This window comes from Thermaerobacillus caldiproteolyticus, from assembly GCF_015326725.1.
GTDB lineage: Bacteria > Bacillota > Bacilli > Bacillales > Anoxybacillaceae > Thermaerobacillus > Thermaerobacillus caldiproteolyticus.
This window is the reverse complement of record NZ_CP064060.1, coordinates 3555343-3613013: the sequence shown is the minus strand read 5'-3', so window position 1 is coordinate 3613013 and position 57671 is coordinate 3555343. Positions and strand designations below refer to the sequence as shown.

Sequence of the window (57671 nt, the reverse complement as noted above, 5' to 3'; positions counted from 1 at the left end):
GTAAATAGCCACGGATGAAGCATCATTTTTTCCATCATTAAATCATCGAGACTTTTAAATGTATAACCTTGTTTGCGCAAATCGTCAATCACTTTCGCTAAGGCATCGGCATTGTCTTTTGAAACGGTATGAAGCAATAAAATCGCTCCTGGATGGATTTGTTTCACAATATTATCGTAAGCATATTGCCATCCTTTTTGCTTATCGATATGCCAATCGACGAATGCAAGCGACCAAAATACGTGGTAATATCCAAGGTCCCGAGCAATCGCCATCGTTCGCTCGCTAAAAATGCCCCGCGGTGGACGGAGGTACATCATCCCCTTTTGTCCTGTTAGCTCTTCTGTTTTTTTACGAACAGATTCTAATTCTTTTCGCAGCTTTTCGTCACTGACTTGTGTTAAATCGGGATGATGCCACGAGTGATTACCGACAATATGACCTTCTTTTACCATTCGTTTCACTAAATCCGGCGCGGTTTCTAAATAATGCCCTGTGACAAAAAACGTCGCTGGCACGTGCTTGGCTTTTAACACGTCTAAAATTTTCGCCGTATACCCGTTTTCATAGCCGTTATCAAATGTTAAATAAATTTCTTTTTTATTCGGATTTCCTAAATAAAACGCGTCATATTTCGCCAGTAAATCATCAAGTTCTTTGCCGGCGGAAGGAGGTTTATGACTCTCGCTTCTCTTAAACCCCCAGTGAATCGCTTTGTTGGACATTGCGTTTGCTTGATAAGGCAGGATGATACATATGGTCATCATACATAATGATACAACGACAATCCATTTCTTCATTGTTCTCCCCCTTAAACATGTTGCTAAAAATAGGTTTTTCTTTTATTGGCAGTTTAATCAATCCATTTTTTTACATAAAAAAAGACAAATACCTAATTTCACTTAAAAACTGCCCGTGTCCGGTGAGCAAACAGCGAAATGTCATCATCCTGGCTCACGCGATGAGCCAATTTTCTTTCCACGTAAAAAGTGCTTGCACTTCAAAGAAGACTGGCTTGACCGCAAAAACTCTTAAGCGTCATTATTTGCGCAAGCTTTGCACCGATGTTGATTCAAGAAGTAAACTGATTGGTTTCTGGAGCCGGAGGTTCAAATTTTATATTTTCTTATCCTTCAAAAAAACCGCTAGCAGATAAACGCTAGCGGTTTTCGCGATTAATTATTTAAATACCGGCTCTTTGAATTGTGCCAGCTTCTCTAATGATGACTTTTCCACATCTTCATGCAGGCTGTTGCCATGTGAATCCATTGTCACGACAGCGGTAAAGTTTTCTACTTTTAAATGCCACATCGCTTCCGGAATGCCGAATTCTAATAAATCGACTCCTTCCACAGATTTAATACAGTCGGCATAATATTGCGCCGCACCGCCGATGGCATTCAAATATACGCCGCCATGTTCTTTTAACGCTGCAAGCGTTTTGGCACCCATTCCACCTTTCCCAATGACAGCACGGACACCGAATTTTTTCATAATTTCACCTTGATAAGGTTCCTCGCGAATGCTTGTCGTTGGACCTGCCGCTTTGACCTGCCAGTTACCGCTTTCATCTTTTAACATGACCGGCCCACAGTGGTAAATAATTTGTCCATTTAAATCGACAGGAGCGTCATGATCCATCAAATATTTATGAATGGCATCGCGGCCTGTATAGATCATTCCGTTAATGCGAACAACGTCACCGACTTTGAGATTCCGTACTTGTTCTTCTGTAAGCGGCGCTTCCAACACAATTTCACGTTTATCGCCAAGCTGTGCTGCTGCGGATTGTTCTGCCTTTTCCAGCTCCTTAGCAAAATCGACATCTTCTCCTTCTTGATAGAACCATTCTTGAATCTCGCCTGTCTCCGGATCGATTTTCACACCAAGACGGCGGAATGCCCAACAGTTATATGCAACGGAGACGAAGAAGCTAGCCGGGATACGGTGCATAACACCGATTTTACAGCCAAGCAATGTCGTTTCCCCGCCAAATCCCATCGTTCCAATACCAAGCTTGTTTGCATTTTCCATAATGTATTCTTCGAGCTGACGAAGTTGCTCGTTAGGATTGACATCATCAACCGAACGGAATAACTGCTCTTTCGCTAATTCATAACCGGAAGATCGGTCTCCGCCAATACCGACCCCGATAAATCCGGCACTACAGCCTTGACCTTGAGCTTGATACACCGCATGTAAAATGCATTTGCGAATGCCGTCTAAGTCGCGGCCGGCTCGTCCCAGTCCTTCCAACTCACAAGGCAAGCTATATTGAATGTTTTTATTTTCACAGCCGCCGCCTTTCAAAATTAAACGGACATCAATATAGTCTTTTTCCCATTGTTCAAATTTGATGACAGGCACGCCGACGCCAAGGTTGTCACCGCTATTTTCTCCTGTTAATGAATCAACAGAGTTCGGACGAAGTTTGCCGTCTTTTGTTGCTTGAGCAATTGCAGCGTGGATCGCCTCTTTCATCTTAATTTGGTTGACGCCGACCGGCACTTTAATTTTAAACGTCGGAAGACCTGTATCTTGACAAATCGGCGATACGTTTTCATCCGCCATTTTGATGTTGCCAGCAATCGTTGTTAACGCCATTGCTGCACGTGTACCGGCATTTTCTCTTGCTTTGGCACGTGCAATCGCCCGGCGCACATCTTTTGGCAATTTCGTTGACGTTTCTACAATAAGTTGATACATGCTTTGTTGAAACTTTTCCACACTAAACGCCCCTTCCCCTTTGGTCGTCTTATGTATTAATATTTAGAATAATTTTCTTATTTATTATACTCTTTTTCCGTGACTAAAGAAAACGGATTGCGCTGGAAAAAATAAAAATCTGTTTGTTACTATTTTTTCTTTGCGTGTTTGCACATATTCGGAGATTCAAGTCCATAGTTTAGTGGTAGGTTGTGATAACGATCGCTGCTTAAAAAATTGACAACCATCTATATCGTTTTTCATAATTAACGTTGGTCAAGGAATTTACAGAGAAAAGGAGATTTATATGAACCGTCTTACACTCGAACCGATTACACCGTCTTTTGACCCATGGGAAGCGTATTTAGATATTGAGCAATACGGCCAATTGGAGTTAACAAATATTGAGTTTACGACAACCACGTTATGCAATATGCGCTGTGAACATTGCGCTGTCGGTTATACATTGCAAACGAAAGACCCGGAAGCGTTACCGCTTGAATTATTGATTCAACGGCTGGAGGAAATTCCTCACTTACGCTCGTTAAGCATTACAGGCGGAGAACCGATGCTTTCGTTAAAATCGGTAAAAGAATACGTTGTTCCTCTATTAAAATACGCCCATGAACGTGGAGTGCGTACACAAATCAACTCAAATTTAACACTAGAGCTAGAACGTTATGAAAATATTATTCCTTACTTAGACGTGCTTCATATTTCGCATAACTGGGGAACGATGGAAGATTTTGTTGAGGGCGGATTTGCGATGATGGAGCGCAAGCCAAGCATCGCGCAGCGCGAGAAGTATTTTGAACGGATGATTGAAAACGCCAAAGCACTTGCGAGCATGGGAGTGATTGTATCAGCAGAAACAATGTTAAATAAACGGACTCTCCCACACTTAGAAGCAATTCATCGCCAAATCGTTGAAGAGATGCACTGTAAGCGTCATGAAGTGCATCCGATGTATCCGAGCGATTTTGCTAGCGCCCTAGAAACGTTAAGTCTTGACGAATTGCGGAAAGCGATTCATCATCTTCTCGATATTCGCGACGAAAACGTATGGATGCTGTTTGGAACGCTTCCATTTTATCCTTGCAGTGATAACGAAGAAGACTTGGCTTTATTGAAGCGTTTATATTCAAGTAAAAACGTGACCGTTCGCAATGATCCGGATGGTCGATCCCGCTTAAATGTGAACATTTTTACAGGCGATATTATCGTCACCGATTTCGGTGATGAACCGACGCTCGGAAACATTCAGCACAATACATTGCTAGAAGCGTATGAAAAATGGATGAATTCTCGCCTTGCCAAACAGTTGAACTGTCATTGTCCATCCGTTCAATGTCTCGGCCCGAACGTGCTTGTCAAAAACTGCTATTATCCAGACATCGACTTTACTATACGAAAAGCGCGCATTACAAAGTAAAAACGTCAAGGTTCTCCCTTGACGTTTTTATCTAGGCTGGTCGCTCACGGTAAACGAGAAAGAAAGCCGATCTTGTACAGGAATCCATGCACCGACTCCTTGGGTCGTCACATTTTTAACAACGATTTTCTTTTTGTTCCCTTTTAAGACGATGTATACTTCCCCATATGTGACTTTCCCTTTTTCGTTTACCGCTGGGGCATATGCATACAAATATCCAAGTTTTTTGACAGGAACTTGATACGGTTGCTCTTTTTTTGTTCCGATCCCCACAACGGTACTAAACGCCAGTGGCAAGTTTGTTTTTTTCATCGCCTTTAGCAACATCATCTTTTTTACTGCTTCTTCGTTCGGAACTTGGGCTGTTAATCCGCCGCGTACATGTTTTAGTGTTTCTTGCTTATAATAAAGTTTTTGCGGCGCATTGCCGCCCCGGTTGTCCAACACGTTTGTATTTATTTTTTGGTATTCCCAGTTTGTCGATGTCTCTAATGATTGGTAGTTCAGCGGCCACTGTCCTAAATAAATGGTCGCACGATACCCGATGGCAAATGGTGTACTTGAAACCGATGATTCGTTTAACAAGCGAATGAGCTCCGGATTTTCGATTTTTGCGTTAGATGAGTTAGTGAGTTGTTTGGCAAACTTGCTTGGCTGTAAATAAGGTAAGTCTTGCGTTGGATTTGGATACGTATTTTCCTTTGATATATCTACAATCGAGTTGGGGACTGCCTGTTTTGGAGCAGCGCCGGCGGCTAAAGCAAATGAATATACAATAAATACGCTAATGAGACAGCAAAAACTCCATTTTCTCATCTTGTGCACTCCTTTCCATAGCTGCTTTCAACGTTATTTTTTTCAAAAAAAGGCGGTTTATCCATAAAGAAAAAATTTATTATTTTTGTTCAGAATATTCATAAAATAAATGTAGTATGCTATATTATTTAGTAAGTCATTCTTTTCATGAAGATCTATATGTTTTTCCTCCTATTTGATACATGTTTTGCCCAAATAACAAAGGGACTCTGTTTTTTTCACAGAGTCCCCTTTTTTGAAATGAACTTCCTTCTCTATAATAAGTAAAAACCAATGCCCATAATCGTATAAGCAGCAAGCAGAGTGGCTCCTTCAAACCAGTTCGTATCTCCATCGTTGGAAAGTACGATCGTTAATAGCACTGAAGTGGCCATTGCAATTAATTCCGGCAGTGAAAATACGAGCGGCATTCTTGTTGGAAACAAAAGCGACGCGAGCACAAGCACCGGAGCGACGAACATCGCAATTTGCAGCGTCGAACCGATCGCAATCTCCACAGCTACATTCATTTTATTTTTGTACGCCATAATGACCGCGGAAGCATGCTCCGCTGCGTTGCCGACAATCGCGACAATGATGATCCCGATAAACAGTTCACTCCAGCCAAACGATTCTGCCACAGTTTCAAATGTATGAACAAGTTTCTCCGATATGTAAGCAACCGCTACAGTCGCGAGCGCTAGAATAGCAATCGATTTTCCTTTCGTCCATTCCGGTTCTTCGTGTTCTTCCACTTCATCTGATTTATGTTGGTATACCCCGCGATGGCTGACAAGTTTAAAATATAAAGCCGCCAAATAAAGAGCAATCATAATAATAGAAATGCCAACGCTGAGCGATAACGTTTCCGCCTTTGACATATGGATAGAAAACACTTCTGGAATCACAAAAGCAACCAAAATCGCAAAGGTTAGCAATCCGGCGTTATGACGCGCGTCGTATACGTTAAATTCCTGACGCTTATGCTTAAGTCCTCCCACAAAAAAGGATAATCCCGCCACCAACAATAAGTTCCCGAGCACAGAACCTGTCAGTGACGCGAGCACGACTTCGACTAACCCTGCTTTTAATGCAAAAATCGAAATAATCAATTCAACAGCATTACCAAACGTCGCATTCAACAAACCACCAATGCGCGGACCCGCGACAATCGCTAAGCTTTCGGTTGCTCTCCCCATATAGCTTGCTAATCCAATAATCGTTAAGCAGTAAACAGCAAACATAATCACAGCCGGCCAATGAAGGAGCCCTCCTATGACCGATAGCGGCACACCAATCAGCACGATCAACGAAAACACTTTGTTTATCATCCGCATTCAACCTTTCTATCTGTGACTAACTCAAATGATTCCGTTACTTCAATGCTTCCCTCTACAGATTGAACCATCGGGCAATTTTTTCTCGCCACCTCGAGCGATTTCGCTATCTGTTCTTCACGCAACCCGTTTCCTTGAATGACAAAATGAAGATGAACCTTTTCAATCCGATTCGCCTTTGCTTCGTTTCTTTTGACATCAGCACGAATCGTCATATCCTCCACATGCAGCCGCTTTTTCTCTAATACTTTTCGCAATACGCCCCCGCTGCACACAGCAATGGAAGCGGCAAGCAGCTGATAAGGACGAAAGCCGTATGCTTCGTCGCCAGCAACATGTAATTCTCCGTACGGCAACGTCGTTTGAAACCCTACTTCTTTCATCGTAAATTCCATTTGTGTCACCTCTTTTTGTTGTCATCAAATCAGAGACGATGTACTATGGTAGATAGTATTTTTGAAAAACGGGGTATGCATGATGCGGTTTTGGATTTTAGTCAGTATTGTTGCAATTTCCGGCTTGTCTCAAGGAATGCTCCTTCCTCTAATTTCCATTTTATTAGAGAAAAACGGGGTTTCCTCATCGGTAAATGGGATACATGCAACATCGTTATATATCGGGGTATTACTTATCTCGCCTTTCATGGAAAAGCCGTTGCGAAAATATGGATACCGCCTCATTATTATACTGGGTGGTTTTATTGTACTACTATCACTCGCTTTATTTCCACTATGGCATTCATTTTTCTTTTGGTTTTTATTACGGCTGCTGATCGGCATCGGCGACCATATGCTTCATTTTGCGACGCAAACGTGGATTACGGATTTTTCTCCTCCTCATCGACGCGGTCGCAACCTATCATTGTATGGATTGTTTTTTGGAATCGGATTTACTGTTGGGCCGCTGTTGGCATCACTCGTAGAAATAAACGAGGCATTGCCATTTTTATTGTCATCGTTGCTCAGCTTGGTTGGATGGCTCACCGTGTTTTTATTGAAAAATGAACATCCGGAGACAGAAGAAGAACACTCCCGCTTTTTTGATACGTTTCGCCGCTTTTTCAATGTGTGGCAATATGCATGGGTCGCTTTATTACTTCCATTGGCATACGGATTTTTAGAAGCATCGATTCATGGAATTTTTCCCGTTTACGCCCTAAGGGAACACATTTCCATCCAGCACGTTTCTATCATTTTACCCGCCTTTTCCATCGGGAGTATCGTCTTTCAACTGCCGCTTGGCTTATTAAGCGATCGGTTTCAACGGAAATTCGTTGTTGCGTTTGCTTTATTGATCGGCAGTGCGAGCTTTCTAATCGCATGGTTGTTCGTTCATTCACTTATTGGTTTATTTGCTTGCTTTTTTGTTGCCGGAATGTTTGTCGGCTCCTTATTTTCGCTTGGGATTGCGTATATGGCTGACTTGCTTCCAAAGCACCTATTGCCAACTGGGAACCTTCTATGTGGCATTCTTTATAGCGTTGGAAGCATGAGTGGTCCTTTTATTACAGGAGTAGTTATGCAATATCAGCAAAATGGAAGCTTTTTTATTACGATCAGTTTTCTTCTTTTCTTTGTTTTTATTATGTTGTTATATAACAAGAAACACGAGGTCGCTGCTAAATGACCTCAATTTTTTTGCTTATTTTTCAAAAATGGTGTTGACCGCTCTTCTGTTCTGTTATATAATACAAGCAAGATAAAAAGAAACTGTTTTAAAACAGAATAAAGGAGCGATGGCAAATGAGTAGAGCGGAACGGAAAAATATGATTGATTTTATTGAAAAAATGAAAGGAATCGCACGGGAACAGCTCGTCTACATGACCGATGCCGAAATTGAACACATTTATAATCAGACATATTACCATTATGAAGAAATTGCTGAATAAAAGGGCTGTCGACATATGACAGCCCTTTCTTTTTTAATGATATCCGTTTTGTCCGTTGGCACTGCTGCTTGTTTTATGCTTTGGCTTATTTTTTCCTTTTTGCTTTGTGCCACCGTCTTTTTTCGTACGCTTCGTCATTCAGAAGCCCTCCTCATCTTGAATAAAACGGCCTACAGTTATTACTATCTCCTGTTCCTCATTGCTTATGAAAGGAAGTTTGTACATGTTAACGCTCTCGCTTTCTTCCCTTACGCTCGCAATCGAAAATTGCGTTCATTTCACCGCCCAAAATAATAATCATTCCGGATAAGTAAAACCAAACCATTAAAATAATCATGCCGCCAAGACTTCCATACATGGCGGTATAATTCGCAAAATTACCGACATAATAGGAAAAAGCAAGCGAGGTAATGATCCAACCGATCGTCGCAAACAGAGCGCCGCGAACGACATCGGCATAGCACAGTCGCTTATTTGGGGCAAAATAATATAAAGCCGTAAACACAATAAATAAAATAACAAAACTGACCGCCCAGCGAAACGCATTCCAAATCGTTAAAAATGTATGGGAAAAGCCAAACTCAGAAAACAAAAACAGCCCTATCGTTTTCCCGAAAACGGGAAGCAATAATGCGACAATGATGACAAAAATCATGCCAACCGTAAGTAATATCGAAACGCCTCTCGCAATGAAAAACGGCCGATTTTCTTCAACATCGTAAGCGCGATTAAAGGCGCGAACAATCGCATTCATTCCATTAGAAGCTGACCAAATCGCACCAATAATACTAAGGGACAAAAGCTTTCCATTTTGGTAATCCATAATTTTGTGAATGTTCGCCTCAATTAAATGGATCGCTTCCTCTGGCGCATATTGCCGTACTAACGACAAGACATCCTCATGCGGCAAAGGAAGGTAGGCCAACAATGTAAATAAGAAAATTAAAAAAGGGAATAGAGAAAGAAGAAAAAAATACGCTAACTCCGCTGATAAGCGAGGAATTTCATCCTCGTGAAATCGTCTCGCCATTTCACGGATGAATGTCAAATTAATCATCATGGACTGTTCCCCCTTCACTTTTTCGTTTGGGGATTCCAACTGTACGTCTCCTTTAATATCTCAATGATTTCAGGGGTTTTTTCCGCTATTTCTTTTATTTTTTCTGCTGTAAATATTACATCTTCTCTCAATGATTCGAGCGATTGACGATATTGTTGTATGCGTTGGCGCAATTGGCGTATGCCATCCGTCCGATGTTGCCATAGTGATGCTCTCACATCTCGATCAAAGAGCGAAATCGCAGCACCGATCGCAGCACCGATCATCACATTTCGCCATAACTTAGAGCTTTTTTTCACTTTCTCCTCTCCCCTTTTCTGGCTAGAGTCCTTTCTCTTTTTTTATCGTTTCAAGCAAATGTTGACACCCTTTTTGAATTAATTCGTATACTTCTGTAAAATTTCCAGTATAGTATGGATCTGGTACATCAACCATATCACTATCTGGTACAAAGTCAAGAAGGCGACCGATGAATCCTGTTTTATTATAACCAGCTAAACGCCGTAAACTTCCGACATTTTCTGCATCCATCGCGATAATATAATCAAATGTTTGCAAATCTTCTTCATTGACTTGCCGTGCTTGGATTCCCGTAAAATCAATGTTATTTTCTTTTAAAATTCGTTGCGTCCCTTCATGCGGTGGATTCCCGATATGCCAGTTTCCCGTTCCGGCAGAATCAACAGTAATTTTTCCCTCTAGCCCCTCTTTTCTTACTAAATCCCGAAAAATTGCCTCCGCCATCGGCGAACGGCAAATGTTTCCTAAGCAGACAAATAGCACTTTCACCATATTTCTACATCTCCCTTCGATACCCATTATAAACAAAATTAAAATAGCGATGCATACCTTTCACTACTTTTATTGTCTAAAATGTGTGTTACAATAAACGTAATTATGAAGAAGAAGGGAATGACAAAAATGGATTTATCGAAGAAATCCTTTGAAAATGTTGAATATATGGTGGAAAAAATAAAAGAGAAACTGAAAGTATTAAACTTCGATGCCATTAAACCGTCGCATTTTTCCGAAGAATGGTATGACGAGTTAAAAGACATTTACGAGATGGTCATGAAAAAAGCAACGTTTAGCCCAAGCGAAATGCAAGCCATTGCGGAAGAGTTGGGAAATTTACGAAAAAAATAGAAAGGATGGAGCATTCCGTCCTTTTTTATTTTAACAAACTTGGCGATTGTCACATACGCTAAAACACACGTACAGTGCCAAGAAGAATGGACAAACATGGTGTACGAAATGACAAAAGATTATATCAACTACAGAAATACGCGTTCAAGCGAAAAATTAGAAATGTCAAGTTTTTATCGTCAACCAACATGAAATCCCGGCTCATTGGGATGGAACTCCGTTACAGGAAACGTATTAATTTTTTATGAGGCGCACAAGCTTTATGTCTGGCACCATGCATATCTTCGGACTCGATCCAACGAAACACATTGTCGCGCATCGCACATTAGATCCAGAACGAGGAACCAATCCGGTTGACGCCTTTTGTCTTTATAGTGTGACATAGGATGGATGTATTCAGGATGGAAACAGACACATTCCAACAAAGAGACGAAAAAACAGTAAAGCAACCACAGGTCAAAGGAGCATCATCACATTTACTTGTAAAAATCAGAAATCACAGACCTTTTGTGAAAAAAATTCAAGAAGATTTCATTCGCCTTGTCTTCCCTCTTCCTAGGTATGGAGCGAATGGCATTTTTGGTGAAGAAACAGAAGATGCGGTTATGGCTTTTCCAAAGCGTACGGTCTCCGCGTTGATGGAATTGCCAGATCTGAAACATTAAGAAATCGTAAAACAGCGGCTGCATCATCAGGAATTCCCATTATCAATTAAAGCGACAAAGGCGCAATGTTACAGCGGGCATTAAAACATCTCGGCTTTGCCCCAAAATGTATGGATGTCATCTACGAAAAGCAAACGGAGACGCTTTCCACCTATGTATACCGCTTTGCGGGATTTATAGGGCAAATACAAGAAAAATTTATGCGTATGGAACTACAGCACAAGTGAGCGTTCTCATCAAACGTATGAAACAGCGGCTTTATAGCCACAATGTTCGCTTCAAGAGGGCGGTTTCTTTTTCATTCTCCTCCCTTTTTATTCTATCTAAAAATAATTCCTATCGAAAAACTCGGGTTGACTTTTGAAAGAATTATGTTAAAATTTTAGTCAATTCCATACTTATCAAGAGCGGCGGAGGGAACTGGCCCAATGAACCCCGGCAACCTACTTCTTCAGAAGCAAGGTGCTAAATCCAGCCAAATGGGAACCATTTTGGGGAGATAAGGTAGAATACGTTACCTCTTCAGTCTTTCCGAAATGGAAAGTTTTTTTATTATCAAAGTCAAAGGCAGTGTGATTCTCTCTCGATCCTATTGTTCTTCACGTGCGCTTCAGGGCGTGAAAGCGATTGGACTCAGAAGAGCTAACTGCCGAGCTAGACAATAAGAAAAGCCAAGATGGCAAGGAGGGACTGTTGTGGGCAACGATCAGCAACAACTCGAGACCATTTTTACAAAAATTAAGGAAATGTTAGATTCCATGAAGTTTGGTTCTATTACTCTTGTTATTCAAGACGGTAAAATTATTCAGCTGGAAAAAAACGAGAAAGTAAGATTAAGATAAATTAAAAAGTACGCTGACTAGACAAACTAGAGGCGGCTTCCCTTTTTTTGCATGCAAACCATAGAGGGGAAGATCGCCTTTTTTTATAGCAATCACATGTAGGGGGAACAACATATGTTAACGTATCATACGTGGGACGAAGAAAAACCGTCATTTTCAAGTGACAATGAAACAAAAGGAGCATTAGATGTTTTGGCTTGGGCATATGACCATTATCAAGATGATATCGTATATGCCTGTAGCTTCGGTATTGAGGGCATCGTCTTAATCGATTTGATCGCCAAAGTAAAACCGGATGCCGAAATCGTCTTTCTTGATACAGGGCTTCATTTTCGTGAAACTTATGAAACGATTGAAAAAGTAAAAAAGAAATATCCATCTCTTCGCATCATTATGAAACAACCAAACTTATCACTTGACGAGCAGGCAAAACAATTTGGTGATGAATTGTGGAAACATAATCCGAATAAGTGCTGTGAATTGCGCAAAATCGTGCCGTTGCGTGAAGTATTAACCGGTGTGTCCGCTTGGATCTCTGGCTTGCGGCGCGAACAATCGTCCACACGTCGACATGTCGAGTATTTAAACAAAGACGAAAAATTCCGATCGATTAAAATATGTCCATTAATTCATTGGACATGGAAAGATGTATGGAATTATGTTCATAAGCATGAGCTTCCGTACAACGAGCTCCATGATAAAGGCTATCCAAGCATCGGCTGCGAACCATGCACTTCCCCTGTTTATGATTTAGAAAACTTACGCTCGGGAAGATGGGCCGGACATGAAAAAATCGAATGCGGTCTTCATGAATCATAGGAGGAGCCGAAAACATGTTAATCACCATTGCTTTTATCGTCTCCTTCTTCTTCGCGATGAACATTGGGGCAAGCGGAGCGGCGGCCGCAATGGGAGTTGCTTATGGGTCCGGAGCAATTAAACAAAAGTATATCGCCCTTCTTCTTTGCGGCCTTGGTGTATTTCTTGGAAGTCTCGGCGGAGGTGAAGTCGTCAAAACCATTGGCTCCGGCATTATTCCTTCATCCATTTTAACGATTAAAATTGTCATTATTATTTTAACGGCTGCAGCAATCTCCTTATTTGCAGCGAACATTATGGGCATTCCTTTATCAACGAGCGAAATTACTGTTGGCTCTATTGTCGGCGTTGGAGTCGCCTATCAAGCTTTATACGTGCAAAAACTTCTTTTCATTGCTTCCATTTGGGTGATCATTCCCATTATCGCGTTCGCGTTCACCTTCGTCGTCGGCAAATGGTTTTTAAAGCTCAAGAAAAAGTATCCTCAAGTCGAACAAGGAACGTGGCAAAAAAGTTTTATGACACTACTCATTATTACCGGCTTTTTCGAGGCATTTTCAGCCGGAATGAACAACGTTGCTAATGCGGTGGGGCCACTAGTCGGTGCCGGATTAATTTCCGTGACAGACGGAACGATTTTCGGCGGATTGTTCGTTGCGTTAGGTGCCATTTTACTAGGAAGGCGCGTGCTTGAAACGAACGGAAAAAAGATTACCAACTTTTCTCCGTTTGAAGGAATCGCTATTTCCGGTACCGGTGCCATTCTCGTCATCATCTCATCCATTTTTGGATTACCGGTACCATTAACACAAATTGCGACATCAGCCATCATTGGCATCGGTACGGCGAAAACCGGATTTTACATTTGGCAAAAACGAGTCGTCATTCAATTATTAAAAGTTTGGCTTATTTCACCGATCTTTTCGCTTGTTATTTCTTACAGTCTCGTCAAATTACTGCTAGACAGCGACCTTTACACGATCGTAGCGATTTTTAGCGTCTGTCTTGCCACTCTTGGCATCATCAGCTTAAAGAAAACGATGGCCGAAGAAAATCGGTCTTTATATGAAGATGGCAGTGGCATTTAATAGTAAAGCATAGTTATCCAATACGAATAATATACTAGGAGGAATGAAAAATGAGCGTAAGCATTCCACATGGAGGAACATTAATCAACCGTTGGAATCCCGATTATCCTATTGACTCCCTTCACAAAGAAATTCCGCTCAGCAACGCAGAACTAAGCGATCTTGAACTGATCGGAATCGGTGGCTATAGCCCGCTTACCGGATTTTTAAGAAAAGAAGATTACAATGCAGTCGTTGAAACGATGCGCCTTGCTGACGGTACCGTTTGGAGCATTCCGATTACGCTTGCCATCAACGAAGAAAAGGCAAAAGAGCTCTCCGTCGGCGAAACGGTAAAGCTTGTTTATGATGGCGACGTATACGGAGTCATCGAGGTTCAAGAAATTTATCAACCGGATAAACAAAAAGAAGCGCTCCTTGTCTACAAAACCGATGACTTAAATCATCCAGGCGTAAAGAAATTATTTGAAAAACCGAACGTGTATGTCGGCGGGCCTATAACCCTTGTCAAACGCACTAATAAAGGCAAATTTGCTCAATTCTATTTCGACCCAGTGGAAACACGAAAGCATTTTGCCGAACTTGGCTGGAAAACCGTCGTCGGCTTCCAAACCAGAAACCCAGTCCATCGAGCTCACGAGTATATTCAAAAATGCGCTCTTGAAACTGTTGATGGTTTATTTTTAAATCCACTGGTCGGTGAAACGAAATCCGATGACATTCCGGCCGATATTCGTATGGAAAGCTATCAAGTGTTACTCGAAAACTATTATCCGAAAGACCGAGTCTTTCTTGGCGTCTTCCAAGCAGCGATGCGCTACGCCGGACCACGCGAAGCGATTTTCCACGCGATGGTACGCAAAAACTTTGGCTGCACCCATTTCATCGTCGGACGCGACCATGCCGGTGTCGGCAACTATTATGGGACATATGATGCCCAAAAAATTTTCTTGAATTTCACACAAGAAGAGCTCGGCATTACTCCGCTATTTTTTGAACATAGCTTTTATTGCACGAAATGCGAAGCGATGGCATCAACGAAAACATGCCCGCATGACCGTGAATACCATGTCATTTTATCCGGAACCAAAGTGCGCGAAATGTTGCGGAACGGCCAAGTACCTCCAAGCACATTCAGCCGCCCTGAAGTTGTTCAAGTACTCATAAAGGGATTACAGCAACGCGAAGCCGTTTCCCATTCTACTCATTAAAGGGGGAGCTACATTGAGCACGAACATTGTCTGGCATCACACCACAATTACAAAAGAAGACCGGCGAAAGCGAAACGGTCATCATAGCTGCGTTTTATGGTTTACAGGCCTTTCCGGCTCCGGTAAATCCACCGTGGCCAACGCTGTCTCGAAAAAACTATTTGAGCTTGGCATTCAAAATTACGTATTAGACGGAGATAATATTCGGCACGGCTTAAATAAAGACTTAGGTTTTTCTGCCGAAGACCGTACTGAAAACATTCGCCGTATCGGCGAAGTCGCCAAACTATTCGTCGATAGCGGTCAATTCGTCTTAACGGCTTTCATCTCTCCTTTTGCACAAGACCGGGAACTCGTTCGCAGTTTAGTTGAGAATAATGAGTTTATTGAAATTTATGTGAAATGCCCGCTGGAAGAGTGTGAAAAACGTGATCCAAAAGGGCTGTATAAAAAAGCTCGAAACGGTGAAATCCGCGATTTTACCGGCATTGATTCACCATACGAAGAGCCGGTTTCACCCGAATTAACGATTGAAACACACCTTTACTCCATTGAGGAGTGTGTAAATAAAGTGATTGCGTACTTGCGCGATCGACATTTTATTAAGGGGGAGTCATAAATGGCATATGAAAAAGTATGGGCCAACAATCCAAATTTAAACAAAACGGAGTTGAGAAAATTACAAAAAGATGGTCTAAAAATTTTCGAAGACATTCCATACTATGCTGAACATGGGTTCGCATCCATTCCGCAAGAGGAATGGGATTATTTTAAATGGGCGGGTCTCTACTTGCAGCGCCCAAAAGAAGCTGGCTACTTTATGATGCGTGTTTGCGTCCCTTCCGGCATTTTAAATAACGAACAACTAGAAACATTAGCAGGAATCGCTCGTGATTACGGTCGTGGCCTGTTTGACATTACAGCCCGTCAGGCTGTTCAATTTCACTGGCTGCAAATCGAGCAAATTCCTGACATTTTCGACCGATTAAAACGGGTTGGGTTGTCCACTGCCGGCGCCTGTGGTGACATTACCCGCAATATCGTTGGCAACCCGATCGCTGGTATCGACCCAGATGAGCTGTTCGATACAAGAGAAATCGTTCGGGAAGTATACGAGTTTTTCCAACATAATGAGGATTTCTCAAACTTACCGCGCAAATATAAAATATCCATCAGCGCAAACGTCTATAATACGGCCAATGCCGAGATTCATTGCCTTTCGTTTACGCCGGCGAAAAAAGTGATTGACGGAAAAGAAACACTCGGCTTCCATGTCAAAGTAGGCGGCGGTTTATCATCCGCTCCACATCTTGCACAAACACTTGATGTCTTCGTGACACCGGATCGAGTGAAAGATGTGGCGATCGCTGTAACAACCATTTTCCGTGACTACGGTTATCGCGAAAAACGCCATCGCGCCCGCCTCAAATTCCTTGTCGCTGACTGGGGCGTCGAAAAATTTAAAGAAAAGCTTCTCGAACTCACTGGTCCGCTTCCATCTAAGGGAGAAGATGTGCAAAAAGGCTGGAACGCAGGATACTTCTACGGCGTTCATCCACAAAAACAGCAAGGGCTCAACTATATCGGCTTTAACGTACCGGTCGGCCGCTTAAGCGCGGATGAAGTGTTTGAGATTGCGAGAATCGCCCGTCAATACGGTAACGGCGAAGTTCGTTTCTGTAACTCGCAAAACTTAATTATTCCGAATATTCCAGATAAAAATGTCGATGCGGTGCTACAAGAAAAAGTATTTAAGCGGATTACCATTCGTCCCAAAAAGTTCGTCGGTTATTCCGTCTCTTGTACTGGCATAGAGTTTTGTAACTTAGCAATCGTTGAAACAAAAGAGCGGATGCGGCGCATTGCGGAATATTTAGATGACCATCTGGAGCTTGATGTTCCGGTACGGATCCATATGGTCGGTTGTCCAAACTCATGCGGTCAGCGACAAATCGGCGACATCGGCTTGCAAGGAATTAAAATGAAGACAAAGGACAAAGGTATGGTTGAAGCTTTCGAAATTTACGTCGGCGGTACATTACGAAACGGAGGCAAATTCAACGAAAAATTAAAAGGGAAAGTTGACGCCGAACAACTTCCAGAAGTACTTTTACAACTACTAACCTATTTCAAAGAAACAAAACTACCGGGCGAAGCGTTTTTAGACTATCTTGATCGTGTCGGCTTAGAGACTCTACAAATTGAGTTAGACCGCATTTTACAACAACTAAGCACTGTTGCTTAAAGGTGGAAATGATGAATCTTTATCGGTTTGAAGTAACAACCCAAACAGACATCATTTACGTGGTCATTGCGGCACACGATGATGAACAAGCGTTTCGTCTCGTTGAAGTAGAACTAGAAAAACATTTTTTAAAAATACCTGACTTTATTGATATTTCTCTTCATGAAAAAAAACCGATTCGTCGCGGCAGTGGGTTCATTGTCTATCGTGAACCCCGCCGTTAATCGAAAAGGAAAGGGCTGAACGAAGATGGGCAAAGTGTATTTGGTAGGAGCTGGTCCTGGCGATCCGGAACTCATTACCGTGAAAGGACTCAAATATATCCAACAAGCCGATGTCATTTTATACGATCGTCTCATTAATGAGGAATTGTTAGCATACGCCAAAAAGGAAGCGGAACTCATTTTTTGCGGAAAGCTGCCAGGCTATCATACGATGCAACAGGAGACAATCAATCATTTTCTTATCCATCATGCAAAAAAAGGAAAAACAGTCGTTCGCTTAAAAGGGGGCGATCCATTCGTATTCGGCAGAGGCGGTGAGGAAGCAGAAGCACTTGTGAAACACGGCATTGAGTTTGAAATCGTTCCTGGTATTACCTCCGGGATTGCAGCAGCTGCTTACGCCGGCATTCCTGTTACCCATCGCGATTTCAGCTCAAGCGTTGCCTTCATTACGGGGCATAAGCGAGACGGAAGCCATGAAGAAATAAAATGGGAAAGCCTTGCAAAGGGCATCGATACGTTAGCAATTTATATGGGAATCAGTAACCTTCCATACATTCGTGACCAGTTGATGAAATATGGAAAATCACCTACAACTCCGGTGGCCGTTATCCAATGGGGAACATTACTTGAACAGCGGACAGTGACTGCCACGCTTGGTACGGTTGTCGAAGTCGTCAACGAACACCAAATCAAAAATCCAAGCATGATTATTATTGGAGAAGTTGTCACATTGCGAGAAAAAATCCAATGGTTTGAACAACTATTACTGCAACAACAACCACTCGCTAACGAAGCATTTTAACGAGGTGCATCATGCAAGCCGTATTATACGTTTGCCATGGCAGTCGCATTGCGAAAGCCTGTGAAGAAGCAATTGCATTTGTAAAACGATGTCAAGCGAACATCGATATTTCGATTCAAGAGACATGCTTCATTGAACTGACGGAACCGGATATTGCAACTGGAATTGATCTATGCGTCCATAAGGGAGCGACACGCATCGCCGTCATTCCTGTCTTGCTTTTGGCAGCAGGACACGCCAAACACGATATTCCAGAAGAAATCAAAAAAGCTCAACAGCGCTATCCTCATCTTGATATCATTCTAGGCGAGCCATTCGGCGTCCATGAAAAAATGATACAAATTGTAACCGAACGAATCGCTGAGCAATCCGTATCGCCCGATGATGATGCAATGATTCTTCTTGTCGGGCGAGGCAGCAGCGACCCTGATACAAGGCGAGATATCTCCACTATCGCACAATTGCTTCAAGAAAAAACAAATGTTCCGCGTGTCGATGTATGCTTTTTAGCCGCCATTCGACCATCTCTTCAAGATGGTTTGCGCGAAGCAAGTCGCTCTTCGTACAAAAACATTTTCGTCGTTCCTTATTTATTATTTACGGGTGTATTAATGAAAACAATCGAAACAAAGCTCCGTTCCCTTTCGTCGTCCAACAAACAATGGATTTTATGCAACTATTTAGGGTACCATCCCCTCCTTGAAGAAATTGTGAAAGAAAAAGTGAACAGGCTGCTCCTAGTCAACAAGGGTGTCTGACGTTTCAGATATCCTTGTTCTTTTTCACTATCAACATGTAATTCCTTCATACTAATAACGAGGACACTTTCATTCACTGTCCTCACCTTCACCTATTCTTCCATTAAGACTACTTTTAATTCTGGTGATCCTTTCACTAATCCTGTTGCCGCAATTGTGTATGATTTATTTGCGCCAAATCGCACATTTGGTACCAGTAAGACGACTTCACTCGTTTCTGCTAGACGCACTTCTAAGTCTAACCGTTCATTCACTGGTACTTTTTTATAATCGGTTACTTGTCTGTAACGTACATTGTCAAACAGCACATCTCTCCCTTTCACCGTGATATCAACTGCCGGGGCGTTAGGAGATAAATGAGCAAATCTCACTTTCGTTTCTCCATACGATACGTATGGGTTGTCAAAAAATGAAAATAACCGCAACCGATCGACTGTATCAATGACAGTAAGTGTATAACGCAAGCTTGGTAAAATATAGACAGTTTGCCTGAGTACAGGGCGATCTGTTTGTCCGGATGGATAAATTTCAATTCGATATTCTCCGGTCGGAACTTTGACGTATTGGCTTATTTGTTTATATTTGAATCCTTGAAGAATTTTTTGTCCATTCACATACACATCGACTGCTGTTGCGGTTGGTGACGCATGGAATACGCGGACCATCGCCGTTTTTACATCTTCATCTTGTTCACGCTCATGGTACGCTTCCATGAGCTTTTTCATATATTCGTAATGCTTTTGGTAATACATCATATGCTTTTGAGGATCACGGTATTTATAATAGCAAGCCAGCAAATCATACATCACCGCTTTTTGCGCGTACATACCGGTGGCTTTTTCTTGATGATGCATCATCTTCCCTCCGTCAAACTCAATATCGTTTCACGTATTCAACGTATGCAAAATAGCTTGGGCTGTTGTATGATTTTTGTAAAGAAATGCAAGGAGGAAACGAAAATGAGACGGTTGCATGCCATCGTTGACGGTCGTGTTCAAGGGGTCGGCTTTCGCTACTTTACTCAATACGAAGCCACAAAACGACAGTTAACTGGCTGGGTCAAAAATAATGAGAGCGGAACAGTGGAATTAGAGGTACAAGGTAACGAAGAAGCCATTCAATCCTTTATTGAAAAACTGCACGAAGGATCGCCGTTTGCGAAAGTAACAAATATCGAAATAAAAGACATCACCCCCATCCCTAATGAAAAAACATTTCGGATCATTTATTGATATACTATCCTTCGCACGTTTACAAAAAAAAGCCCGGTTTTTCTTTTTAAGCAAAAGACCGGGCTTAATGCGTGAGAATGATATTAAGCAAAGCGCGGATGTGATGCAACATGTTGCAGACACGTTTCTGCAATGTGCAAGTTCGCATGCTCGTTTTTTCTATTTGCTTCACGGCAAACCGGATGGAGCACATCAATTGAAGCTTGCGGATACTCACCGCACACATCAACACCGACTACCCGTTTGTAAGACAGCAGCTGATGTAGACATGCCAGTAAAGACGATAATGTCATCGTTCCTTGTTCCCAATTTGTCACCGCTTCATCGCGACAAAGCACATCTTTATCAATACTAATATAAACAGACTCAGATGGAATATTGGACAAAAGAAGTTTTGGAGAAAGCAATGGATATTCATTCGGAAAGATCGTGATGTTAGAAGAAAAACGAGGATGTTGCTGCAATATTGGTCCTATTATAATTACTTTCTGCAGTAAAGGAATATTGTTTAATGCATAAGAAACCCATGAACCACACGAAATCATCGTTTCCTGCTCGGTTCCGATATCAGTATGGTAGTCAAACAAGACAAGTGTAAATGGTTGCTTGATCTCTTTTAATAGCAAATAAGAAATATAATGATAGTTTCCGCTACCGATGAAGACAAGTCCTCTTCGAGTGCGTTGACGGATACGCGTTTCAAGTTCACGCAATGACTCAGCTTCACAATACAAATTCGTATGAGCTACATCCGTCAAATCGATCCATTCATGCGGCATGCGAAGAAGTTGTTGCTGCGAAACGTAAGTGCCATCTATGTTTAAAAACGTTACACCTTCCCCATGAAAACTCATCGAAACCACCTCTTTCATCCTCATTTTGGTGCAAGTTTCTAAACCTATGAAGCTACGTTTTCGCATATCTTTCTTTTTTATTATAAACAAAAACATTCGTACAGGCGAAATGTTTCCTTTTGTGTGCCTCTTTCATGTAAAATAGTAAAAAATGAGGCTCGAGGAGGGAGCTTTTTTGCAGCCAATTAACATTCAAGAAGTACAGACTGTTCTCAATCGTTTTGCGAATCAAGATGTGTATTTACATTTAGAAACAACAAACGGAGCGTATGCGTCGCACCATAATGAAGGATTTTTCTCAGCGGGGGCTTACATTCGCAACGGCCGTATTCGTTTTAGCCACGGAAAAATTGTTGGAAAAGGACCTTACCGCGTCGGATTGAAGCTTGATTTTGGCTGGGTGTATGCAGAAGGTTTGACGGATTGGGAAGTCACGGACAAAGGACAATTACTGTTGGCAGGCCACGATTACGAAGGAAGACTCGCTGTCGCGTTACAGTTAAGCCATGAACCATTTTAAAATGAAAGGATGTTGAAAATGGAAAGACATATATTGGTCGTGTTTCCACATCCCGATGATGAAGCGTTTGGTGTATCTGGGACATTAGCATTGCACGCGGAAGATGGAACACCGATTACATACGCTTGCCTGACGCTTGGAGAAATGGGGAGAAACATGGGAACGCCGCCTTTTGCCAATCGCGAAACGCTGCCGCTCATTCGAAAAAAAGAGTTAGAAGACGCATGCCAAGCGATTGGTATTCGCGATTTGCGCTTGCTCGGCTTCCGAGACAAAACGATTGAATTTGAAGACGAAGATATGCTTGCTGACCACATTGGCGCAATCATCTCTGAAACGAATCCGTCGCTGATCATTACGTTTTATCCCGGTTACAGCGTCCATCCCGACCATGACGCGTGCGGTGCCGCGGTCATCCGCGCCCTCGAACGCCTGCCGCTAGAAAAGCGTCCGCCCGTCCATTGCATCGCTTTCGCGAAAAACTGCGAACAAGAACTCGGACACCCCGACATCGTCCGTGATGTCAGCGCGGTCATTGACAAAAAAATCGCAGCCATCCAAGCGCATCGATCGCAAACGGAGGGACTGATGAAAGCAGCAGCGAAACGAGGCCAAGACGCGCTTGAATGGCTCAAAACAGAGCGTTTTTGGACGTATAAGTGGAATCATTAAGAAAGGTAAGGAGAGCGGGTATCTCCTCTTCCAACGAGAAATGCTTGTTTCTACTAGCTGTGCCTGCGATGACCGGAAGCGTGTCAGCGAAGCTGTTAATTCAAGCAGCCGACACGCTGTGAGCCGAACGGGACTGACACTTTCTTATTGTTCTGTTAAACTTTAATGTTGATTCTAAAGCAAATGGAAGACCACCTTTGTATAGGGGTGGTCTTTTTACTTACTACGCTCATTCTCACTCTTTAGTACAATTCAATTAACTGTTCCTTTTATTTTGGGAAGACGTAGGTTGTTTTCTCATTCTCCAAATAAGCGAAAAGAATAGGAGGATGACTCCTACACTAACCCCTATTAATTGGTCCAACAACAGTTCTCCTGTTCTGATATAGTGAAAAGTAAAAGTTCCGCCAAATATTAAGACTATTAGAAAAGATAATCGTATAAGATATGAATTTATTGTCACAAGTTCCCCCCCTTTACTAAAAACCCAACTCTATATTAACACCATCTGTATAATATTACTTTAATTTCCTTGGTGAATTCATTGACGTTTTGAATGCGATAAATACTTTAATGACGTGTGCGCCATCATCGGATTTGATTCAATTCAAAGCTGAACAACAGAAAATTGAAAGAAAAATGACAGAAAGATGATAGATTATTTTGCTTCGGACATGCTATGGATATTTTGTTGAAGCAGGGCGTCACTCCGATCGGGGGTGGCGTTTTTATGATCTATTAAAAAATGTTGTTGTTAACTAACTGGACAGAATAATTTAATAATCTCGAAGGGGAAAATACCTTCAGAGGTGATTTTATGCGTTTATTGTTTCTTACCTTTTTATTTCCGATAATTATTTTATCACAAGCCCATCCTACATTTGCTGAAACGGATGCTAAGCAATTAGAAAGCCAAATAAATTCATTTATATCGGGTTTGCGAACGGAAACACCCAAACAATCTGTAGAATTGTGGATATTAGGTGTGAAAAATCGAAGTGGTGCTGTTCAATTTGCAGTGCTTTCGTCTTCACTTCAAGAACGTACACGGAAGCAATTTGAAGAAGCGAATTGGGGGACTGGGCAATCAAGTCCGTGGGTTGATAACTTTCGGGTTGTAAAGGTAAAAAAGATTAGCGATACAAAATTACAATTTACAATTGCGTATAATTTAGTAACTTCATATGCAAGACTTGGCAGCGGACAAAAGGTTATTACTGTGGAAAAGAATCCAGAACCATATAGAACTAACTGGTTTATAACCAAGATAACAACAAAGTATAATCAATGGGAGGCATTTGCCCCTGCTGAAACAGTGATTAAATAAAGGTTGATTTGAACGTTAAGAACTCACTTATTTTGTCGTAAAGAACCAATTTTTTGGTCCTTTTTCTTTTGATGAAATATCAACATAAATGTTTAACAAAAGCCATTTTAAAAAACAAAAAAGCAGATCTCACTTCATCGCGGTGGGTCTGCTTTCTTATTTTATACCTAAAAACAATTATCAGCCTACCAATTCACATTCTAATACGGTAACTGCCTGTCCGGATAAAACAACCCTATTGCTATGTAATTTCACTTTCAAAACTCCTCCCCTTTTTGATGCCTGGTACGCAATAAATTCATTTTTGTCTAACTTATTTTCCCAGTATGGACCAAGACAGCAATGCGCAGAACCTGTAACTGGATCTTCATCAACTCCCACAGCCGGGAAAAAACATCTTGAAATAAAATCAAACTCATTTGTTGTTGATTTGCTTGTTACAATAATTCCTCTCGTGTCAATTTGCTGTAATAATGAAAAATTAGGTTTCAATTCTCGCAATACTCGTTCTGATTCTATTTCAATTAAATAGTCAAAACGGTTTCGGCCAACAAATAGCGGTTGAATTCCTAAGCCTTCCATCAATTCATTCGGATAGGCAGCTACTTGTTCAGGCGGCTCAGCGGGAAAATTTAATTCAATCCATTCGCCATCTTTACTAGCTGTAAGTAGCCCGCTTTTCGTATAAAATGTAATTGGTTGTTCTGAATTTGCATAACCAAGCTCCCACAAAATATGTGCACTAGCCAATGTAGCATGTCCGCATAAATCCACCTCTGTACTCGGTGTGAACCATCTTAACGAATATCCATCTTGCTGTGGGTGAAGAAAAGCGGTCTCAGACAAATTCATTTCGGCAGCAACATTTTGCATCCAGACTTCATCTTTTGGAGAAGAAAGAACACAAACTGCCGCTGGATTTCCTTTAAAAACTTGATTTGTAAAAGCGTCGACAACATAAATCGATATTGGCATAATCTCATTCCCCTTTTTGTCATGATGACGATAAAAATTTTCTATCCCACCAAACCTTATACAAATATTGGAATCTCCACTCTCCTATGAAAGCGATTGCTACTCTTATTCTGACATTATTCGTTTAAACAACTTCTGAAACTCTTCTTCCCAATTTTCAGTTTTCCGAAATGACTCATCAGTAATCACTTGAAGCAGCTGTTGCTTTTTCTTAGAATCACTGACATTACGCAAAATGTATTGCCGGCACTCATAAAGAAAGTCAATGTAATTTTCATAGTTTTCGTCGTACTTTTCTGCAATTTCGCGGCGAATTTTTGCTGCTAAAATCGGGCTCGCTCCTCCTGTTGAAACAGCGATCGTCAATTTGCCGCGCCGCACAGTGGATGGCACGTAGAAATTGGATTGCGTCGGATTGTCAACGACATTGATAAGCTGATGCGGCCTAGCTGCTTGGGCAACCGATTCGTTTACGCCACGCTCATTCGTTGCCGCAATAATTAAAAATGCCTCTTTAATATCTTCACGAGAAAAACATTTTTTCCTCCAAACAAGTGCTCCTTCATCGACAAGCTGTTGAATCAATGCTGTAATCTCCGGAGCAACGACAACTACGTTTGCCTTGGCTTCTATTAATCCGCGTATTTTCCGTTCCGCAACTTTTCCACCACCGATGACAACGACTTGTTTATTCGTTAGATCCAACATGATGGGATATGTCATAATCCCTAATCTCCCCTTACTTGTTTAATAGGCAGTTGCACATAAAAGGATACACCTTTTTCTTCATTGACTGCCCTTACGTTTCCGTTATGAAGCTCGGCAATTCGTTTGACAATCGCCAAGCCCAAGCCAAACTTCCCTTTTTTTCCTGTTTGAAATGTTTGGAACAAATGGGTACGTAAGTGTTCTTCAATTGGAGGGCCGTCATTCCAAAATTGTACGACTACATTGTTGGCTGTTGTCTCCATTCTCACTTGAATGTGTGTGTGCGCATAACGCATTTGATTGTCTACCAGATTTTCAAATGCAATTTTCCATTGTTCTCGGTCTCCTACTACCGTTATATTTTGCAGCTGAGTCGTTATGCGTAAATCCGGGCGATGTGGCTTCATTCGTTCAATGACTTCCTCGAGTAAAGACGCAACAGAAAACGCTTCATATTTTGGCTTTTGCGTAGCATAATAATCGAGCTTCGTTAAATACAGTAAATCTTTAATCCGCTTTTCCAGCCGAACCGCTTCTTCTTTAATGACGCTGACAGAACCTTCGAGGCTGCCTTTTGGAAATACGCCATCCTCAATTGATTCAGCGTAACTTCGAATGACCATTACAGGCGTTTTGAGCTCATGAGAAATATGCTGCAACATCGATTTTTGCGCCTCATCTTGCTGAATAAGCTTCATTCTCATTTTTTCAATCGAGCGGGCGAGACCCCCAATTTCATCATGACGGTCTTGAATGAGCGGCTCGTGCCAATCTTTTTCCGCAATTCGTTTGACATGCTCGTCCATTTGCCGGAGCGGTCGCGTTAAATATTTTGCCAGCCACGCAGCAGGAAACGAAATCACAAGCAAAGCAATGACGATGACAAAAACAAGCCGCCCAAACAATGTGCGTACTAAATCGTTTAAATAGGAATCCCACATATACGAGACGAGTGCAACTTCCTTGCCAAGAATGGTACCTTTGCGAATAACGTAATAAATTCTTTCTCCTTGAATTTCTTTTGTATACCGTTTGGATGTTTCCTGTTGTTGCATCGCTTCCTTATATAGCTTTTTCACAAACCGCGGCGGCAAAGTACTATCATCAATTACTCCAACATCGGGTAAAAACACTAAATGATTAACACTACGGATTGACTGGCGACTTCGGTCTTGTTCGATGGGAGTTTGTTCGAGCATATCATCTGTAAATTGGTTCATTTGCGCATTTTCAATAATGCGATATGTCTCTTCCATAAAAAAGCTGCGCAATGTAACGAAAATAAATAAGGCAATAAGCAAAGAAAACAGCAATGTAATCCCTGCAAATACGGTCCATATTTGAATCGCTAGCGGTTTATTTTTCATCAAATTCGCACAGGAGACCCTCTGCTTCCATATCGTGGAGGGCTTGACCCCAACGATAAGTGGGCATTGTTGAAGCCAACACTCTCCTTTGCATTTTCCTCCTTTCATGAGAATAATGATGTTGGGAGAAAAGCGTTACTCATAAGGCACTCTATTGCTCTTCGGCAACTCCATGTATGAGGTTAGTTGCAGGAAGTCATTGCCACCGTAAAATATGGAACATACACGTCTACTGTGCGCAGAACATAAAAATACAGAACCACATAGGCGGAGGCACAGTAGGCATTCCCAGTTAAGTGAACGGGAACACCACTCTGGTGCTGCCGGATACTCGCAAACCTCCGCTTCAAGCGTTGTTAATCGGGGAAGTTGACGCCCCTATCATCCTATATCCAAAACCGTAAATCGTTTCAATACGCAATTTCGGCAGTTTTTTTCGCACTCGGCGCACTAAATCATCGACAGCGCGATCGCTTCCAAAATAATCATCTCCCCATACTTTCCGAAGAAGCTGTTCGCGGGAAAATGCACGTGCAGGATGACGAGCAAACACAAGCAGTAAATCAAACTCTTTCGCTGTTAATTCGATCACTGTTTCTCCTTCCTTGATCATTCTTCTTTGTACATCAATTAAATAAGGAGGAAGCTGAATGACCTCCGTTTCCATCTGAGAAAAACTCGGTACTTTTTCATACACACGAGCTAGCAATTTTTTCGTTCGAATGACAAGTTCCCGGGGTAAAAACGGCTTGGCTAGGTAGTCGTCGCTGCCAAGCTCAAGTCCAAGAATGCGGTCTAAATCTGCATCGCGTGCGGAAATGAAAATAACCGGTAAATCCGGATTCACCGCTTTAATCTCACGCAACAATTCAAATCCATCGATATCTGGTAACATAATGTCTAAAATCCATACATGTGGCGGCTCAGCTCCCTTTACCGCCTCGTACGCTTCCGTCCCTGTAAGAAATGAAGTAACATGCCACCCTTCCTTTTTTAAATATGAGGTAAGGAGTTCATTTAAATTAGCTTCATCTTCGACTAAATAAATTCGGTACATCGAAATCACCTTCTATAAGAAAAGCTGAAGCGCCGCAATTGGCTCTCGAAGCCAAATGTTCTTCGGCTGTAGAGGTGCTTGTCCCTCAAGGACGCTGATTGGGCACAATAAGTTTGCCCGCTGAGGCTAGACTCTTTTCTTTTTTATCTCTGAAAAAAGGCCGTGTTTTAAAACACGACCTTTTTTACTATTATAATTCATTTTTCATTATTTTTGTGTTGCATCTTTAATTAGTTGTGCCAAGCGTTGATTTTCTGCTTGTATATGTTTGAGCCATTTCGGTAAGAGAGTAGCAATCGCATCTCGATCTTTTTCTTTTATCGCTTTATGAAGCTGCTTACGAAGCTCGCGCGTCTCTTTCATCGATGCTTGCGGGAGCCATTTGTTAGCGGTTTTCAGTTCTTTGAGTTGCTGTTTGAATTGTTCCTTGGTGATTTCTTTATTTACTAATTGGTCAATAAGCTTGTCAAAGGCAGCTTCACGTTCTTTTTTCATTTTCTCGCGCTTTGCTTTGATCCCTTTTTTTACTTGTTCTGTGTTCAACTGTTTCCATAACGCTTTCCGTTCGTTGATTGCTTTTTGCCACTCATCTACTTGGTCGGGCGTGTATTGTTTTACAATCTCTAGCCACTTTTGCTCGTCCATAGCCCCATGTTTGAACATATGCCCGCCAAATGCATGCCCGATTAACGACGATGCTTCTGTGACAATGCTTGGTTTCTCAGTCTTCACCTCCGTATCCGCTGCAAATGCCGCTGTCGGAATCGTTAAAATCGCAGCTAATACTGCTGGAATCCATTTTTTCTTCTCCATTGATACACACACCCCTTTTACGCAAAGCATTTTGCTTGCGTGATTATTGTAGAAAGAAAGTACGGAAACATTGTCAAAAAAATGTGGGAAATTGTGAAAAACATTTTACAATCGATATACCACGATGGTACGGTTTTTTGAAAATGCCCATGGTCTTCCAAAGTTGCATTACATCTTTTGAACATCAAATCAAGCGCTTTCGGATCGGCATATAACGTCCAAACAACCATTGAAAACACGCTCACAGCTGCATATCCAGCGAGTTAAGTTCGGAGTTGAATTGTTTCTGAATTTTCCCGATAAAAACGTGATGCTTACATTGCGGCTAAACAAGGAAATTTTATAAAAAATGAAAATAAGGGAGCGCCTCTATCGTATCTTCCAAAATCAATCGCATCGATATATTGTCCGTTACAAACGGTCAAATTGCTCGGATGGAAGTCACCATGTTGCGGCGATGCTTCATATATGCAGCATGTTCGCCGATAAATGTGATTACCTGCTCGTCATTTGGAATACGAACGCCGCTCCTTCGATATGCATCCTATGTACCGCCTTGCTTTTGCAAATTGCCGAGAATGCCAAGCGGAAAGATGCTTGGGGACAAGATATTCATCCATGTTTCAGAATTGCCTTTCCGCTTCGATCCCGATTTTGTACTGCCTGTCTTCTGTATAAGCTGGAAGCAGCTTTTTGACTCCTTCCCTTTTAAGAAACTGTAGCACCATTTAATCAATCCGTATGTCCTCATCCCCCTCTCAGGAACATATATTACACTGTTCTGCTTTAACGATTGCGCAACGTAAACATTCTTCCCGCTTTTTCATAGTTTTTGGATGCTTGTCACATGCAACAGCCGCTTGGTACAATCATTTTCTTCATCAGAAAATCCCTTTTGAATTTCATAGCTTTCTTTTGCCCCGATTGACGAAGGAATAGCATTGTGAGCTTCAACAATATTTTTCCCATTTTTTCGCGTTCCTTTCATAAAATAAAAAAAAGCTTACCGCTTTCCAACAGCAAGCTTTTCAAACTACACGAATCTGCTATGTTACATACGATTATCTGAATTTATCATCAATTCTCTGTTGATAGTCTCTTAGCGCCACCGAATTCGTTTTATTTCGTTTTTTCATCAACGCATTCCAGCGCAGTAATTTCTCATTGATCTTTCTCCTCAGATTCTCCTTTTCTTTTTCATCTTCACAGCAGCGAAGCAAATCTTCAAGCGTCATCAGCTCTTTTTTTAAATCAACTTCCTCAGAAACATAGCCGGCGTTTTTTAACATGAGATAGCCGATTCGCAACTCTTCGGGAATATGGGATAAATCATCGATCTCGAGCGGCTTTCCAAACCCAGGCAGATCATCGAACTCCCCGTTTTTCATCGCCTCACGAATTTTTTCTTCGGCAATTTTCCAAATGATATCCACGCTTTCACCTCCTACACACGGGGCTTCGTTTGACTATATTGGCGAAGAAACTCTACAAACTCATGAAAAGGTAACGGCTTCGCGTAATAATATCCTTGCGCTTCATCACAGCGCTTTTCTTTCAAATATGCCACTTCCTGCCCAGTTTCTACTCCTTCCGCAAGCACCTTCATACCAATATTATGCCCAAGCGAAATAATAGCAGGCAAAATCGCTTCTTCTTCTTGAATATTTCGAACAAACGAGCGGTCAATTTTCAAACGATCAATCGGAAGGTGTTTTAAATAACTTAATGAGCTATATCCAGTTCCAAAATCATCCATACTTATCATCACACCCACAGATTTTAACCGATGCAAAATGGCAATGGCTTTCTCCGTGTCCATAGCCATTCGTTCAGTAATTTCCAAATCCAGACAGTAAGGTGGTAATCCTGTTTCTTCTAAAATTTTTACTAGCTTATGAACAAAACGCCTACTTTCGAATTCATACGGCGATAAATTTACAGATACTGATAAAAACGGATATTCGTCTAACAGCAGCTTCGTCTGTTGACAAGCAGTACGGATGACCCATTCATTAATCGGTATGATAAATCCTGTTTGTTCAGCAACAGGAATAAATGTATCTGGGGCAATCAATCCTTTCTCTGGATGGTTCCAACGGATCAATGCCTCCATTCCTGTGACTGTTCCTGTATCCAGCCGAATTTGTGGTTGATAATAGAGCTCAAATTCTCCGTCTTCCAGCGCACGACGCAGCTCTTGTTCAATCGTCATCTTCTCTTGAATCGTCTGATTCATTTGTTCTTTAAAGAAAAGATATTGGCTCGTTGCCTTTTTTCCCAACTCATATCTAGCTATATCAGCTTTTTTAATGAGCGTTTTTGCATCGGTTCCATCATGTGGATATAAACTAATTCCGATCCGAGCAGTGATAAAAAATTCTTGATCATTCACGACAATTGGCTCTTCTAACGTCTCAATCATCTGTGCTGCGAATTCTTTTACCTCTTCTTTCCGATGAATATGCGGGAAAATTAAAATAAATTCATTTCCTCCCCATCGGCCCAATACCATATGGTCATTCATAATTTTTTGAATTTGCGAAGCTGCTCCAAGTAAAACTTGATCCCCAACCGAATACCCATAAAGATCATTAATCATTTTAATTCCATTCATCTCAATAAACATGACCGCTTGTTGGGAACCTTCCTTCATGTGTTCCGTAATAATTTGATACAGTGACTCTTTATTCGGCAATCCGGTTAAATCATCATGGAACGTAATATAATGCATTTTCTCTTCATTTTGCTTTCTCTCCGTAATATCGCGTATCGCTGTGACACTGACACGCTTTGAATCATATTCATAATCGCGCTGCAAAATTTCAGCAGGAAACCTTGTTCCATCTTTTCTCCTCAAATCAATTTCATACGTTCCTTCCCGACAACCATTATTTTTTAATTTCTTTAACGACTCAGGAACGATAAGATCTTCAATCGGCAAATGAACGAACTCACTTTCCGTATATCCGAACAAACGACACGCTGACTCGTTTACTTCTACTACTTTTCCCTGTGAGTGAATGACAATCCCTTCCATGGTTACTTCCGACAATCTCTTAAACCGTGCTTGGCTAATCTCCAACTCTTTCTTATGTTTCTGAAATAATCTTTTCTCAATTTGTATATAAATAACTAACACATAGACAGCATAGTATACAAGAAACATAAGAAATAAAATAGCAATCCCCTTTTCTCGCTCCTGTTGTAGCTTTTTCAAATACCCTTTTGCATCATAGTCTATACCGATTACCGCGTTAACCTTCCCACTTTTGTCGAATATCGGTGAAAAGGCACTAATATTTTCTCCCCAGTTATTAGAAGTCGGTTCCTTTTGCATGCTGAATTTCCCTTGAAACGCTTCCTCCAACTCAGGAATTCGCTTGCGATACACCGTTCCAATTGGAACTCGTTGCTCCTTCTTTCCGTCAATGATCCCGTTATGGTTATAATCCATTTCTGGTGCAACAACAAAATAGTTTTCCCCATCTTTATTCTTTTTTAATGTATACCAATTATGGATTTCGGGATGATCATGTTGCCAACGAAGCATCGCTTTTAAAATATGGATATATGTTGGATTTGTTTCTTTTGTTTCATCGTTCAACGATTCGTGATGTAGTTCGAACAATTCTGTTGAAAATACTTTTGTAAAATGCTCGGAAAACCTTTTATATTCTTTATACTCATTCGCCTCAAACCAACTTACATACCAAACTCCAAAAGCGAGGAAAAGAGCAGTGACAATATAAAACACAATGGTCCATCGACGCGCTACCTGAAAAATCGACAATGTCAGTTTTCTTTTCGACAAGCGATTGATTTGCCACTGTACAACAACAATGACCGCTATAACCGTTAGCACAAATGCGGCATACTCTATTCCTTTTGATCCCATCATTATCACCATAAAGTTGTAAATTCAACTTCCTTATGACCATTATAGAGGTATTGCTCACCTCCTTCTGTCCCTCCCCATTCCTATTCCTTCGACATTTTACGACATAGTTATCCTTTTGATACAAAAGCACTATGAAAACGCTCTCTAAACAAGGTATGTTTTTGCTCTATTACGACTATTTCATTGATTTTTATATCAACAAAACAAACTTCAAAATATGAAAAAGTACCTAATTTTAGCACTAGGTCATATGTTTGTAACTTTTCTGTAATATTATTTAATTCAACTGTAATAAAATTTCGACAACATTTTTGCTATACTAAACCTAGCGAAAATCGGAACATTGGACGTTGGGGGTTTACGAGGATGAAAAAGGCTATCACGATTACTTTTCTATCAGCTCTACTAATTCTCAGTTCTACCTTTGTGAACACTTTCAAAGCAGAAGCTGCTTTTAATCCACAACAAGTCATTGCAGAAGCGAAAAAGTTAATCGGTACTCGCTATAAATTCGGCGGTACAACCCCGAAAGGATTCGATTGCTCAGGTTTCGTCTATTACACGCATAAAAAAGTAGGAAAAATTCTGCCACGTTCTTCGGCACAAATGTACAAAAAAGGAAAAAGCGTACATAAGTCGAAACTGTTACCAGGCGACTTAGTATTTTTTAGTACATACAAAAAAGGGGCTTCCCATGTAGCCATTTATATTGGTAAAAATCAAATCATTCATGCTACATCAAACGGAGTTAAAATTGATAGCTTAAATAATCCTTACTGGAAATCAAAATTTATCGGGGCAAAACGAATATAATTACCGATTGATCAGCTCTCTCATGTTAAGTAACGCTGCTTAATGTGTAGAGAGTTTTTTATATATACGCAAAAAAAAAAGCACCTCCTATTTTCGGAGGGCTTTCGTATATATTCATAGGGGTCGGGGGAATACTTGGAAAACTTTCCGGTACTATTTATTTCCCGTTATGAACAAATTTATACATCAAAAAATAAAAATTTTTGCTTATTCTTCTTGTAATAAACGCGGTAAATAATCGAGATGAAATAAATCATCCGGGTAACGGAATGGAAATGCTTCTTCCTCGTCACTCCATTCTTCTACGATTTCTTGAAGAGATTGCATGTAATAATGATAGAAAAACTCATAACTAAACGGTTCATCAGGCATATGAGATTTTGCGCAAACAGCTGGACTCGCATAATTTAAGTACGTTCGACAAGGAATCGGACGTACTTCATATATTCGACATGTATTCGTCCGCACATCGAGAAACGGGCATGGTACTTGTTTGGCAATGTATTTTTCTTTGAAACGAGCATCTTCCATAAAATCGATAGCATAGACCACATCTAACGCTTCTTTCTGTTGCTGAAAGTACGTACGCAAATGAGCTTGAATCTCTTCGCGCTCTTTCGCTGGGAGCCTATCGATATATGTTTGAATGAGTCTCGCTTCTAGCTTTGTGATAATAATAGGAAAATAACAACAATGCGCACACCCTTTTGCACATGTTGGACGAATGTTGACCTTTTGCTCAATGTCATGAATTTGCTCATCGACAAGCTGCAACAGTTCCTGAAACGCCCGTAAAAGAAATAATAATGGCGGCTCTTCATCATATTGTGCAAACAGCGCATCTACTTTTTCGATAAATGGTTCATCAGTTGGAAGGTACTTTTCATTAATTTTCTTACAAATATTGACGATGTCGATATATGTCAAATGTCGTTCCAAATTGCTTCACCCCTTTCTATTATACCCCCATAAATCCAAATAGGAATCAGAATTATTATAAGTAGAGATAAAATGAAGGTAGGTGAAAATGATGTTCGTTCATCCTGAAATTGGAATCGATTTAGGAACAATGAACGTTTTAATATATAGTAAAAATAAAGGAATTATTCTTAACGAACCAGCTGTGTTAGCCGTTCATACAGAAACAAACGAAGTATTAGCGATCGGTTCTGAAGCAAAAATGATGATCGGAAAAACGCCCGGAAATGTCGAAACCGTTTATCCATTAAAAAACGGGGTCATTGCTGACTTTAACAAAACAGCTGATATGCTAAAACAAATGATGAAATTGGCAAGCAAGAGACTCGGATTTTCGCTAAAAAAACCAAATGTTGTCGTCAGCACCCCGTATCATTCAACTTCCGTAGAACGCCGCTCAATACATGAAGCCATTAAAAGCTGTGGCGCCAAAAACGTATATTTAATCGAGGAACCAGTAGCAGCAGCCATCGGAGCTGATCTGCCTGTCGATGAGCCGGTAGCCAATGTGATTGTCAATATCGGAGCCGGTAAAACAGAGGCCGCGATCATTTCCCTTGGTGGGGTTGTTGCGTGCCATTCTCTTCGTATTGGTGGCAATCAATTAGATGAAGACATCATTCAATATGTACGGCAAAAATACAACTTATTGATCGGTGAGCGTACAGCGGAACGCGTCAAAATTGAAATCGGTTATACCCCTATCAAACACGAAGAAAGAACGATGGTCATCCATGGCCGCGATTTAGTGACAGGTTTTCTCAAAGCCATTCCATTGAGTTCGATCGAAGTACAAGAAGCGATTTCTGAATCCCTTCAGCAAATTCTTAGCGCTGTTCGCTCCGTGCTAGAAGATTGCCCTGCTGAACTAAGCGGTGACATCATCGAGCACGGTATCATTCTCAGCGGTGGCGGCGCTCTTCTCAACGGCATGCAAGATTGGCTAAGCCAAGAAGTGTTCGTCCCTGTCCATTTGGCTCCAAATCCGCTCGAATCTGTCGCTATCGGTACAGGGCGTTCATTAAGCATCATGCAAAAACTGATGAAAGCAGCGCTATAAAACAGGGAGACCGTCTGATGCGGCTCCCTGTGATTTTTAAGAGGGCTTTTGGAGAAGCTCAGCTTCTTTCTGATGCTAAGTGGCCTCTACCGCTTTCGATAAGAAAATCGACTATATGCACCGCGCACATGCAAGTAGACACCCCTTTCTGTTCAATTCCTAATTTCATTTGTAAAAGGCAGCCGGGGTTGCTGTAACAATGGTTGTCGCTTTTGTTTCTTTTACTTTTTGCATTTTATAATCAATAATTGGCATCGACATGTACAGCTCTACATATTGTAAATCCCTGCTGAGCCACAATTTCCTTCCGTTAGCAAAAGGGACCGAGCCCATCGAACAGACATGATGTTCTTCGGACGCCGTCCCCTCCCTAACAGCTATGGAATCATCCACGATAACACGTTAGATTGTAAGAATGTAAGAATTCCAATCAAAATAATAAGGAAAATACTATGCTTCACCGTGAAGCGAAATAAATCCGATTCTTTTCCGGTTAAACCAACAGCAGCACAAGCAACGGCAATAGATTGCGGGGAAATCATTTTGGCCGTCACACCACCTGATGAGTTCGCCGCAATCGCAAGAACTGGGTCCATTCCTACAGAAGTGGCTGTTACCTTTTGTAAATTACCAAATAATAAATTGGATGACGTATCTGAACCTGTGATAAATACACCTAACCACCCGAGAAATGGTGAGAAAAACGGAAATAACGGCCCCGTTTTCGCCAGCGCCATGCCAAGTGTTGTGCTCATTCCTGAAGCATTGGTTACATAAGCGAATCCAACGACAGAAACAATCGTTAAAATCGGCAATTTTAATTCCATTAATGTCTCTCCAAATGTGGCTGCCCATTGTTTCCAAGAGATATGAACAATAAATTTCGTTATAACAGCTGCTAAAAAAATTGCTGTACCAGCTGCCCCTAATACTTCCAATTTATATATAGCTGGAATCGGTTGACCACTTGTGCTAATAATCTTGTTATTGAGCCCTGGTACTTCAGGCATAAACGTGAGTCGATGGCCGAGTACATTGATTGCTTTTAATAGACTATTTGTTCCTTCATAATGGCCGGTTAACGCCAATTTTACTTCTGGAACTCCCCATAGGGATATAAAAGCAGTTAGCACTAAAAATGGAGACCACGCTTTCAACACTGCTCCTCCTGTATGTGTAACAAGTTGAGCTTGTGCCGTAACCGCTACTTCAGAATATGCTTCTGATGGAAAACGAAAAATCTGTTTTGGTTTCCAAAATTTCAGGAAAATCGTCAATGCCAACAATGACACTAACGCCGATAAAATATCAGGCAATTCCGGTCCTAAAAAGTTGGAGCTCACAAATTGTGTCAACGCAAAGGAAATACCTGATACGAGAATCGCCGGAAGCACTTCGATTGTTCTTTTTAATCCAGCCATAATGACAATTAAATAAAAAGGAATCATGACAGATAAAAACGGTAATTGACGACCAACCATTTTCGAAATTTCCATTGCGGGAATGCCGGTTGGACCTTCTACAGCAGTAATCGGAATCCCAATGGCTCCAAAGGCCACTGGTGCCGTATTAGCGAGCAAACAAATCCCTGCCGCATATAACGGATTAAATCCTAAGCCAACGAGCAACGCCGCAGAAATCGCGACCGGCGCTCCAAATCCTGCCGCACCTTCAAGGAACGCTCCGAACGAAAACGCTATCAATAAAGCTTGCAAGCGGCGGTCTTCTGTAATAGACAGCACGGAGTTGCGAATCACATCAAATTGTCCGGTTTTCACAGTCAATTTATACAAAAATACGGAAGTAATAATAATCCAACCAATCGGTAATAATCCGTAAACCGCCCCTTGTGTGGCAGACATAACGGCCATGGTTATCGGCATTTTGTAAGCGGTTACGGAAATCAATAAAGCAATGAGCAACGTCGTTAATCCCGCTACATGCCCTTTCATTCGTTTTATTGCTAACGCCCAAAAGAAATATAAAATTGGAATAAGCGCGACCAACGCCGATAACCAAAAATGATCAGAAATAGGTGTAAAATCTTGTTTCCACTGCATATGAAACCCCTCTCCTTTCGTTCAACAGTGTAAAATTTCACACAACAACGATCCCCCTACTCACTCAAACGTTTATCACTCCCCGACACCAATATGCAAATCTTAGTCACCTAGTCATCAGATGACCGGATAATAAAGTAGTATTACTGAACAAATTATATGACCGATTCGCCAAAAAAACAATAGAAAAAATTAAATTTTTTGAATTTTCCCCTCTCCTTTCTCGTTTAAGGATGAAACATTTTTATTGTCATTTTGTTCCGTGTATAATAAAAATTAAATTTTCTTGCTGAGGTGAACACGTTGGAATACAAACAAATTAAACCGAAAAAAATTTACGAAGAAGTAGCAGAAGCGATTTTTCACATGATTAAAACCGGTGTGTTAAAGCCTGGAGATAAACTGGATTCCGTTCAACAACTAGCAGAGAAGTTTCAGGTGGGGAGGGCGGCGATTCGCGAAGCCCTAACAGCCTTAAAAGCGATGGGATTAATTGAGCTAAAACAAGGAGAAGGCACATACGTTCGTGAGTTTGATCCCATGATGCTTTCCTTTCCTCTTTCCATCGCTGTATTAATGAAAAAAGAAGACATCGTTCATTTACTTGAGGTTCGCAAATTACTAGAAGCGGGGGCTGCTGCCTTAGCCGCCATGAAGAGAACCGATGCTGATTTGCAAGCAATGGAGCAAGCCCTTCGTGAAATGCGAGAAGGAATTGGAAACGAAGAACTTGGTGAAAAGGCGGATCTTGCTTTTCATATGGCCATTGCTGTTGCTTCGCAAAACCCCATTTTAGTAAGTCTGATGAATAACGTATCGGAAATGATGATAGAAACAATGCGAGAAACGAGAAGAATTTGGCTTTTTTCGAAACAAACAACAAGCGAAAAGCTTCTTGAAGAACATAGAAAAATTTTTGAAGCGATTCAAGAAAAAAAAGCAGAAGCCGCCCGACAGCGAATGTTGGAACATTTAGCGAATGTAGAAAGAGTGCTTGAACCATACATATACTCATCATAAGCGCCCGATCAACCGATAGGGCGCTTTCCTGTTTAAAAAATCATTCTTCCCATTTTCCAAAATAAGTGTATAATTATGAACAAAGTCATCTGATGACCTGTTGACTAAAAATCACATTCAATAACTCTCATTATTGGTCAATATCAAGCAGTATGGGGAGGGAGAAAAACATGAAAGTCACTCTATTTGCCACCTGTCTAGTTGATTTATTTCATACGAATGTCGGAAAAGCAACGGTGGAGTTGCTTGAACGATTGGGCTGTGACATTGAATTTCCGGAAGCGCAAACATGTTGCGGGCAACCTGCTTACAACAGCGGGTATGTGAAAGAAGCAAAAGAAGCGATGAAACATATGATTCGTACATTTGAGCATGCGGAATATGTCGTCACTCCTTCCGGTTCTTGCGCCACGATGTTTAAAGAATACCCGCATATTTTTCGTGGGGAGCCTGAATGGGAGACAAAAGCGAAAGCGCTAGCAGCGAAAACATACGAATTAACGCAATTTATTGTGGATGTGTTAAAAGTAGAGCATGTCGGGGCAAAATTACAAGGGCGCGCCACTTACCATACATCTTGTCATATGACTCGCTTGCTCGGCGTAAAAGAAGCTCCTATCAAACTACTAAAAAATGTCGAAGGCTTAGAAATTGTGCCGTTACCTAATGCACATAACTGTTGTGGGTTCGGCGGTACGTTCTCCGTGAAGATGGGACCGATTTCTGAACAAATGGTCGATGAAAAAATCGAACACATCCAGGAAGTAGAAGTAGATTATTTAATTGGAGCGGATTGCGGCTGTTTAATGAACATTGGCGGCCGCATCGAACGGCGAGGAAAACCAATCAAAGTAATGCATATTGCCGAAGTACTCAACAGCCATTAAACGGAGGCGAAAAAATATGTCAATGAAAATCGGAACAGCGAACTTTCATGAGCGAGTAGAAGCAGGCATTCACAACTCCTTTATGCGCGGTGCCGTCGCCGGAGCGCAAGAACGGCTGCACACAAGACGATTGGAAGCCGCAGCGGAACTCGGAAATTGGGAAGAGTGGCGAGCGCTAGGGGAAGAAATTCGCCAGCATACATTACAACATCTTGATTATTATTTAATGCAACTAAGTGAAAACGTATCCAGACGCGGTGGGCATGTTTTTTTCGCTCAAACCGCAGAAGAAGCGAATCAATATATTCGCGATGTCGTTGTAAAAAAGAACGCAAAAAAAATTGTCAAGTCGAAATCCATGGTTACGGAAGAAATTCATTTAAATCCCGTTCTAGAAGCGGCAGGCTGTGAAGTGATTGAAACCGACCTTGGCGAATACATTTTACAAGTGGACGACCATGATCCGCCATCCCATATTGTCGCACCGGCACTCCATAAAAATAAAGAACAGATTCGCGATGTGTTTCGAAAAAAACTAGATTACAAGAAAACAGAAAAGCCCGAAGAACTGACGCTTCATGCTCGTGAAATGCTGCGTCACGAATATTTAACTGCCGATGTCGGCATTACCGGCTGCAATTTTGCGATTGCGGAATCCGGATCAATTACGCTCGTCACCAATGAAGGGAATGCTGATTTAGTGACCGCTCTCCCAAAAACACAAATTACCGTCATGGGTATGGAGCGCATCGTTCCAACATTTGAGGAAATGGAAGTTCTCGTTAGTTTATTAACACGAAGCGCCGTAGGGCAAAAGTTAACGAGCTATATTACCGTTCTGACCGGTCCACGCGACGAAGGAGACGTAGACGGTCCGGAAGAATTTCATTTAGTCATTGTCGACAACGGCCGCTCGAACATTCTCGGTACCGAGTTTCAACCAATATTGCAATGCATTCGCTGCGCTGCCTGCGTCAACGTTTGCCCTGTGTATCGGCATATCGGAGGACACTCGTATGGTTCGATTTATTCCGGTCCGATCGGTGCGGTCCTTTCTCCGCTCCTTGGTGGATACGAAGATTATAAAGAATTGCCATATGCCTCGACGCTGTGTGCGGCTTGTACAGAAGCATGCCCAGTGAAAATCCCGCTTCATGAATTGTTGCTGAAACATCGGCAAGTCATTGTCGAGCGCGAAGGAAAAGCACCGATCTCGGAAAAATTAGCTATGAAAGCATTCGGTTTAGGAGCAGCTTCATCATTTCTTTACAAACTCGGCTCAAAAGTAGCTCCAAGCGCACTCAATCCGTTTACGGCCGACAATCGCATTACCAAAGGGCCTGGTCCGTTAAAAGCATGGACAGAAATTCGTGAATTTCCAGCACCGGATAAAGAACGATTCCGTGACTGGTTTCATAACCGCAAGAAAGGAGAACCAGAATCATGAGCAAAGGTGCTATTCATGGTCGTGAGAAATTTTTACAAACAATTGCCAACCGTCTAGGACGGCAGCAGCCGCTTTCCCATGTCGCGCGTCCTCGTTGGAAACATCAGCCGCAATGGACAGTGTTTCAAGGCCGTAGCCAAGACGATCTGCTGGAAGCTCTGAAGTCACAGTGCTCACGCATTCATACAGACTACATTGAAACAACGATAGATGCGTTGTCATCCACATTAAAGAACGTTGTCTTCCATCATGGCGGCGGCCCTGTCGTTACATGGGATGATCCACGCTTTCACGAATATGGATTAACTCATCTGCTGCAAAAAGAATGGCCAAACGAAAACGTCGATGTCCATGTGTGGAACGCTTCCATCGGCAGGAAAAATATTGAATTCGCAGAAAAAGCGAACGTCGGTATCACTTTTAGTGATATGACCCTCGCTGAATCCGGCACCGTTGTTGTACTCAGCGGCAACGGAAAAGGACGTACCGTTAGCTTTTTACCAAAAACGTATATCGCCATTATCGCAAAAAGCACCATTGTACCGCGCATGACACAAGCAGCAGCCCATATTCATCAACAAATAGAAAAAGGAACCATCATCCCTTCTTGCATTAACTTTATCACAGGCCCCAGCAACTCCGCTGATATTGAAATGAACCTAGTCGTCGGTGTTCATGGGCCTGTCAAGGTAACGTATATTATAGTCACCGACCGATGAAATTCGAAACAGGCGAGTTAGGCTTCGTGAACGAAACCTACTCGCCAATGAATTAATATCCTTTCCTAATATCAACTCGGTTATGAAGCGGTTTGTTCATTTCGATATTTTGTAAAGTCTCCAAAAAACATCTCACTGCTTCCTCTGGAGACGTCAAAGCGGATATATGTGGCGTGATAATGACATTCGGGTGCTGCCACAACGGTGATTCCAACGGCAAAGGCTCTTTAGTGAATACATCTAAAATGGCGAGACGAAGATGACGGCTCTCTAATGCATTCAATAACGCGACTTCATCGACAGTGTCCCCTCTTCCGACATTGATAAAACCTGCATTTTTGACATAGGAGAAAATCTCCTCACTAAACAGCCGATATGTTTGCTGTGTGAGCGGAAGCGTACTGATCACCCAATCTGCTTTTGGAAGTACTTCTTTCGCTCGTCCAACAGGAACAACATCTGTAAAATGCGGCTTCGCTCGACCGCTTAACGAAATACCAATCGATTGTGCACCAAAAAAGCGCAAATGCTTTGCTAATTCTTGCCCAATCATTCCTGTGCCATATATCACTATGCGTTGTTCCTGTAAGGGCTTTGGTGCAAGCGGTTTCCATTGCTGCTGTGACTGATACCAGCCGTAGACATCATGACATTGCAAATCGCGCAATATATAACTTAGACAATATTCACTAATTTGCCGACCAAATGAGCCTATCGTCCGAGTCAAAAGAACATCTTCTTTCCACTCCCGGTTAAATAAAAAGGAATCGACACCCGCTCCTAATGAATGCACCCATCGGATATTGCCAAATTCAAAATAAGCAGTTGGCCGAAATCCGACATATACATCTGCCCAAAAAAAATCATCGCGGCAAACCTCATCTTCTTCGACAAAGCGAAAATTCTTGTTCATCTGTTTTCCTTGTAACATCCGTGCCATGTCTTGATACAACCGCCCAGTCACTAAAATGTTTTCAAGTTGCACATTCCCGCCTCCTCTCTACTATTTTCAAAGAAAAAAGGGATGTCCCAAAATGGAGAAATCCCTCATCATGCCATTGTTTCTTCCTTACTTTCCGCCTTTTTATTCGTGATATATCCAGCCGCTAAAACGAAAATCGTTAATCCGGCACTAATTGCATACGTCAAAGGGCCGTGTGGAATATGGAGAAATTTTGTAAATCCTTCATCTTCCATCATCATTTTTCCACCTGTCCACGCAAGAATTCCAGAACCAACATAAGTGATCCATGCGTATCTTTCCATCACTTTCATAATCGCTTTTGAACCAAAAACCATAATCGGAATGCTGACAGCCACACCAAAAGCAATCATGCCGATGTGACCTTCCGACGCTCCGGCTACAGCGACGACATTATCCAAACTCATAACAGCATCAGCCAAAATAATCGTCCCAATCGCTTTCAAAAGACGATCAGATGATTGAATATTCGCCTCTTCTTCGTGTTCGACGAGGACTTTGTACGCAATCCAAAGCAATAAAAGCCCGCCAAGCAAATGCACAAACGGAATATTTAGTAGAAATACAATAATCGCCGCAAATAAAATTCGTAACAGAACCGCGCCGCCTGTTCCCCAAAAAATCGCTTTATTTTGCTGGTGATTTGGCAATCTCCTTGTCGCCATAGCAATGACAATTGCATTATCTCCGGACAAAACAATATCAATGGCTATAATCTTTAATAATGCTATCAATGCATCTAAGGAAATCGCCAAACCTAGCGTATAAAGATTCATTCTTACTCTCCTTCTCCGCCAATTGCTGATATTTTTATTTCTATCTTATAAAATCATATTTATCTTAACTTATAATGATATACATCAGCAACCTAGAGATTTATCCAATTCTATCTTCCATTAGTGCAAACTTCAAACTTTCTTTCGCTGTCTCTATCATTTGGGTATCCCCTAAATCATGACTGTATAAAAGCAATACAATAGAACTATAGACCGCTCGAAACTGGGCGAGCTTTGTTGTTTCATCATCAGCATAACCATAAAACAACGCTCGATTTTCTGGGGCAAAAAGCTATAAACGATAACCAAATCAACAGCAGGATGACCAATATGAACATTGCCCCAATCTATAACTTCGGATAAAATTCCCTCGTCATTCACTAGTAAATTGCGACCCTAAACGAATACTTTCCTATTTTTTATAGTTAATATGACGTAGAGAAGATACGTATCTGTCTAAAACGGAATAATCATTCCATAGCCCCATAATTTTATCTGTTCAATATGCGCTTCAAGTTGTTGTTTTCTTTTTGCTATATCTAAGCGACGATACAATAAGTTATAAGACAACAAAAGCTCCTTCGCATTTTGAAATACTCGTAAAAATTCCGCTAGTGGCTCTATTAGATTTTAATCGTGTTTGATTCGTTTATATTCCCGATGTCTTGGTATCCCGCAAACAGCCAAGAATATATATGGCTTGGCTTTCCGATGAAGATAGGCTCGGGAATTTCAGCTGGTAGGTACGGCACTAATTGTGGAAGAACACGATTTTCCGTTTTGAGCAAATCAACAGCAATAGCACGGTGAGAAAAACGAAGCACATAGGGGTCATTCACGACAAAAACCGTATTATCAAATCCTTTCCCTTAACTCCTTCAAATGAATAACTTCAAACTCTGGAAAACTGCTCGTTAATTAACTGACGCGCTACCTGTTGCGAAACAACGTGTTCAGACGACCAAGGTTGCCCCAGAAAAAACCCCCCTTCTTCTTTAGCTGCACTACACTAGTAGGTGCTTTCTTTCTCCATTTTTCAAAGACATTCATCCGTCTTCACAAAATCATAAAACAGTAGTAGAATTTATGTAATCCTATAAGAAAGGTAGGAATAAAAATGAAACAAACCAATCGCTCTATTCCTCGTCCACTTGTAAGAGCCAATCAATGGTTTATTGTAATAAGTGTTATTGCAACATGGCTGTCGGGACAAGAATGGTTGCTTGCTTTGCCGTTAGGTGCCGGATTGCTTGGACTGTTCTTTGGATTTAATCCCATTATGCACTTGGCAAAATTCTTTTTAAAGAAGCATCCTTCTGAGTATGTCCCAGAAGATGCCGAGCAGCAGCAATTCAATCAAATTATTGCTGTTGTATGTCTTTCGGTTGGATTGATTAGTTACTTAGCTCATTGGATGGTCGTCGCATATATCTTCACAGCGATGGTAGCGTTAGCGGCATTTGTCGCCATCCTCGGGTTTTGTATCGGATGTTTTATTCGCTATCAATGGCAACAATACCGCTATAAAAAAGCTTCGGATCATTGATAGCATACAAAAAATAGGGACTGACCTAATAAAGTGGCAGACCCCATAACTTAATACGCGTTTAGTTCGTTAAATACTGTGGGTCAGACACTTATGAGTCAGCCCCTCTCTACATATCTTTATTAAACCCATCCCGCTTTTTTCTTTCCCTTTAAAAACTGCATGATTACCCATGCGGCTGTGCGGCTTGTCACATCGCGAAAATCGATTGTCGGGTCAATTTCGACAATATCCATCGCTTTCACAATCTCGTATTCCCCCAATAAGGCTACCGCATCTAATAGGGAAGCACTGTCCATTCCTCCTGGACCAATCGCTGGACAACCTGGTGCATACGCTTGATCAAGAACGTCCATATCAACCGAAATATAAATGGCATCCACTTCTCTTTCAAGCTGTTGAACGCTTTCCTCAATAATCTCTTTTATATCTCGATTTCGAACATCTTTCATCGTATAGATAGAAACACCGTGTCTTTTTCCATATTCCGTATAAGTTTTACTATTCGCAAAATCGCGAATGCCGATTTGAATAAGATGGCTCCCTTTGATCGTACCGGATTCGATTAAACTTCGAAACGGAGTTCCATTCGTCGGCCCCCCGTCATCCAAATTGCGCAAATCATGGTGGGCGTCAAATTGAATGACGCCGACCTTCCTCCAGTGTTTCTGAAATCCACTCACAGCAGGAAAGCTGATGGAGTGATCACCGCCAAGGATGATGAATAACACATCTGGATGAACGGCAACAAGTTGTTCAATTGTTTCAGCGATGCGCTTCTGCGACTCAACAATATCCGTTGGATGCATCACAATATCACCATAGTCGGTAATCACCGAATCTGACAAATCAATATCTTCTTCAATGGAATAAGTGCTGTAGGAAGAGAGCATTTTACGAATCGCGCCGGGAGCAAAAGCTGCCCCTGAGTGACTGATAGACGATTTTGACAGAGGGGCACCGATAATACCGATTCTCCCTGCTTGGTTTCCGTCCCATGTATGCAACATTTCACTCGCTTTTTTTACATAGCGGTCTTGAAACACCGCTTTTCCTGATTCTTTAAGAAACCGAAATGGTTGCATCGCTTCGGCCCCTTTCTACTACCACTTTCCCCGCTTTTAATACAGTGTTGACATGGTTCACGCCATAATGATACGGAATGTAAGCATAATTCGGCGCATCCCAAATCACAATATCTGCTTTTCTGCCGATGACGATTCGTCCAGCTTCTTCTCCGCGATTGATCGCATAAGCAGCATTGACAGTCACTGCATGCCAAATTTCCTCCGGTATCATCTTTAACTTCAATGCTGCAAGCGACATAATAAACTGTAAGTTTTCTGTAGGCGAACTGCCCGGATTAAAATCAGTTGACAGCGCCACAGCAGCACCTGCTTCAATCATTTCCCGCGCTCTAGCATACTTTTCTTTTCCTAAATAAAATGAAGTGCCCGGAAGCAGCACGGCAATCGTATCCGAACCGGCAAGTCGCGCGATGCCGTCATCTGATGCACCAACAAGATGATCACTGCTGACCGCTCCTAATTCAACTGCCAATTCCGTTCCGCCAAGCGGTTCAATTTCATCGGCATGAATCTTCACATCAAATCCTTTCGATTTGGCCGCTTGTAAAAACGAGCGGGACTGCTCTACCGTAAACACACCTGTTTCACAAAAGATATCGACGAACTCGGCTAATTTTTCTTTTTGAATCGTATCAAGCAACCGTAACATCATTTCAAGAAAATCGTCCGGATTGTTTTTATACTCCGGCGGAATCGCATGCGCGCCAAGAAATGTCGAAATAAGATCAACCGGATGTCCGTTTTGCAGACGCTTTACTACCCGCAGCTGCTTTAGTTCGGTATCCTCATCCAAACCATATCCGCTTTTTGCCTCGGCCGTTGTAACTCCGTACGACAACATTCGATCAAGATGAAACTTCGCTTTTGTGAAAAGCTCTTCCTCGCTTGCTTTTCTTGTCGCTTGCACCGTTGATAAAATACCGCCGCCTCTTTTTAAAATCTCTAAATAGGGGACACCTTGCTGTTTTAATGTTAATTCATGCTCTCTGGAACCAGCAAAAACAAGGTGGGTATGCGGATCAACAAGTCCTGGTGTGACAAGCTTTCCATTCGCATCGATTACGATATTGGCATGAAAACTTTTTGCTTCTTCGCTTTTGCCGATAAACGCGATTTTTCCATCGTTGATGCCTACTGCCGCATGTTCTAGAAGAAGGAGAGTTTTCATTTGTTCCCCTTTGGCTGGGCCATCTCCTTCCATCGTTAGAAGCTGACCGATATTGACAATAAGCGTATCGAAATGTCTGGTCACGAACTTTTCCCCCTTAACATCGGGACTGTAATATTCATTTCTTTCGCTACCTCAATGGCGCGCTCATAGCCAGCATCTGCGTGGCGAATAATTCCCATGCCAGGGTCTGTCGTTAACACCCGCTCTAAGCGTTCTTTCGCTAAATCGGTACCATCAGCCACAATAACCATACCTGCATGTAACGAATAGCCCATCCCTACGCCACCACCATGATGAAACGAAATCCAGGAACCTCCAGCCGCTGTATTAATAAGAGCATTCAATACAGCCCAATCCCCAACAGCGTCACTTCCATCTTTCATCGCTTCCGTTTCGCGGTTTGGCGAGGCAACTGAACCGCAATCTAAATGATCGCGACCGATGACAATCGGCGCTTTGATCCCCCCTTTGCGCACTAGTTCATTCATCGCAAGCCCCATTTTTACGCGCTCACCGTAACCGAGCCAACAAATTCGCGCAGGAAGTCCTTGGAACGCTACTTTCTTTTGTGCCATCTCAATCCAGCGAATGAGCGCTTTGTTTTCCGGAAACAGCTCCTTAATCAATTCGTCTGTCCGGTAAATATCCTCAGGATCTCCCGATAACGCTGCCCAACGGAACGGCCCTTTTCCTTCACAGAAAAGCGGGCGGATATACGCGGGAACGAATCCAGGAAACGCGAATGCATTTTCGACGCCTTCATCTTTTGCGACTTGGCGAATATTATTGCCATAGTCGAACACAATCGCACCGCGCTTTTGAAACTCAAGCATCGCTTCCACATGTTTTGCCATGCTTTGTTTCGCACGACGCGTATATTCATTTGGATCCTTTCTTCGTAAATCTGCCGCTTCTTCCAGCGACATTCCTGCTGGAATATAGCCATTGAGTGGATCGTGAGCCGATGTTTGGTCGGTAACAATATCGATTTTCACTCCACGTTTTAATAACTCATGATGAACCTCTGCGGCATTGCCGACAAGTCCGATGGACAGAGGTTTTCCTTTTTCTTTTGCTTCATATGCCCAAAGAAGTGCTTCATCTAACGAATCGGTCATGCAATCGCAATATTTCGTATTTAACCGCTTTTGAATGCGGCTTGGATCGACTTCAACAGCAATGACTACCCCTTCATTCATAGTAACCGCAAGCGGTTGCGCACCGCCCATCCCGCCTAATCCAGCCGTGAGCGTTAATGTTCCTTTCAATGTTCCACCAAAATGTTGTTCCGCCACAGTCGCAAACGTTTCATACGTTCCTTGCAAAATGCCTTGTGTACCGATGTAAATCCAACTGCCCGCGGTCATCTGGCCGTACATGATTAATCCCTTTTTATCTAACTCATGGAAATGCTCCCAAGACGCCCATTTAGGTACAAGGACAGAGTTAGAAAGAAGCACTCGTGGGGCGCGCTCATGGGTTTTAAACACGCCGACCGGTTTCCCTGATTGAATCAGAAGAGTTTCATCTTTTTCAAGTTCTCTTAGGGCTTTTACAATTGCATCAAACGCTTCCCAATTTCTCGCTGCTTTTCCTATTCCTCCATATACAATGAGATCTTCCGGTTTTTCCGCTACTTCTGGATCTAAATTGTTATACAGCATGCGGAGAACAGCTTCCTGCTCCCAGCCTTTACATTCTAATTCGAGCCCCTTTTTTGCTTTAATATTGCGTGAAGTTGTTTGGCTCATCATCATTTTTCCTCCTTTTTGTTAGTGCTGATTAGTAGTTGTCATTTTTTTCACAAACGCGGGCCAATCAAGCGTTTTCAACCATCGCGCCGTAGCTTCAATGTCGTTGGAAAAGACGCGATCTTTTGTGATGGATGGTACAACCTTTCGTGCGGCTTCATAAAACATTCGCGTTTTTGTCCCCATCTTCTCAACGCCGCGATACTCCACGGCTTGCATCGCACAAATGAGTTCAATCGCGAGCACCCGTCTTGTATTTTGCAAAATCGCGTAAGCGTGACGGGACGCGATCGTTCCCATGCTCACATGGTCTTCTTGATTCGCTGAAGACGGAATGGAGTCGACGCTTGCTGGATGAGCGAGCGTTTTATTTTCCGACACAAGTGAAGCGGCTGCATACTGCATGATCATTGCCCCCGACTGCAGTCCAGGAGCCGGGCTCAAAAACGGCGGCAAATCGTTCAGTTGAGGATTCACAAGCCGTTCAATCCTACGCTCGGAAATGTTCGCTAGTTCACTAATGGCAATTTTCATAAAATCCATCGCCAGCGCAATTGGCTGTCCGTGAAAATTGCCTCCAGAAATCACTTTCGCCTCGTTTTCAAAAATAAGCGGATTGTCCGTTGCCGCATTCATTTCGATTTCCAACTTCTCTTTCACATAGTCAAGTGCTTGCCATGACGCTCCATGTACTTGCGGAATACAGCGAAGAGAGTAGGCATCTTGTACGCGCAATTCTCCTTGTCTTGTCGTCAGTTGGCTGTCTGCTAGATAATCGCGGATTCTTGCCGCCACTTCGATTTGCTGGTTATAGCCACGTGCCAAATGAACACGCTCATCAAACGCGTCAATAATTCCGCGTAATCCTTCGAACGTTAGTGCAGCAATCGCTTCGCTTTCATATGCTAACTGTTCTGCTTCCAAATAACCGACAATACCCATCGCTGTCATCGCTTGTGTTCCATTGATCAGCGCCAATCCTTCTTTCGCCTTTAACGTAAGCGGAGCGATTCCCTCTTTGGCTAGAGCTTCGATCGCCGGTAGCCGACGTCCGCGGTAAAACACTTCCCCTTCCCCCAAAAGCACAAGAGTCAAGTGGGAAAGCGGAGCGAGATCACCGCTTGCTCCAAGTGATCCTTGCTGCGGAATGACCGGATGAATTTTCGCATTCAGCAAATCTAATAACCGTTCAATGACGACTGGACGAACGCCCGAATATCCTTTTAAAAGCGCATTCGCGCGCAGAAGCAACATCGCACGAGATACCACTTCTGGAAACGGCTCCCCCACACCGCACGCGTGCGAATGAATTAAATTCCATTGCAATTCTTCTACATCGTCCGCATGAATTAACACATCGCTAAACTTTCCAAATCCTGTGTTGATGCCATAAACAATTTTTTGATTCTCAACGATTTCTTCGACTGCTCCTCTGCTTCTTTCAACCACCTCCATACTTTCTTTCGAGGCAATAACAAGTTCGTCTCGGTACAATACCTGTTTCACTTCTTCCAACGTTAATGTATGACCTGTTAACACGACCATGATCTGCACATCCTCTCTCGCATTAGAGAAATAAAGAAGGAGGCTGTATCCGCAACATGTTTTGTTTGCGATACACAGCCTCCTACTGAACTAAAAACTATAGGCTTTACATATGGTTAATTCCTAATCCAATCGTCTCATGCTCTAATCCACGAATCGGCGCGCCAATCGTACCGTACAAGGCAACAGCGATCCATTCCCCTTCTTCGTCGTTTTCATACGGTTTTCCTCTCACAACGGCGAAACGAAGACCGACCGTTCTCATTAAATCTCCTAACTCCACTTGTCCTCTCGTTACGCCTTGCACCGCTTCAATGATCGCGTGATATAATGCATGCATTTCCCGATATAGCTCGCTGTTCACCACATTGTTTCGTTTTGCGGCTGTTTCAATGGAAGAAACAATCTTTTGCAGTTCCATCGAGCCAACTTTTCCTTTGCAGTAGCGCCATTCTAGCGCATCTAAATGGGTAGTGATTTCTGCTTCTTCCTCTTCTTCCAACATAGCGAGCAATACCGCATTTCGTCCAATTCTTCCTTTTGCTTGCTTAAGCATGACATCCGCACCTATTTTTGTAATTTTCAAAATAAACTATTAGCTTATTGTTATTGTATGGTTTGACTTTTTTATTGTCAACAATTTTTTGCCATATTTTAGAAAATTAATATGGTGATTTGGTAATAAACTAAAGCAGCAATTAGCTATGTTGTTTGCATACGCAAGAATAATACTGCTTTTTCTTGACAACATAATGGTATAAGAGAAGGAAGGAGAAACTGAGAATGTTACCGACTTTCATCCGAGCAAGTCTTATCATTTTGTCTTGGTCTACCGTTTTCTTTTTACCAAAAAACTCTTTAAAGAGATTTCTTCCCGTGTCCTTCTTTACGTCATTATTGGTAGTATTGATGAGCATGTTGTCGATTCCATATAAATGGTGGACAGTGCAAGGAAGCATGAAACGAAAAATTACGAACGATTTAAGCTTTATTTTTGGTCCTTTTTTCGTAGGAACCATATGGATTTTTCATTTTACGTACGGTAAGTTTTGTTTATACCTTATAACCAATGCAATGATGGATTACACATTCGCCTATCCTTTAACAGCTCTCTTTCAACGACTCAAAGTATATAAATTAGTCAACTTTAAACCTATCCATGTTTTTCTTTCCTTTCTTTCGTATGCCGTTATTATTTATGGGTACCAATCATTCCTGCAAAAATCGCAAAGCAATCGTTTTATAACCGAGAGATAAGTCTCTCGGCTTTTTTAATATAATACCTGCAACAAAAGCAATTACTTCTACCTCCCATAAAAATTTTGCTTTGAATGCTCATTTACTATTTACATATTTTTGAAATAATGATATCATAATGATATAAAATTGATGTTAAGGTGGGGGTACTATGAAAGAAACAAAAGCGTGGTATATCAACGGTTTTGTTGGGATTATCTTCATTGCAGCTTTATTAGGAGGGGCAATACTGAGCATTCTCCATGAAGCAATCGGTATCGCTGCTTTATCTATTGTATTGGCCATGATATTAGCAAGTGGCATCTCGATCGTTCAGCCTAATCAAGCAAAAGTCGTAACATTTTTTGGCCGTTATTTAGGCAGCATTCGTGATAGTGGATTATTTCTTACAATTCCATTAACAATTCGCCAAACCGTTTCTCTCCGTGTTCGCAACTTTAACAGCAGCACGCTAAAAGTCAATGATGTCGAAGGAAATCCGATCGAAATCGCTGCGGTCATCGTATTCAAGGTCATCGACTCGGCAAAAGCCATTTTCGATGTAGAAAATTATGAAAAGTTTGTCGAAATTCAAAGTGAAACAGCCATTCGTCATGTCGCTACGAAATATCCTTATGATACATTTGAAAATCATGAGATTACATTAAGAGGAAATGCCGATGTGATTTCTGAAGTATTAGCGAAAGAATTGCAAGAACGGCTGACTGTTGCCGGTGTGGAAGTGGTGGAAGCTCGTCTCAGCCATCTTGCGTATTCCCCTGAAATCGCGGGTGCCATGCTACAGCGACAACAAGCGGCAGCGATTTTGGCGGCACGGAAAAAAATTGTGGAAGGAGCCGTTTTCATGGCACAAATGGCGATTGAGCAGCTTGACAAGGAAGGAATCTTGGAGTTAGATGATGAAAGAAAAGCGAATATGGTCAATAACTTATTGGTCGCGATCGTTTCTGAACGCGCTACCCAACCGGTCATTAATACCGGAAGTTTATATTAATGGTTGTGGAGTGATATGGCAAAAAAGAAAAGCTTCCCATTACGAATTGACCCTGAACTATACGAAATCATTGAACGTTGGGCACAAGAAGAGTTTCGCAGCGTAAACGCTCATATCGAATTTTTGTTGCGTGATGCCGCGCGGCGTGAAGGACGTTTGAAGAAAGACAAAAAGAAAACAGATGAATAAGAAGTTAAGGCCCCTGCTCTGTTGTAAAGAGCGGGGGTTTTTATGTGTGAGGATATGAAGTGTTAGCGAGGTAGCAAAAATTTCAAAATCATATCATAGCAAGTATTCTTATAAAACTCATGAAGCTGGTCCTCGTCACGCATTAACCACTGAATGAGACAACCATCGATGATTGATCGAATCATTTTTGCAGCTGTATCCACATCAATGTCCGATGAAAATGTTCCTTCTTTTTGTCCAAGCGCAACAATGTCGCGTCCTATTTTCCAACAGTTTTCATAAAACTTGAGATTAATTTGTCGATATTGTGGATTTCGGCTAGCTTGAGCCATAAAGTCAAGATACACTTTGTAAAACTTCTTATTCTTTTCCGGATCGATAAAAACCGAATGGATGTATGCCTGTAATTTTTCTACCGCTGCTGTTTGCTGACTAACCGCCTTATACTCATGCTGATAAATGCGATCCGTCACCCATTCTAACAAGCTTAAAAACACATCTTCCTTATTTTCAAAATAATAATTCGTAACCCCTTTGCTTACACCTGCATAATCAGCAATATCCTGTAATGTAACCGTTTCGTATCCTTTATCTGAAACCGCCTGAAAAGCAGCCCTTAAAATTTGTTCTCGCCTTTCTTCTGCTTTTTTCTTCATAAAGACACCCCTCGAACTTCAATCATAACGCTATTATACATGAATTTGTGACGACAAAAATATTTTGACCGGTCAGAATAATTTTGTTATCGTTATAGGCAAGAATATGAAAAATCGAAGAGGGGGATGTCAAGTGAACCAATTCAAAGCGTTAGTGGTGAACAAAACGGAGACAGATTTTACAGTGAATGTCCAAACCGTCTCCATGAATGATCTTCCAGAAGGAGATGTCGTCATTAAAGTTGTTTATTCTAGTGTCAACTATAAAGATGGACTAGCGTGCATTCCGAACGGAAAAATTGTGAAATCATATCCGTTTATCCCGGGTATCGATCTAGCTGGCATTGTCACTTCTTCTAATGACCCGCGCTTTAAAGAAGGAGACGAAGTCATTGCAACGAGCTATGAAATCGGCGTGTCGCATTACGGAGGCTACAGCGAATATGCCCGTATTCCCGGAGATTGGATTGTCCCTCTTCCAAAAGGGCTGACACTCAAAGAAGCAATGGCTTTAGGAACGGCAGGGTTTACAGCGGCATTGTCTATCCACCGCTTAGAAGAAAACGGCTTATCTCCTGAAAAAGGAAAAGTACTCGTTACAGGAGCTACTGGCGGGGTCGGAAGTATCGCTGTTTCCATGTTAGCAAAGCGAAACTATCATGTTGTCGCAAGCACAGGCAAAGAAACAGAACATGAATATTTACGCGAGCTCGGTGCAAAAGAAATCATCTCTCGTGAAGAAGTTTGTCTAGAACAGATCCGTCCGTTAGATAAGCAATATTGGGCAGCAGCCGTTGACCCTGTTGGCGGAAGAACCCTTGCCTCTATCCTTAGTAGAATCCAATATAACGGCTCCGTAGCTGTCAGCGGGCTAACAGGGGGCACAGACGTTCCAACAACCGTCTTCCCATTTATCCTTCGCGGAGTCAACTTACTTGGCATCGATTCAGTCTATTGCCCAATGGAATTACGAAAACAAATTTGGGAACGCATGGCCACTGATTTAAAACCTGATAAATTACTAGAATCTATTGCACAAGAAATCACTCTTGAACAACTTCCTAATGCATTATCGAATATTCTAAAAGGCAAACTACGCGGCAGAACGGTTGTAAAGCTATCATAAATACAGTGGAAAAATTTATAAAATCAGGGGGCTGATTATCCGTGCCCCCCTCTTTTCATTTAGAAATAGAAGCTATTTAACGTCCTAAACGCAATAGCGCATTGATATTATGTTTTACTAATTACTCTGCAATTTTGTCCCCCCCTTTCCGATAACCAATCGTCTCCCCTTTCAACAAAAGGAAATCTTTCATTCGATTTTTCCCACTTCTTTTTCCCCTTCATTTTTTCCGTGAACAAAAAATCTTTCACCTCTGAAACAAACTACGAATACTTTGACAAAATGCTTCACATCTTCTACCGCCACAAAGCGGCTGTTCAGCACCAACTTTCCTTCTTTTTAACTATAGACGTGTTGCCGTCTTGAAAACCATCCGAAGCTCATGACACCAGCGTTGTCATTTGAATTTTGCCATGCATAAATCCATAAAAGTTCACAAACGAACAGAAAAAAATCAATCGCAGTACATATACACGCAAACCGCTTAATACAATGAAATAGCGAAGCAGGAGGGAAAAAAATGGATGATATTTACCGTGTCCTCAAGGTTATTAGCGAATCAAATACGAAAAGCGTTTTGGCCACCATCATTCACGTTGAGGGCTCCGCCTATCGCAAAGAAGGGGCTTGCATGTTGTTTCAGGATGATGGAACGCAAATTGGATTGCTAAGCGGCGGATGTCTTGAGGAAGATTTGGCAATTAAAGCGCAGGAAGTATTGCGGGAAGGATGTGCGAAAACGTTTGTTTTCGATATGAAACATGAAGATGACCTTTCATGGGGACAAGGAACAGGATGTAACGGAATCATCCACGTCCTCTTGGAACCGATTAACGAAAAGTTTCGAGAATATTTGCTTACATTAAAGGACCGCTTAGATCGAAGAGAGCGCGTGCTGCTCGCGAGAAAATTAACCGCTCAGTCTGATGAAAAAAATCTTTTATTTTTAACAGAGAGCGGCTCGACATTTGGCGGCTGGAAAGAAGAAATACCGCAGAAGCTAAGAGATTTATTACATTCATCGATCCCTTTTAAAGCAATAAGCGGGATTCAAACCATTTCAGACATGCCCTTTTACATTCACCATTACTGGCCAAAACCGCGGCTTATTATTTTCGGAGCTAATCCAGACACAAAACCGCTCGTCTCCTTTGCTCATCAACTAGGGTTTCTCATCATCGTAACGGATTGGCGTCCTGCTTTATGTAATAGGGAGCATTTCCCTGACGCCGACCAATTGATGATCGGTTTTCCAGAAGAGATCGTCCCGAAACTCTCTCTGACTCCTTACGATTTTGTTGTTATTATGACGCACCATTTTCGGCGGGACCAAGAAATTCTTTCATTACTAATCAATAAAAAATTATATTATTTAGGAATTTTAGGTCCAAGAAGACGTACGGAACGCTTACTGGGTAATCAAGTAATTCCCCCGTTCCTTCATTCACCAATCGGATTGGCAATCAGCGCTCGTGGGCCTGAAGAAATCGCAATTAGTGTGTTAGCCGAGATCATTCATACGCTACGAAACGGTTCAAAGGAAAGGACAGCCTTGTTATGACGAAACGGCGAATTATCGGTATTTATCTTGCTGCTGGAAAAAGCTCGCGAATGGGAACAAATAAACTTATGCTTCCGTTGAAAGAAGAGAGGCTTGGGAGCATGGCATTAAAAAAGGCTCTGCACTCCAATCTTTATCACGTCGTAATCGTTACACGAGAAGGTGACACTCTGGATTGGATTGCTCCCGAATTATTTGCACATCCTTTGCTTGAAAAGTGGAGCTCCGTTGCATGCCCGCGATCATCTTACGGGCAATCTTACTCTTTAAAGTGCGGCTTAAAGCAAGCATACCAACTACGCGCGGAAGCGGTAATCATACTGCTGGCTGATCAGCCGTTCATAACGGAACACATGATTAACCAATTAATTTTTTACTATGAATCTTGTCCTCTTCCTTATATCACCGTCACACATAACGGAATTCCGATGCCGCCCACTTTATTTTCTGCTGAAACATTTCCACTTTTGCTGCAACTAAAGGGAGATGAAGGAGCACGAAAACTCATTCGTAAACAGTGGAAAGAAAAAGGAATGAGGCTTGAATACGAAGACCCCCTTTATTTTTTGGATATTGATACAAAACAAGACTACTTTTTGGCCATCACTGAGTTGAAAAGAAAGCGAGGTACCAGCTCAATATGATTGGAAAAAGCGTCATTCGCAAAGAAGCGTGGGATAAAGTAACAGGCGCAGCGAAGTATACAAATGACTATGTTACCCCAGGAACCTTGCACGCTAGACTTGTTACAAGCCCTTATGCCCATGCGAACATTCAGGCGATCGACATCGAAAAAGCGCTCTCTGTTCCAGGGGTACGGGCGATTGTAACAGGAGAAGGGCTGCCGCTTACCGGAGAAGACTTGCTTGACCGTCCCCCAATTGCCTTTGAAAAAGTGCGTTATCATGGTGAGGTTGTTGCCGTTGTTGTGGCGGATACGCTTGTTCAAGCGGAAAAAGCTGCAAATCTTGTCCGAATTACTTATGAACCTCTTCCTGTTGTCGGCTCACCTCGTGAAGCGTTAAAAGAAGGAGCACCTCTAATCCATGAGCAACTAGGAAGTTATCAAAAAGGACGCGGGATTTATCCTGAACCCAACACAAATATTGCTCACCGCACGAAAATTCGCAAAGGCAATATGGAAAAAGGCTGGGCAGAAAGCGATGTCGTCGTGGAGGCAAGCTTTTCCTTTTCCCCATCAGACCATGCAGCGATGGAAACAAGATGCGCTACCGCTGAAATTCTCCCAGATGGATACATTATCATTTATGCTTCTTCCCAATCACCTTTTATGATAAAAAAGCTGATTAGCTCATACTTTGGCGAAGATGTCGGAAAAGTGATTGTCCACACTCCGCTCGTCGGCGGCGCTTATGGCGGGAAAACTCCTGTTCAATTAGAACTTCTAGCATACTTAGCATCAAAAGCCGTCGGTGGGAGAAAAGTGAGCGTCTGGAATACAAGAGAAGATGACATTATTACTTCGCCAGTTCATATTGGTTTGGAAGCTACCGTCAAACTTGGCTGTACGAATGACGGTTACTTAAAAGCAGCGGAAATTCTTTATTTATTTGATGGAGGCGCTTATTCTGATAAAGCG

59 protein-coding genes, 2 pseudogenes and 1 riboswitch (2 of these 62 only partly in view) are annotated in these 57671 nt (G+C 41.9%); of the genes and pseudogenes, 31 read left to right on the top strand and 30 right to left on the bottom strand.

Annotation, left to right across the window (positions count from 1 at the left end; translation table 11 throughout):
* Both pdaA and ISX45_RS18160 read right to left on the bottom strand, forming a co-directional pair.
* Window positions 1-767: the 5' portion of a delta-lactam-biosynthetic de-N-acetylase gene (gene pdaA / locus ISX45_RS18165; protein ID WP_373367384.1), read on the bottom strand. 7 nt of this gene lie to the left of the window's left edge; only the first 767 of its 774 coding nucleotides appear in the window; it begins with the start codon at window positions 765-767; the stop codon falls past the left edge of the window.
* Between the two features lie 412 nt (window positions 768-1179).
* Complete coding sequence (locus tag ISX45_RS18160) at window positions 1180-2727, bottom strand: fumarate hydratase (protein WP_194519579.1); 1548 nt, start codon at window positions 2725-2727, stop codon at window positions 1180-1182.
* Window positions 2728-3013: 286 nt separating this feature from the next.
* On the opposite strand from ISX45_RS18160, the gene yfkAB reads away from it, so the two are divergent.
* Entirely contained in the window at window positions 3014-4138 is a 1125-nt protein-coding gene (gene yfkAB, locus ISX45_RS18155; RefSeq protein ID WP_181557176.1) for a radical SAM/CxCxxxxC motif protein YfkAB, read from the top strand.
* Between the two features lie 27 nt (window positions 4139-4165).
* Here the strand turns inward: yfkAB and ISX45_RS18150 are convergent, their stop codons facing one another.
* The 3 genes from ISX45_RS18150 to ISX45_RS18140 all read right to left on the bottom strand — a co-directional run bounded on the left by ISX45_RS18150 (window position 4166) and on the right by ISX45_RS18140 (window position 6665).
* A complete protein-coding gene (locus ISX45_RS18150) occupies window positions 4166-4954 on the bottom strand; it encodes a YfkD famly protein (RefSeq protein WP_194519578.1) in 789 nt (262 codons plus the stop codon).
* Window positions 4955-5208: 254 nt separating this feature from the next.
* Window positions 5209-6264 carry a calcium/proton exchanger gene (gene cax, locus ISX45_RS18145; protein WP_373367383.1) on the bottom strand — a complete coding sequence of 352 codons (1056 nt, stop codon included), beginning with the start codon at window positions 6262-6264 and terminating at the stop codon, window positions 5209-5211.
* On the bottom strand, window positions 6261-6665 hold the full coding sequence (locus ISX45_RS18140; RefSeq protein ID WP_181557173.1) for an OsmC family protein: 405 nt from the start codon (window positions 6663-6665) through the stop codon (window positions 6261-6263). Before ISX45_RS18140 ends, cax begins: the two co-directional genes overlap by 4 nt.
* A gap of 82 nt (window positions 6666-6747) precedes the next feature.
* On the opposite strand from ISX45_RS18140, the gene ISX45_RS18135 reads away from it, so the two are divergent.
* Window positions 6748-7896, top strand: a complete 1149-nt coding sequence (locus ISX45_RS18135; RefSeq protein ID WP_194520750.1) for an MFS transporter — start codon at window positions 6748-6750, stop codon at window positions 7894-7896.
* A gap of 116 nt (window positions 7897-8012) precedes the next feature.
* Window positions 8013-8159, top strand: a complete 147-nt coding sequence (locus ISX45_RS18130; RefSeq protein WP_181557171.1) for a BH0509 family protein — start codon at window positions 8013-8015, stop codon at window positions 8157-8159.
* A 226-nt stretch (window positions 8160-8385) separates the two neighbouring features.
* Here ISX45_RS18130 and ISX45_RS18125 read toward each other — a convergent pair whose 3' ends face one another.
* From ISX45_RS18125 to ISX45_RS18115, 3 genes are read right to left on the bottom strand one after another with little or no spacing between them, the layout of a single operon-like run.
* Complete coding sequence (locus ISX45_RS18125; protein WP_194519577.1) at window positions 8386-9219, bottom strand: YihY/virulence factor BrkB family protein; 834 nt, start codon at window positions 9217-9219, stop codon at window positions 8386-8388.
* A 14-nt stretch (window positions 9220-9233) separates the two neighbouring features.
* The gene (locus ISX45_RS18120) at window positions 9234-9518 is read right to left on the bottom strand and encodes a hypothetical protein (RefSeq protein ID WP_194519576.1); all 285 of its coding nucleotides are present in this window, start codon (window positions 9516-9518) and stop codon (window positions 9234-9236) included.
* 22 nt (window positions 9519-9540) lie between these two features.
* Window positions 9541-10011: a low molecular weight protein-tyrosine-phosphatase gene (locus ISX45_RS18115; RefSeq protein ID WP_181557168.1), complete on the bottom strand. Its 471-nt coding sequence runs from the start codon at window positions 10009-10011 to the stop codon at window positions 9541-9543.
* Window positions 10012-10140: 129 nt separating this feature from the next.
* Here ISX45_RS18115 and ISX45_RS18110 point away from each other — a divergent pair, with 129 nt between their 5' ends.
* The 11 genes from ISX45_RS18110 (at window position 10141) to ISX45_RS18060 (ending at window position 19022) form a co-directional block, all read left to right on the top strand.
* A complete protein-coding gene (locus ISX45_RS18110) occupies window positions 10141-10365 on the top strand; it encodes a DUF1128 domain-containing protein (RefSeq protein ID WP_181557235.1) in 225 nt (74 codons plus the stop codon).
* Window positions 10366-10766: 401 nt separating this feature from the next.
* Window positions 10767-11030, top strand: coding sequence for a peptidoglycan-binding domain-containing protein (locus ISX45_RS18105; RefSeq protein ID WP_194519575.1), 264 nt, complete (start codon window positions 10767-10769; stop codon window positions 11028-11030).
* 395 nt (window positions 11031-11425) lie between these two features.
* A riboswitch (SAM riboswitch) is annotated at window positions 11426-11536 on the top strand.
* Window positions 11537-11755: 219 nt separating this feature from the next.
* The gene (locus ISX45_RS18100; RefSeq protein ID WP_228485735.1) at window positions 11756-11872 is read left to right on the top strand and encodes a YezD family protein; all 117 of its coding nucleotides are present in this window, start codon (window positions 11756-11758) and stop codon (window positions 11870-11872) included.
* Window positions 11873-11986: 114 nt separating this feature from the next.
* Window positions 11987-12691 (top strand): phosphoadenylyl-sulfate reductase, encoded by a 705-nt coding sequence (locus tag ISX45_RS18095; protein WP_181557166.1) that lies wholly within the window; start codon window positions 11987-11989, stop codon window positions 12689-12691.
* Between the two features lie 14 nt (window positions 12692-12705).
* Window positions 12706-13779, top strand: coding sequence for a sulfate permease (locus ISX45_RS18090; RefSeq protein WP_194519574.1), 1074 nt, complete (start codon window positions 12706-12708; stop codon window positions 13777-13779).
* Between the two features lie 50 nt (window positions 13780-13829).
* Window positions 13830-14990 carry a sulfate adenylyltransferase gene (sat, locus tag ISX45_RS18085; RefSeq protein ID WP_181557164.1) on the top strand — a complete coding sequence of 387 codons (1161 nt, stop codon included), beginning with the start codon at window positions 13830-13832 and terminating at the stop codon, window positions 14988-14990.
* Between the two features lie 13 nt (window positions 14991-15003).
* Window positions 15004-15609, top strand: coding sequence for an adenylyl-sulfate kinase (cysC, locus tag ISX45_RS18080; protein ID WP_194519573.1), 606 nt, complete (start codon window positions 15004-15006; stop codon window positions 15607-15609).
* Window positions 15610-17235, top strand: coding sequence for a nitrite/sulfite reductase (locus ISX45_RS18075; protein ID WP_194519572.1), 1626 nt, complete (start codon window positions 15610-15612; stop codon window positions 17233-17235). It begins immediately after the preceding gene.
* An 11-nt stretch (window positions 17236-17246) separates the two neighbouring features.
* Window positions 17247-17459 (top strand): DUF3906 family protein, encoded by a 213-nt coding sequence (locus tag ISX45_RS18070; RefSeq protein ID WP_181557161.1) that lies wholly within the window; start codon window positions 17247-17249, stop codon window positions 17457-17459.
* 25 nt (window positions 17460-17484) lie between these two features.
* Entirely contained in the window at window positions 17485-18264 is a 780-nt protein-coding gene (gene cobA, locus ISX45_RS18065) for a uroporphyrinogen-III C-methyltransferase (RefSeq protein WP_181557160.1), read from the top strand.
* Between the two features lie 11 nt (window positions 18265-18275).
* Entirely contained in the window at window positions 18276-19022 is a 747-nt protein-coding gene (locus tag ISX45_RS18060; RefSeq protein ID WP_194519571.1) for a sirohydrochlorin chelatase, read from the top strand.
* 92 nt (window positions 19023-19114) lie between these two features.
* Here ISX45_RS18060 and ISX45_RS18055 read toward each other — a convergent pair whose 3' ends face one another.
* Window positions 19115-19879, bottom strand: a complete 765-nt coding sequence (locus tag ISX45_RS18055) for a DUF4397 domain-containing protein (RefSeq protein WP_228485586.1) — start codon at window positions 19877-19879, stop codon at window positions 19115-19117.
* A gap of 102 nt (window positions 19880-19981) precedes the next feature.
* Between ISX45_RS18055 and ISX45_RS18050 the strand changes: the two genes are divergently transcribed.
* Window positions 19982-20254: an acylphosphatase gene (locus ISX45_RS18050; RefSeq protein ID WP_181557157.1), complete on the top strand. Its 273-nt coding sequence runs from the start codon at window positions 19982-19984 to the stop codon at window positions 20252-20254.
* Window positions 20255-20337: 83 nt separating this feature from the next.
* Here ISX45_RS18050 and ISX45_RS18045 read toward each other — a convergent pair whose 3' ends face one another.
* Window positions 20338-21108, bottom strand: a complete 771-nt coding sequence (locus ISX45_RS18045) for an arginase family protein (RefSeq protein WP_181557156.1) — start codon at window positions 21106-21108, stop codon at window positions 20338-20340.
* Window positions 21109-21283: 175 nt separating this feature from the next.
* Between ISX45_RS18045 and ISX45_RS18040 the strand changes: the two genes are divergently transcribed.
* The 3 genes from ISX45_RS18040 to ISX45_RS18030 all read left to right on the top strand — a co-directional run bounded on the left by ISX45_RS18040 (window position 21284) and on the right by ISX45_RS18030 (window position 23627).
* Window positions 21284-21628, top strand: a complete 345-nt coding sequence (locus tag ISX45_RS18040) for a YojF family protein (protein WP_181557155.1) — start codon at window positions 21284-21286, stop codon at window positions 21626-21628.
* A gap of 18 nt (window positions 21629-21646) precedes the next feature.
* A complete protein-coding gene (bshB2, locus tag ISX45_RS18035; RefSeq protein ID WP_194519570.1) occupies window positions 21647-22300 on the top strand; it encodes a bacillithiol biosynthesis deacetylase BshB2 in 654 nt (217 codons plus the stop codon).
* Between the two features lie 817 nt (window positions 22301-23117).
* The gene (locus ISX45_RS18030) at window positions 23118-23627 is read left to right on the top strand and encodes a hypothetical protein (RefSeq protein ID WP_228485585.1); all 510 of its coding nucleotides are present in this window, start codon (window positions 23118-23120) and stop codon (window positions 23625-23627) included.
* A 180-nt stretch (window positions 23628-23807) separates the two neighbouring features.
* On the opposite strand, the gene ISX45_RS18025 is transcribed toward ISX45_RS18030, so the two are convergent.
* From ISX45_RS18025 to ISX45_RS17995, 7 genes are all read right to left on the bottom strand, one after another.
* Window positions 23808-24602, bottom strand: coding sequence for a PhzF family phenazine biosynthesis protein (locus ISX45_RS18025; protein ID WP_194519569.1), 795 nt, complete (start codon window positions 24600-24602; stop codon window positions 23808-23810).
* Between the two features lie 105 nt (window positions 24603-24707).
* A complete protein-coding gene (locus ISX45_RS18020) occupies window positions 24708-25325 on the bottom strand; it encodes an NAD(P)-binding protein (RefSeq protein WP_181557294.1) in 618 nt (205 codons plus the stop codon).
* A gap of 5 nt (window positions 25326-25330) precedes the next feature.
* A complete protein-coding gene (locus ISX45_RS18015) occupies window positions 25331-26677 on the bottom strand; it encodes a HAMP domain-containing sensor histidine kinase (protein WP_228485734.1) in 1347 nt (448 codons plus the stop codon).
* 346 nt (window positions 26678-27023) lie between these two features.
* Window positions 27024-27734, bottom strand: coding sequence for a response regulator transcription factor (locus tag ISX45_RS18010; protein WP_181557296.1), 711 nt, complete (start codon window positions 27732-27734; stop codon window positions 27024-27026).
* Between the two features lie 207 nt (window positions 27735-27941).
* Window positions 27942-28547, bottom strand: a complete 606-nt coding sequence (locus tag ISX45_RS18005) for a hypothetical protein (RefSeq protein WP_194519567.1) — start codon at window positions 28545-28547, stop codon at window positions 27942-27944.
* 1061 nt (window positions 28548-29608) lie between these two features.
* Complete coding sequence (locus ISX45_RS18000) at window positions 29609-29980, bottom strand: DnaJ family domain-containing protein (protein ID WP_181557298.1); 372 nt, start codon at window positions 29978-29980, stop codon at window positions 29609-29611.
* An 11-nt stretch (window positions 29981-29991) separates the two neighbouring features.
* Window positions 29992-32442 carry a putative bifunctional diguanylate cyclase/phosphodiesterase gene (locus ISX45_RS17995; RefSeq protein ID WP_181557299.1) on the bottom strand — a complete coding sequence of 817 codons (2451 nt, stop codon included), beginning with the start codon at window positions 32440-32442 and terminating at the stop codon, window positions 29992-29994.
* Window positions 32443-32811: 369 nt separating this feature from the next.
* Between ISX45_RS17995 and ISX45_RS17990 the strand changes: the two genes are divergently transcribed.
* A complete protein-coding gene (locus ISX45_RS17990) occupies window positions 32812-33258 on the top strand; it encodes a C40 family peptidase (protein ID WP_181557300.1) in 447 nt (148 codons plus the stop codon).
* Between the two features lie 207 nt (window positions 33259-33465).
* Here the strand turns inward: ISX45_RS17990 and ISX45_RS17985 are convergent, their stop codons facing one another.
* Entirely contained in the window at window positions 33466-34197 is a 732-nt protein-coding gene (locus ISX45_RS17985; protein WP_228485583.1) for a YkgJ family cysteine cluster protein, read from the bottom strand.
* A 91-nt stretch (window positions 34198-34288) separates the two neighbouring features.
* On the opposite strand from ISX45_RS17985, the gene mreBH reads away from it, so the two are divergent.
* A complete protein-coding gene (gene mreBH, locus ISX45_RS17980; protein WP_181557354.1) occupies window positions 34289-35296 on the top strand; it encodes a rod-share determining protein MreBH in 1008 nt (335 codons plus the stop codon).
* A gap of 58 nt (window positions 35297-35354) precedes the next feature.
* On the opposite strand, the pseudogene ISX45_RS17975 reads toward mreBH, so the two are convergent.
* Both ISX45_RS17975 and ISX45_RS17970 read right to left on the bottom strand, forming a co-directional pair.
* A pseudogene (locus tag ISX45_RS17975) lies at window positions 35355-35595 on the bottom strand (heterodisulfide reductase-related iron-sulfur binding cluster); the annotation flags it as partial.
* A gap of 78 nt (window positions 35596-35673) precedes the next feature.
* Window positions 35674-37356 (bottom strand): L-lactate permease, encoded by a 1683-nt coding sequence (locus ISX45_RS17970; RefSeq protein ID WP_181557301.1) that lies wholly within the window; start codon window positions 37354-37356, stop codon window positions 35674-35676.
* A gap of 303 nt (window positions 37357-37659) precedes the next feature.
* On the opposite strand from ISX45_RS17970, the gene ISX45_RS17965 reads away from it, so the two are divergent.
* The 4 genes from ISX45_RS17965 (at window position 37660) to ISX45_RS17950 (ending at window position 41429) form a co-directional block, all read left to right on the top strand.
* The gene (locus ISX45_RS17965; RefSeq protein WP_181557302.1) at window positions 37660-38376 is read left to right on the top strand and encodes a FadR/GntR family transcriptional regulator; all 717 of its coding nucleotides are present in this window, start codon (window positions 37660-37662) and stop codon (window positions 38374-38376) included.
* A gap of 170 nt (window positions 38377-38546) precedes the next feature.
* On the top strand, window positions 38547-39263 hold the full coding sequence (locus tag ISX45_RS17960; RefSeq protein WP_181557303.1) for a (Fe-S)-binding protein: 717 nt from the start codon (window positions 38547-38549) through the stop codon (window positions 39261-39263).
* A gap of 16 nt (window positions 39264-39279) precedes the next feature.
* Window positions 39280-40710, top strand: a complete 1431-nt coding sequence (locus ISX45_RS17955) for a LutB/LldF family L-lactate oxidation iron-sulfur protein (RefSeq protein ID WP_181557304.1) — start codon at window positions 39280-39282, stop codon at window positions 40708-40710.
* Complete coding sequence (locus ISX45_RS17950; protein ID WP_181557305.1) at window positions 40707-41429, top strand: LutC/YkgG family protein; 723 nt, start codon at window positions 40707-40709, stop codon at window positions 41427-41429. The genes ISX45_RS17955 and ISX45_RS17950 overlap by 4 nt, the downstream gene beginning before the upstream one ends.
* A 52-nt stretch (window positions 41430-41481) precedes the next feature.
* Here the strand turns inward: ISX45_RS17950 and ISX45_RS17945 are convergent, their stop codons facing one another.
* From ISX45_RS17945 to ISX45_RS20375, 4 genes and pseudogenes are all read right to left on the bottom strand, one after another.
* On the bottom strand, window positions 41482-42414 hold the full coding sequence (locus tag ISX45_RS17945) for a D-2-hydroxyacid dehydrogenase (RefSeq protein WP_194519566.1): 933 nt from the start codon (window positions 42412-42414) through the stop codon (window positions 41482-41484).
* A gap of 65 nt (window positions 42415-42479) precedes the next feature.
* A complete protein-coding gene (locus ISX45_RS17940) occupies window positions 42480-43187 on the bottom strand; it encodes a TerC family protein (protein WP_181557307.1) in 708 nt (235 codons plus the stop codon).
* A gap of 171 nt (window positions 43188-43358) precedes the next feature.
* Window positions 43359-43568 carry a hypothetical protein gene (locus tag ISX45_RS20380; protein WP_194519565.1) on the bottom strand — a complete coding sequence of 70 codons (210 nt, stop codon included), beginning with the start codon at window positions 43566-43568 and terminating at the stop codon, window positions 43359-43361.
* A 242-nt stretch (window positions 43569-43810) separates the two neighbouring features.
* A pseudogene (locus tag ISX45_RS20375) lies at window positions 43811-44041 on the bottom strand (hypothetical protein); the annotation flags it as partial.
* A 263-nt stretch (window positions 44042-44304) separates the two neighbouring features.
* Between ISX45_RS20375 and ISX45_RS17930 the strand changes: the two are divergent.
* On the top strand, window positions 44305-44733 hold the full coding sequence (locus tag ISX45_RS17930) for a DUF4395 domain-containing protein (protein ID WP_181557310.1): 429 nt from the start codon (window positions 44305-44307) through the stop codon (window positions 44731-44733).
* Between the two features lie 122 nt (window positions 44734-44855).
* Here ISX45_RS17930 and hutG read toward each other — a convergent pair whose 3' ends face one another.
* From hutG to hutP, 5 genes are all read right to left on the bottom strand, one after another.
* A complete protein-coding gene (gene hutG / locus ISX45_RS17925) occupies window positions 44856-45818 on the bottom strand; it encodes a formimidoylglutamase (RefSeq protein WP_181557311.1) in 963 nt (320 codons plus the stop codon).
* The gene (gene hutI, locus ISX45_RS17920) at window positions 45796-47022 is read right to left on the bottom strand and encodes an imidazolonepropionase (RefSeq protein WP_228485733.1); all 1227 of its coding nucleotides are present in this window, start codon (window positions 47020-47022) and stop codon (window positions 45796-45798) included. The genes hutG and hutI overlap by 23 nt, the downstream gene beginning before the upstream one ends.
* A 47-nt stretch (window positions 47023-47069) precedes the next feature.
* The gene (gene hutU, locus ISX45_RS17915; protein ID WP_194520746.1) at window positions 47070-48743 is read right to left on the bottom strand and encodes a urocanate hydratase; all 1674 of its coding nucleotides are present in this window, start codon (window positions 48741-48743) and stop codon (window positions 47070-47072) included.
* Between the two features lie 21 nt (window positions 48744-48764).
* On the bottom strand, window positions 48765-50288 hold the full coding sequence (hutH, locus tag ISX45_RS17910; RefSeq protein WP_194519563.1) for a histidine ammonia-lyase: 1524 nt from the start codon (window positions 50286-50288) through the stop codon (window positions 48765-48767).
* A gap of 106 nt (window positions 50289-50394) precedes the next feature.
* Complete coding sequence (gene hutP / locus ISX45_RS17905) at window positions 50395-50844, bottom strand: histidine utilization transcription antiterminator HutP (protein ID WP_181557314.1); 450 nt, start codon at window positions 50842-50844, stop codon at window positions 50395-50397.
* An 852-nt stretch (window positions 50845-51696) separates the two neighbouring features.
* On the opposite strand from hutP, the gene ISX45_RS17900 reads away from it, so the two are divergent.
* Window positions 51697-52539 (top strand): SPFH domain-containing protein, encoded by an 843-nt coding sequence (locus tag ISX45_RS17900; RefSeq protein ID WP_194519562.1) that lies wholly within the window; start codon window positions 51697-51699, stop codon window positions 52537-52539.
* A 15-nt stretch (window positions 52540-52554) separates the two neighbouring features.
* Window positions 52555-52728, top strand: coding sequence for a type II toxin-antitoxin system antitoxin (locus ISX45_RS17895; RefSeq protein WP_181557316.1), 174 nt, complete (start codon window positions 52555-52557; stop codon window positions 52726-52728).
* 62 nt (window positions 52729-52790) lie between these two features.
* Here ISX45_RS17895 and ISX45_RS17890 read toward each other — a convergent pair whose 3' ends face one another.
* Window positions 52791-53384: a TetR/AcrR family transcriptional regulator gene (locus tag ISX45_RS17890; protein ID WP_194519561.1), complete on the bottom strand. Its 594-nt coding sequence runs from the start codon at window positions 53382-53384 to the stop codon at window positions 52791-52793.
* A gap of 106 nt (window positions 53385-53490) precedes the next feature.
* Here ISX45_RS17890 and ISX45_RS17885 point away from each other — a divergent pair, with 106 nt between their 5' ends.
* From ISX45_RS17885 to ISX45_RS17870, 4 genes are all read left to right on the top strand, one after another.
* Window positions 53491-54510 carry an NADPH:quinone oxidoreductase family protein gene (locus ISX45_RS17885; RefSeq protein ID WP_220129589.1) on the top strand — a complete coding sequence of 340 codons (1020 nt, stop codon included), beginning with the start codon at window positions 53491-53493 and terminating at the stop codon, window positions 54508-54510.
* A gap of 520 nt (window positions 54511-55030) precedes the next feature.
* Window positions 55031-56071, top strand: a complete 1041-nt coding sequence (locus ISX45_RS17880; RefSeq protein WP_181557319.1) for an XdhC family protein — start codon at window positions 55031-55033, stop codon at window positions 56069-56071.
* The gene (locus tag ISX45_RS17875) at window positions 56068-56715 is read left to right on the top strand and encodes an NTP transferase domain-containing protein (protein WP_194519560.1); all 648 of its coding nucleotides are present in this window, start codon (window positions 56068-56070) and stop codon (window positions 56713-56715) included. The genes ISX45_RS17880 and ISX45_RS17875 overlap by 4 nt, the downstream gene beginning before the upstream one ends.
* A protein-coding gene (locus ISX45_RS17870; protein ID WP_194519559.1) for a xanthine dehydrogenase family protein molybdopterin-binding subunit crosses the window boundary here: on the top strand, window positions 56712-57671 show its 5' end (the start). 1365 nt of this gene lie beyond the right edge of the window; 960 of the gene's 2325 nt are visible here — the first part of the coding sequence; it begins with the start codon at window positions 56712-56714; its stop codon lies beyond the right edge, outside the window. Before ISX45_RS17875 ends, ISX45_RS17870 begins: the two co-directional genes overlap by 4 nt.

Coding starts and splice junctions, on each gene's coding strand:
- yfkAB (WP_181557176.1), top strand. CDS start 3,014: ATGAACCGTCTTACACTCGAACCGATTACACCGTCTTTTGACCCATGG.
- ISX45_RS18150 (WP_194519578.1), bottom strand. CDS start 4,954: ATGAGAAAATGGAGTTTTTGCTGTCTCATTAGCGTATTTATTGTATAT.
- cax (WP_373367383.1), bottom strand. CDS start 6,264: ATGATAAACAAAGTGTTTTCGTTGATCGTGCTGATTGGTGTGCCGCTA.
- ISX45_RS18140 (WP_181557173.1), bottom strand. CDS start 6,665: ATGGAATTTACGATGAAAGAAGTAGGGTTTCAAACGACGTTGCCGTAC.
- ISX45_RS18135 (WP_194520750.1), top strand. CDS start 6,748: ATGCGGTTTTGGATTTTAGTCAGTATTGTTGCAATTTCCGGCTTGTCT.
- ISX45_RS18130 (WP_181557171.1), top strand. CDS start 8,013: ATGAGTAGAGCGGAACGGAAAAATATGATTGATTTTATTGAAAAAATG.
- ISX45_RS18125 (WP_194519577.1), bottom strand. CDS start 9,219: ATGATGATTAATTTGACATTCATCCGTGAAATGGCGAGACGATTTCAC.
- ISX45_RS18115 (WP_181557168.1), bottom strand. CDS start 10,011: ATGGTGAAAGTGCTATTTGTCTGCTTAGGAAACATTTGCCGTTCGCCG.
- ISX45_RS18110 (WP_181557235.1), top strand. CDS start 10,141: ATGGATTTATCGAAGAAATCCTTTGAAAATGTTGAATATATGGTGGAA.
- ISX45_RS18105 (WP_194519575.1), top strand. CDS start 10,767: ATGGAAACAGACACATTCCAACAAAGAGACGAAAAAACAGTAAAGCAA.
- ISX45_RS18095 (WP_181557166.1), top strand. CDS start 11,987: ATGTTAACGTATCATACGTGGGACGAAGAAAAACCGTCATTTTCAAGT.
- ISX45_RS18090 (WP_194519574.1), top strand. CDS start 12,706: ATGTTAATCACCATTGCTTTTATCGTCTCCTTCTTCTTCGCGATGAAC.
- sat (WP_181557164.1), top strand. CDS start 13,830: ATGAGCGTAAGCATTCCACATGGAGGAACATTAATCAACCGTTGGAAT.
- ISX45_RS18075 (WP_194519572.1), top strand. CDS start 15,610: ATGGCATATGAAAAAGTATGGGCCAACAATCCAAATTTAAACAAAACG.
- ISX45_RS18070 (WP_181557161.1), top strand. CDS start 17,247: ATGAATCTTTATCGGTTTGAAGTAACAACCCAAACAGACATCATTTAC.
- cobA (WP_181557160.1), top strand. CDS start 17,485: ATGGGCAAAGTGTATTTGGTAGGAGCTGGTCCTGGCGATCCGGAACTC.
- ISX45_RS18060 (WP_194519571.1), top strand. CDS start 18,276: ATGCAAGCCGTATTATACGTTTGCCATGGCAGTCGCATTGCGAAAGCC.
- ISX45_RS18055 (WP_228485586.1), bottom strand. CDS start 19,879: ATGATGCATCATCAAGAAAAAGCCACCGGTATGTACGCGCAAAAAGCG.
- ISX45_RS18050 (WP_181557157.1), top strand. CDS start 19,982: ATGAGACGGTTGCATGCCATCGTTGACGGTCGTGTTCAAGGGGTCGGC.
- ISX45_RS18045 (WP_181557156.1), bottom strand. CDS start 21,108: ATGAGTTTTCATGGGGAAGGTGTAACGTTTTTAAACATAGATGGCACT.
- bshB2 (WP_194519570.1), top strand. CDS start 21,647: ATGGAAAGACATATATTGGTCGTGTTTCCACATCCCGATGATGAAGCG.
- ISX45_RS18030 (WP_228485585.1), top strand. CDS start 23,118: ATGCGTTTATTGTTTCTTACCTTTTTATTTCCGATAATTATTTTATCA.
- ISX45_RS18025 (WP_194519569.1), bottom strand. CDS start 24,602: ATGCCAATATCGATTTATGTTGTCGACGCTTTTACAAATCAAGTTTTT.
- ISX45_RS18020 (WP_181557294.1), bottom strand. CDS start 25,325: ATGACATATCCCATCATGTTGGATCTAACGAATAAACAAGTCGTTGTC.
- ISX45_RS18015 (WP_228485734.1), bottom strand. CDS start 26,677: ATGAAAAATAAACCGCTAGCGATTCAAATATGGACCGTATTTGCAGGG.
- ISX45_RS18010 (WP_181557296.1), bottom strand. CDS start 27,734: ATGTACCGAATTTATTTAGTCGAAGATGAAGCTAATTTAAATGAACTC.
- ISX45_RS18005 (WP_194519567.1), bottom strand. CDS start 28,547: ATGGAGAAGAAAAAATGGATTCCAGCAGTATTAGCTGCGATTTTAACG.
- ISX45_RS17995 (WP_181557299.1), bottom strand. CDS start 32,442: ATGGGATCAAAAGGAATAGAGTATGCCGCATTTGTGCTAACGGTTATA.
- ISX45_RS17990 (WP_181557300.1), top strand. CDS start 32,812: ATGAAAAAGGCTATCACGATTACTTTTCTATCAGCTCTACTAATTCTC.
- mreBH (WP_181557354.1), top strand. CDS start 34,289: ATGTTCGTTCATCCTGAAATTGGAATCGATTTAGGAACAATGAACGTT.
- ISX45_RS17970 (WP_181557301.1), bottom strand. CDS start 37,356: ATGCAGTGGAAACAAGATTTTACACCTATTTCTGATCATTTTTGGTTA.
- ISX45_RS17960 (WP_181557303.1), top strand. CDS start 38,547: ATGAAAGTCACTCTATTTGCCACCTGTCTAGTTGATTTATTTCATACG.
- ISX45_RS17955 (WP_181557304.1), top strand. CDS start 39,280: ATGTCAATGAAAATCGGAACAGCGAACTTTCATGAGCGAGTAGAAGCA.
- ISX45_RS17950 (WP_181557305.1), top strand. CDS start 40,707: ATGAGCAAAGGTGCTATTCATGGTCGTGAGAAATTTTTACAAACAATT.
- ISX45_RS17940 (WP_181557307.1), bottom strand. CDS start 43,187: ATGAATCTTTATACGCTAGGTTTGGCGATTTCCTTAGATGCATTGATA.
- ISX45_RS17930 (WP_181557310.1), top strand. CDS start 44,305: ATGAAACAAACCAATCGCTCTATTCCTCGTCCACTTGTAAGAGCCAAT.
- hutG (WP_181557311.1), bottom strand. CDS start 45,818: ATGCAACCATTTCGGTTTCTTAAAGAATCAGGAAAAGCGGTGTTTCAA.
- hutI (WP_228485733.1), bottom strand. CDS start 47,022: ATGGAAGGAGATGGCCCAGCCAAAGGGGAACAAATGAAAACTCTCCTT.
- hutU (WP_194520746.1), bottom strand. CDS start 48,743: ATGAGCCAAACAACTTCACGCAATATTAAAGCAAAAAAGGGGCTCGAA.
- hutH (WP_194519563.1), bottom strand. CDS start 50,288: ATGGTCGTGTTAACAGGTCATACATTAACGTTGGAAGAAGTGAAACAG.
- hutP (WP_181557314.1), bottom strand. CDS start 50,844: ATGCTTAAGCAAGCAAAAGGAAGAATTGGACGAAATGCGGTATTGCTC.
- ISX45_RS17900 (WP_194519562.1), top strand. CDS start 51,697: ATGAAAGAAACAAAAGCGTGGTATATCAACGGTTTTGTTGGGATTATC.
- ISX45_RS17895 (WP_181557316.1), top strand. CDS start 52,555: ATGGCAAAAAAGAAAAGCTTCCCATTACGAATTGACCCTGAACTATAC.
- ISX45_RS17890 (WP_194519561.1), bottom strand. CDS start 53,384: ATGAAGAAAAAAGCAGAAGAAAGGCGAGAACAAATTTTAAGGGCTGCT.
- ISX45_RS17885 (WP_220129589.1), top strand. CDS start 53,491: ATGAAAAATCGAAGAGGGGGATGTCAAGTGAACCAATTCAAAGCGTTA.
- ISX45_RS17880 (WP_181557319.1), top strand. CDS start 55,031: ATGGATGATATTTACCGTGTCCTCAAGGTTATTAGCGAATCAAATACG.
- ISX45_RS17875 (WP_194519560.1), top strand. CDS start 56,068: ATGACGAAACGGCGAATTATCGGTATTTATCTTGCTGCTGGAAAAAGC.